General features: G+C 59.3%; 56 protein-coding genes (1 of these 56 only partly in view). 33 read left to right on the top strand and 23 right to left on the bottom strand.

All coding sequences use genetic code 11. The features are described from left to right. Positions 1 to 322 precede the first annotated feature (322 nt). The gene (locus EQV97_RS12420; RefSeq protein WP_045059066.1) at positions 323 to 1,543 is read right to left on the bottom strand and encodes a CaiB/BaiF CoA-transferase family protein; all 1,221 of its coding nucleotides are present in this window, start codon (positions 1,541 to 1,543) and stop codon (positions 323 to 325) included. Between the two features lie 13 nt (positions 1,544 to 1,556). Next, the gene (locus EQV97_RS12415) at positions 1,557 to 2,738 is read right to left on the bottom strand and encodes an acyl-CoA dehydrogenase (protein ID WP_045059067.1); all 1,182 of its coding nucleotides are present in this window, start codon (positions 2,736 to 2,738) and stop codon (positions 1,557 to 1,559) included. A 157-nt stretch (positions 2,739 to 2,895) separates the two neighbouring features. On the opposite strand from EQV97_RS12415, the gene EQV97_RS12410 reads away from it, so the two are divergent. The 10 genes from EQV97_RS12410 (at position 2,896) to EQV97_RS12365 (ending at position 12,777) form a co-directional block, all read left to right on the top strand. Next, positions 2,896 to 3,795, top strand: a complete 900-nt coding sequence (locus EQV97_RS12410; protein WP_122840837.1) for a LysR family transcriptional regulator — start codon at positions 2,896 to 2,898, stop codon at positions 3,793 to 3,795. A 436-nt stretch (positions 3,796 to 4,231) separates the two neighbouring features. Beyond that, the gene (locus tag EQV97_RS12405) at positions 4,232 to 5,353 is read left to right on the top strand and encodes a Re/Si-specific NAD(P)(+) transhydrogenase subunit alpha (RefSeq protein WP_045059069.1); all 1,122 of its coding nucleotides are present in this window, start codon (positions 4,232 to 4,234) and stop codon (positions 5,351 to 5,353) included. Positions 5,354 to 5,368: 15 nt separating this feature from the next. After that, positions 5,369 to 5,692: an NAD(P) transhydrogenase subunit alpha gene (locus EQV97_RS12400; RefSeq protein ID WP_007947884.1), complete on the top strand. Its 324-nt coding sequence runs from the start codon at positions 5,369 to 5,371 to the stop codon at positions 5,690 to 5,692. Further along, positions 5,692 to 7,125, top strand: coding sequence for an NAD(P)(+) transhydrogenase (Re/Si-specific) subunit beta (locus tag EQV97_RS12395; RefSeq protein WP_122840839.1), 1,434 nt, complete (start codon positions 5,692 to 5,694; stop codon positions 7,123 to 7,125). Before EQV97_RS12400 ends, EQV97_RS12395 begins: the two co-directional genes overlap by 1 nt. A 190-nt stretch (positions 7,126 to 7,315) precedes the next feature. After that, the gene (locus EQV97_RS12390) at positions 7,316 to 8,809 is read left to right on the top strand and encodes an acetyl-CoA hydrolase/transferase family protein (protein WP_122840840.1); all 1,494 of its coding nucleotides are present in this window, start codon (positions 7,316 to 7,318) and stop codon (positions 8,807 to 8,809) included. Positions 8,810 to 9,128: 319 nt separating this feature from the next. Then, positions 9,129 to 9,344, top strand: coding sequence for a DUF1127 domain-containing protein (locus EQV97_RS12385; RefSeq protein WP_007902752.1), 216 nt, complete (start codon positions 9,129 to 9,131; stop codon positions 9,342 to 9,344). Positions 9,345 to 9,727: 383 nt separating this feature from the next. Beyond that, positions 9,728 to 10,045 carry a DUF2388 domain-containing protein gene (locus EQV97_RS12380; RefSeq protein ID WP_240889001.1) on the top strand — a complete coding sequence of 106 codons (318 nt, stop codon included), beginning with the start codon at positions 9,728 to 9,730 and terminating at the stop codon, positions 10,043 to 10,045. A gap of 108 nt (positions 10,046 to 10,153) precedes the next feature. After that, entirely contained in the window at positions 10,154 to 10,471 is a 318-nt protein-coding gene (locus tag EQV97_RS12375; RefSeq protein WP_122840841.1) for a DUF2388 domain-containing protein, read from the top strand. A gap of 27 nt (positions 10,472 to 10,498) precedes the next feature. Beyond that, on the top strand, positions 10,499 to 10,819 hold the full coding sequence (locus EQV97_RS12370) for a DUF2388 domain-containing protein (protein ID WP_122840842.1): 321 nt from the start codon (positions 10,499 to 10,501) through the stop codon (positions 10,817 to 10,819). Continuing rightward, a complete protein-coding gene (locus EQV97_RS12365) occupies positions 10,816 to 12,777 on the top strand; it encodes a DUF4105 domain-containing protein (protein ID WP_240889000.1) in 1,962 nt (653 codons plus the stop codon). Before EQV97_RS12370 ends, EQV97_RS12365 begins: the two co-directional genes overlap by 4 nt. Positions 12,778 to 12,797: 20 nt before the next feature. On the opposite strand, the gene trpA is transcribed toward EQV97_RS12365, so the two are convergent. Beyond that, positions 12,798 to 13,607 carry a tryptophan synthase subunit alpha gene (trpA, locus tag EQV97_RS12360; protein WP_240888999.1) on the bottom strand — a complete coding sequence of 270 codons (810 nt, stop codon included), beginning with the start codon at positions 13,605 to 13,607 and terminating at the stop codon, positions 12,798 to 12,800. Next, positions 13,607 to 14,842 carry a tryptophan synthase subunit beta gene (trpB, locus tag EQV97_RS12355; RefSeq protein ID WP_122840849.1) on the bottom strand — a complete coding sequence of 412 codons (1,236 nt, stop codon included), beginning with the start codon at positions 14,840 to 14,842 and terminating at the stop codon, positions 13,607 to 13,609. Before trpB ends, trpA begins: the two co-directional genes overlap by 1 nt. A gap of 112 nt (positions 14,843 to 14,954) precedes the next feature. Here trpB and EQV97_RS12350 point away from each other — a divergent pair, with 112 nt between their 5' ends. Further along, on the top strand, positions 14,955 to 15,848 hold the full coding sequence (locus tag EQV97_RS12350; protein ID WP_122840850.1) for a LysR family transcriptional regulator: 894 nt from the start codon (positions 14,955 to 14,957) through the stop codon (positions 15,846 to 15,848). Here the strand turns inward: EQV97_RS12350 and EQV97_RS12345 are convergent. Further along, a complete protein-coding gene (locus EQV97_RS12345; protein ID WP_045059079.1) occupies positions 15,845 to 16,171 on the bottom strand; it encodes a DUF883 family protein in 327 nt (108 codons plus the stop codon). The genes EQV97_RS12350 and EQV97_RS12345 overlap by 4 nt on opposite strands. A gap of 157 nt (positions 16,172 to 16,328) precedes the next feature. Between EQV97_RS12345 and EQV97_RS12340 the strand changes: the two genes are divergently transcribed. Continuing rightward, positions 16,329 to 16,544, top strand: coding sequence for a dodecin (locus EQV97_RS12340; protein WP_045059080.1), 216 nt, complete (start codon positions 16,329 to 16,331; stop codon positions 16,542 to 16,544). Between the two features lie 122 nt (positions 16,545 to 16,666). Continuing rightward, on the top strand, positions 16,667 to 16,888 hold the full coding sequence (locus tag EQV97_RS12335; protein ID WP_045059081.1) for a DUF1161 domain-containing protein: 222 nt from the start codon (positions 16,667 to 16,669) through the stop codon (positions 16,886 to 16,888). A gap of 65 nt (positions 16,889 to 16,953) precedes the next feature. On the opposite strand, the gene EQV97_RS12330 is transcribed toward EQV97_RS12335, so the two are convergent. Beyond that, on the bottom strand, positions 16,954 to 17,955 hold the full coding sequence (locus EQV97_RS12330) for an LLM class flavin-dependent oxidoreductase (protein ID WP_240888998.1): 1,002 nt from the start codon (positions 17,953 to 17,955) through the stop codon (positions 16,954 to 16,956). Between the two features lie 244 nt (positions 17,956 to 18,199). On the opposite strand from EQV97_RS12330, the gene EQV97_RS12325 reads away from it, so the two are divergent. Then, complete coding sequence (locus EQV97_RS12325) at positions 18,200 to 18,631, top strand: OsmC family protein (RefSeq protein WP_122840852.1); 432 nt, start codon at positions 18,200 to 18,202, stop codon at positions 18,629 to 18,631. 175 nt (positions 18,632 to 18,806) lie between these two features. Continuing rightward, entirely contained in the window at positions 18,807 to 19,046 is a 240-nt protein-coding gene (locus EQV97_RS12320; RefSeq protein WP_045059084.1) for a DUF1161 domain-containing protein, read from the top strand. A gap of 6 nt (positions 19,047 to 19,052) precedes the next feature. On the opposite strand, the gene EQV97_RS12315 is transcribed toward EQV97_RS12320, so the two are convergent. Then, positions 19,053 to 19,472, bottom strand: coding sequence for a hypothetical protein (locus EQV97_RS12315; protein WP_201147186.1), 420 nt, complete (start codon positions 19,470 to 19,472; stop codon positions 19,053 to 19,055). Positions 19,473 to 19,512: 40 nt separating this feature from the next. Then, on the bottom strand, positions 19,513 to 19,935 hold the full coding sequence (locus EQV97_RS12310) for a hypothetical protein (protein ID WP_122840854.1): 423 nt from the start codon (positions 19,933 to 19,935) through the stop codon (positions 19,513 to 19,515). A gap of 60 nt (positions 19,936 to 19,995) precedes the next feature. Here EQV97_RS12310 and EQV97_RS12305 point away from each other — a divergent pair, with 60 nt between their 5' ends. Then, the gene (locus EQV97_RS12305; protein WP_240888997.1) at positions 19,996 to 21,072 is read left to right on the top strand and encodes an aminopeptidase; all 1,077 of its coding nucleotides are present in this window, start codon (positions 19,996 to 19,998) and stop codon (positions 21,070 to 21,072) included. A 63-nt stretch (positions 21,073 to 21,135) separates the two neighbouring features. On the opposite strand, the gene EQV97_RS12300 is transcribed toward EQV97_RS12305, so the two are convergent. Then, positions 21,136 to 21,786: an HAD family hydrolase gene (locus EQV97_RS12300; RefSeq protein ID WP_045059088.1), complete on the bottom strand. Its 651-nt coding sequence runs from the start codon at positions 21,784 to 21,786 to the stop codon at positions 21,136 to 21,138. A 27-nt stretch (positions 21,787 to 21,813) separates the two neighbouring features. Continuing rightward, positions 21,814 to 22,359, bottom strand: a complete 546-nt coding sequence (locus EQV97_RS12295; protein WP_122840857.1) for a gamma carbonic anhydrase family protein — start codon at positions 22,357 to 22,359, stop codon at positions 21,814 to 21,816. An 89-nt stretch (positions 22,360 to 22,448) separates the two neighbouring features. Between EQV97_RS12295 and prlC the strand changes: the two genes are divergently transcribed. Next, positions 22,449 to 24,500, top strand: a complete 2,052-nt coding sequence (gene prlC, locus EQV97_RS12290) for an oligopeptidase A (RefSeq protein WP_240888996.1) — start codon at positions 22,449 to 22,451, stop codon at positions 24,498 to 24,500. Continuing rightward, the gene (locus tag EQV97_RS12285) at positions 24,497 to 24,784 is read left to right on the top strand and encodes a YheV family putative zinc ribbon protein (protein WP_240888995.1); all 288 of its coding nucleotides are present in this window, start codon (positions 24,497 to 24,499) and stop codon (positions 24,782 to 24,784) included. Before prlC ends, EQV97_RS12285 begins: the two co-directional genes overlap by 4 nt. Positions 24,785 to 24,844: 60 nt before the next feature. Here the strand turns inward: EQV97_RS12285 and EQV97_RS12280 are convergent, their stop codons facing one another. Both EQV97_RS12280 and EQV97_RS12275 read right to left on the bottom strand, forming a co-directional pair. Further along, positions 24,845 to 25,492, bottom strand: a complete 648-nt coding sequence (locus EQV97_RS12280; protein ID WP_122840859.1) for a tyrosine-protein phosphatase — start codon at positions 25,490 to 25,492, stop codon at positions 24,845 to 24,847. A gap of 186 nt (positions 25,493 to 25,678) precedes the next feature. Further along, positions 25,679 to 25,984, bottom strand: a complete 306-nt coding sequence (locus EQV97_RS12275) for a hypothetical protein (protein WP_122840860.1) — start codon at positions 25,982 to 25,984, stop codon at positions 25,679 to 25,681. A 202-nt stretch (positions 25,985 to 26,186) separates the two neighbouring features. On the opposite strand from EQV97_RS12275, the gene EQV97_RS12270 reads away from it, so the two are divergent. The 3 genes from EQV97_RS12270 (at position 26,187) to EQV97_RS12260 (ending at position 29,839) form a co-directional block, all read left to right on the top strand. After that, entirely contained in the window at positions 26,187 to 27,245 is a 1,059-nt protein-coding gene (locus EQV97_RS12270; protein ID WP_122840861.1) for a PA0069 family radical SAM protein, read from the top strand. A 242-nt stretch (positions 27,246 to 27,487) separates the two neighbouring features. Continuing rightward, entirely contained in the window at positions 27,488 to 28,219 is a 732-nt protein-coding gene (locus tag EQV97_RS12265; protein WP_122840862.1) for a carbonic anhydrase, read from the top strand. 90 nt (positions 28,220 to 28,309) lie between these two features. After that, on the top strand, positions 28,310 to 29,839 hold the full coding sequence (locus EQV97_RS12260; protein ID WP_122840863.1) for a SulP family inorganic anion transporter: 1,530 nt from the start codon (positions 28,310 to 28,312) through the stop codon (positions 29,837 to 29,839). Between the two features lie 92 nt (positions 29,840 to 29,931). Here EQV97_RS12260 and EQV97_RS12255 read toward each other — a convergent pair whose 3' ends face one another. Next, positions 29,932 to 30,582: a hypothetical protein gene (locus EQV97_RS12255; protein WP_225568971.1), complete on the bottom strand. Its 651-nt coding sequence runs from the start codon at positions 30,580 to 30,582 to the stop codon at positions 29,932 to 29,934. 368 nt (positions 30,583 to 30,950) lie between these two features. Between EQV97_RS12255 and coxB the strand changes: the two genes are divergently transcribed. The 4 genes from coxB to EQV97_RS12235 all read left to right on the top strand — a co-directional run bounded on the left by coxB (position 30,951) and on the right by EQV97_RS12235 (position 35,290). Beyond that, positions 30,951 to 32,078, top strand: a complete 1,128-nt coding sequence (gene coxB / locus EQV97_RS12250; protein ID WP_122840865.1) for a cytochrome c oxidase subunit II — start codon at positions 30,951 to 30,953, stop codon at positions 32,076 to 32,078. An 82-nt stretch (positions 32,079 to 32,160) separates the two neighbouring features. After that, positions 32,161 to 33,747: a cytochrome c oxidase subunit I gene (ctaD, locus tag EQV97_RS12245; protein WP_034149470.1), complete on the top strand. Its 1,587-nt coding sequence runs from the start codon at positions 32,161 to 32,163 to the stop codon at positions 33,745 to 33,747. A gap of 78 nt (positions 33,748 to 33,825) precedes the next feature. Further along, positions 33,826 to 34,377, top strand: a complete 552-nt coding sequence (locus tag EQV97_RS12240; RefSeq protein WP_045059099.1) for a cytochrome c oxidase assembly protein — start codon at positions 33,826 to 33,828, stop codon at positions 34,375 to 34,377. A gap of 25 nt (positions 34,378 to 34,402) precedes the next feature. Further along, on the top strand, positions 34,403 to 35,290 hold the full coding sequence (locus tag EQV97_RS12235; protein ID WP_122840866.1) for a cytochrome c oxidase subunit 3: 888 nt from the start codon (positions 34,403 to 34,405) through the stop codon (positions 35,288 to 35,290). Positions 35,291 to 35,294: 4 nt separating this feature from the next. On the opposite strand, the gene EQV97_RS12230 is transcribed toward EQV97_RS12235, so the two are convergent. Next, entirely contained in the window at positions 35,295 to 35,498 is a 204-nt protein-coding gene (locus EQV97_RS12230; protein WP_008064738.1) for a twin transmembrane helix small protein, read from the bottom strand. A gap of 70 nt (positions 35,499 to 35,568) precedes the next feature. On the opposite strand from EQV97_RS12230, the gene EQV97_RS12225 reads away from it, so the two are divergent. From EQV97_RS12225 to EQV97_RS12205, 5 genes are read left to right on the top strand one after another with little or no spacing between them, the layout of a single operon-like run. Next, the gene (locus EQV97_RS12225) at positions 35,569 to 36,309 is read left to right on the top strand and encodes an SURF1 family protein (protein ID WP_122840867.1); all 741 of its coding nucleotides are present in this window, start codon (positions 35,569 to 35,571) and stop codon (positions 36,307 to 36,309) included. Further along, positions 36,275 to 36,868, top strand: coding sequence for a hypothetical protein (locus EQV97_RS12220; RefSeq protein ID WP_122841276.1), 594 nt, complete (start codon positions 36,275 to 36,277; stop codon positions 36,866 to 36,868). The genes EQV97_RS12225 and EQV97_RS12220 overlap by 35 nt, the downstream gene beginning before the upstream one ends. 10 nt (positions 36,869 to 36,878) lie before the next feature. Continuing rightward, positions 36,879 to 37,958 (top strand): COX15/CtaA family protein, encoded by a 1,080-nt coding sequence (locus tag EQV97_RS12215; RefSeq protein ID WP_045059102.1) that lies wholly within the window; start codon positions 36,879 to 36,881, stop codon positions 37,956 to 37,958. Further along, positions 37,946 to 38,845: a heme o synthase gene (gene cyoE / locus EQV97_RS12210; RefSeq protein ID WP_240888994.1), complete on the top strand. Its 900-nt coding sequence runs from the start codon at positions 37,946 to 37,948 to the stop codon at positions 38,843 to 38,845. The genes EQV97_RS12215 and cyoE overlap by 13 nt, the downstream gene beginning before the upstream one ends. Beyond that, positions 38,842 to 39,477 carry an SCO family protein gene (locus EQV97_RS12205; RefSeq protein ID WP_240888993.1) on the top strand — a complete coding sequence of 212 codons (636 nt, stop codon included), beginning with the start codon at positions 38,842 to 38,844 and terminating at the stop codon, positions 39,475 to 39,477. The genes cyoE and EQV97_RS12205 overlap by 4 nt, the downstream gene beginning before the upstream one ends. Positions 39,478 to 39,594: 117 nt before the next feature. Here the strand turns inward: EQV97_RS12205 and EQV97_RS12200 are convergent, their stop codons facing one another. From EQV97_RS12200 to EQV97_RS12190, 3 genes are all read right to left on the bottom strand, one after another. Further along, positions 39,595 to 40,365: a MetQ/NlpA family ABC transporter substrate-binding protein gene (locus EQV97_RS12200; protein ID WP_225568966.1), complete on the bottom strand. Its 771-nt coding sequence runs from the start codon at positions 40,363 to 40,365 to the stop codon at positions 39,595 to 39,597. 79 nt (positions 40,366 to 40,444) lie between these two features. Next, on the bottom strand, positions 40,445 to 41,119 hold the full coding sequence (locus EQV97_RS12195; RefSeq protein WP_045059106.1) for a methionine ABC transporter permease: 675 nt from the start codon (positions 41,117 to 41,119) through the stop codon (positions 40,445 to 40,447). Then, positions 41,119 to 42,126 carry a methionine ABC transporter ATP-binding protein gene (locus EQV97_RS12190; protein ID WP_225568965.1) on the bottom strand — a complete coding sequence of 336 codons (1,008 nt, stop codon included), beginning with the start codon at positions 42,124 to 42,126 and terminating at the stop codon, positions 41,119 to 41,121. The genes EQV97_RS12195 and EQV97_RS12190 overlap by 1 nt, the downstream gene beginning before the upstream one ends. A 262-nt stretch (positions 42,127 to 42,388) precedes the next feature. On the opposite strand from EQV97_RS12190, the gene katE reads away from it, so the two are divergent. Then, entirely contained in the window at positions 42,389 to 44,527 is a 2,139-nt protein-coding gene (katE, locus tag EQV97_RS12185; RefSeq protein ID WP_240888992.1) for a catalase HPII, read from the top strand. Between the two features lie 121 nt (positions 44,528 to 44,648). On the opposite strand, the gene EQV97_RS12180 is transcribed toward katE, so the two are convergent. From EQV97_RS12180 to zur, 4 genes are read right to left on the bottom strand one after another with little or no spacing between them, the layout of a single operon-like run. Further along, positions 44,649 to 45,365 carry a PA5502 family lipoprotein gene (locus tag EQV97_RS12180; protein ID WP_240888991.1) on the bottom strand — a complete coding sequence of 239 codons (717 nt, stop codon included), beginning with the start codon at positions 45,363 to 45,365 and terminating at the stop codon, positions 44,649 to 44,651. Positions 45,366 to 45,402: 37 nt separating this feature from the next. Next, positions 45,403 to 46,191, bottom strand: a complete 789-nt coding sequence (znuB, locus tag EQV97_RS12175; RefSeq protein ID WP_122840874.1) for a zinc ABC transporter permease subunit ZnuB — start codon at positions 46,189 to 46,191, stop codon at positions 45,403 to 45,405. Then, positions 46,184 to 46,969: a zinc ABC transporter ATP-binding protein ZnuC gene (gene znuC / locus EQV97_RS12170; RefSeq protein ID WP_240888990.1), complete on the bottom strand. Its 786-nt coding sequence runs from the start codon at positions 46,967 to 46,969 to the stop codon at positions 46,184 to 46,186. Before znuC ends, znuB begins: the two co-directional genes overlap by 8 nt. After that, positions 46,969 to 47,451: a zinc uptake transcriptional repressor Zur gene (gene zur / locus EQV97_RS12165; RefSeq protein WP_240888989.1), complete on the bottom strand. Its 483-nt coding sequence runs from the start codon at positions 47,449 to 47,451 to the stop codon at positions 46,969 to 46,971. Before zur ends, znuC begins: the two co-directional genes overlap by 1 nt. Before the next feature lie 66 nt (positions 47,452 to 47,517). On the opposite strand from zur, the gene znuA reads away from it, so the two are divergent. Beyond that, positions 47,518 to 48,438, top strand: coding sequence for a zinc ABC transporter substrate-binding protein ZnuA (znuA, locus tag EQV97_RS12160; protein ID WP_240888988.1), 921 nt, complete (start codon positions 47,518 to 47,520; stop codon positions 48,436 to 48,438). Between the two features lie 122 nt (positions 48,439 to 48,560). Here the strand turns inward: znuA and EQV97_RS12155 are convergent, their stop codons facing one another. Together EQV97_RS12155 and EQV97_RS12150 are read right to left on the bottom strand one after the other, a co-directional pair. Next, on the bottom strand, positions 48,561 to 49,511 hold the full coding sequence (locus tag EQV97_RS12155) for a homoserine kinase (protein ID WP_240888987.1): 951 nt from the start codon (positions 49,509 to 49,511) through the stop codon (positions 48,561 to 48,563). Between the two features lie 58 nt (positions 49,512 to 49,569). Further along, positions 49,570 to 49,860, bottom strand: coding sequence for a DUF2782 domain-containing protein (locus EQV97_RS12150; RefSeq protein WP_045059114.1), 291 nt, complete (start codon positions 49,858 to 49,860; stop codon positions 49,570 to 49,572). Between the two features lie 74 nt (positions 49,861 to 49,934). Here EQV97_RS12150 and polA point away from each other — a divergent pair, with 74 nt between their 5' ends. Next, a protein-coding gene (polA, locus tag EQV97_RS12145; protein WP_122840878.1) for a DNA polymerase I crosses the window boundary here: on the top strand, positions 49,935 to 52,395 show its 5' portion. 308 nt of this gene lie beyond the right edge of the window; only the first 2,461 of its 2,769 coding nucleotides appear in the window; its start codon is at positions 49,935 to 49,937; its stop codon lies beyond the right edge, outside the window.

Below are 52,395 nucleotides of genomic sequence, written 5' to 3'. Positions count from 1 at the left end.
TTTCCTTAGTAACTTCAACCACTTGCGCTTTCGATCTCTCGTTAGCGGGAGGCGAATTCTACAGCGTTACACGCTGCTGTCAACACCTCTTTTTCAACTTCTTTTGCGCTTCGATGACCTGAAGCAGATGACCGTCAAAACTGCGTAACTCATTGTTTACCAAGGAGTTTTCCGTTTCGACTGCGCCGGAAGTGGGGCGAATTATAGACATCTGAAATCTGCCGTCAAGCGTAAATTCTGCTTTTCCATCAATTAGTTAGGAAAGGGCCGGAAACGCGTCTTTCCTTCTATATAAAGTGCACCTCTATATAGAAGGAACAACTTAAAGCACCCCGGCTTCCTTGAAGGCGGCCACCGCACCAGCATCCAGGCCCAACACCCGCTGCAGCACCTCCAGCGTGTGCTCTCCCAACAAAGGCGGCGCATTACGGTATTCCACCGGTGTCTCGGACAGGCGAATCGGACTCGCCACTTGCGGCACCATGCCAGCGAGCGCATGGGGCAGTTCAATCGCCAGCCCTCGCGCCTTCACCTGGGGGTCGGCAAACATTTGCGCCAGGTCGTTGATTGGCCCGCAGGGCACGCCCGCCTGCTCGAGCTGCAACACCCACTCGGCGGTTGTCTTGAATACGGTCGCCTGGCGAATGAGAGGAATCAGCTCAGCACGATTGGCCACCCGCAACTTGTTGGTAGCGAACCGCGGATCGTCAGCCCACTGTGGCTGACCCGCCACCTCGGCAAACTTGCGGAACTGCCCATCGTTACCCACGGTAAGGATGAAATCACCATCCGCCGTAGGGAAATCCTGGTAAGGCACGATGTTTGGATGGGCATTGCCCAGGCGCTTGGGTGCATTACCGGTCGTCAAGTAGTTCATTGCCTGGTTAGCCAGACAGGCCACCTGGACATCCAGCAACGCCATATCAATGTGCTGGCCGCCGCCACTGTGATCCCGATGCGCCAGCGCTGCCAGAATCGCGACCGTCGAATACAGCCCGGTCAGTATGTCCGTCAGGGCGACGCCAACCTTCACCGGCCCCGCGCCCTCATCACCCTCAGGTCGCCCGGTCAGGCTCATCAAGCCACCAAGCCCCTGGATCATGAAATCGTATCCAGCGCGCTTGGCATAAGGGCCGGTCTGGCCGAATCCGGTAATCGAGCAATAGATCAGATTGGGATTGATAGCCTTGAGTGACTCATAGTCCAGACCATAAGCTGCCAGGCCGCCGACTTTGAAGTTCTCGATCAGGATGTCCGACTTGGCCGCCAGGTCGCGCACCAGCTTCTGCCCTTCAGGGCGAGTGAAGTCGATGGTCACCGATTGCTTGTTGCGATTGGCGGACAGGTAATAAGCCGCTTCGCTGGTGTTCTCGCCATAGGCATCCTTCAGGAAAGGCGGGCCCCAGGCGCGCGTGTCATCACCATTGCCCGGGCGCTCGACCTTGATCACTTCAGCGCCAAGGTCAGCGAGGATCTGCCCGGACCAGGGTCCGGCCAGCACGCGTGATAAATCCAGTACCCGCAGATGCGAAAGCGCGCCCATGGCTGTTCTCCTATTAGTAGAACGCCTGCAGGCCAGTCTGGGCGCGACCAAGTATCAGCGCGTGAACGTCATGCGTGCCTTCGTAGGTATTTACCACTTCCAGGTTGACCAGGTGCCGTGCAACGCCGAATTCATCGGAGATACCGTTGCCGCCCAGCATGTCGCGAGCCATGCGCGCGATATCCAGGGACTTGCCGCAGGAGTTGCGCTTCATCATCGAGGTGATCTCGACCGCTGCAGTGCCTTCGTCTTTCATACGACCCAGACGCAGACAGCCTTGCAATGCCAGGGTGATCTCGGTCTGCATGTCGGCCAGTTTTTTCTGGATCAACTGAGTGGCCGCCAAAGGACGCCCGAACTGCTGACGATCCAGGGTGTATTGACGAGCGGTGTGCCAGCAGAACTCAGCCGCACCCAGCGCGCCCCAGGAAATGCCGTAGCGGGCGGAGTTGAGGCAGGTGAACGGACCTTTCAAGCCGCGCACGTCCGGGAAGATGTTCTCTTCAGGAACAAACACGTTGTCCATGACGATTTCGCCGGTGATCGATGCCCGCAGGCCTACCTTGCCGTGAATTGCCGGTGCGCTCAGGCCTTTCCAGCCCTTCTCGAGTACAAAACCGCGGATATCGCCGGCATCGTCCTTGCCCCAGACCACAAACACGTCGGCGATCGGGCTGTTAGTGATCCACATCTTGCTGCCGGTCAGGCTGTAGCCGCCTTCGACCTTGCGCGCACGGGTGATCATCGCTCCCGGGTCGGAACCGTGGTTGGGCTCGGTCAGACCGAAGCAACCGATCCACTCACCCGACGCCAATTTCGGCAGGTACTTCTGTTTCTGCGCTTCGGTACCGAATTCATTGATAGGCACCATCACCAGCGAAGACTGCACGCTCATCATCGAACGGTAACCGGAGTCGACGCGCTCAACCTCACGAGCGATCAGGCCATAGCTGACGTAGTTCAGGCCACTGCCGCCGTATTGTTCAGGAATGGTTGCGCCCAACAGGCCCACCTCACCCATCTCGCGGAAGATTGCCGGGTCAGTCTTTTCATGACGGAAAGCTTCCAGAACACGCGGCGCCAGCTTCTGCTGAGCGAATTGCTCGGCGGTATCGCGAATCATGCGTTCTTCTTCAGTGAGCTGTTGATCCAGCAGCAGCGGATCGATCCAGTTGAAGCTAGCTTTACCGGCCATGAGCAAGTCCTCTCGAAAGGCATCAAATAACGTGGACTGATCCTAGGCCTGCTCAAGCGCAAGGGCAAACGAGGATTTTGCATACTGTTGTGCTAATTTCTCACTCCGTAACATCGCCAAAGTCGAATCATGCGATGGATTAGTGAGGTTGAGGTACATGCGCAGAAAGATCCCCAGTACAACCGCCTTGATCAGCTTTGAAGCGGCTGCGCGCCACGAGAGCTTTACCAAGGCAGCCCAGGAGCTTTCGCTGACGCAGGGCGCCATTTGCCGACAGATCGCCAGCCTCGAGGAGTTCCTGAGTGTCGAACTGTTCCGACGCTCTCGCCGCGGAGTGAAACTGACCGAAGCCGGGCTTTCCTACAGCCGGCGAGTGGCCACTCAGCTGGACGCGGTTGAGCGCGATACCTTGTCAGTGATGGGTCAGCAAGGCGCCAACGTCATCGAACTCGCGGTGGTGCCGACATTTGGCACACAGTGGCTGCTGCCTCGGTTGAAAGACTTCCAGCACAAGCATCCGGAAGTAACCGTCAACCTGACCAACCGGACCCGACCCTTCCTGTTTGCCGACACGGATTTCGATGCGGCTATCTACTTCGGCGACGCCGATTGGTCGGGTACTGAATCCCACAGGCTGATGGGGGAAAACCCGATGCCTGTTTGCAGCCCGCACCTGCTTGGACACCAGGATTCGCTGACACCCGACCAAATCGCAGAGTGTCCACTGCTGCAGCAGACCACCCGCCCCTATGCCTGGCGCCAATGGTTCAACTCGCAGCACCTTAATATCCCGAGGGACATGACAGGGCCGCGCTACGAGCTATTCTCCATGCTCGCCCAGGCAGCGATGCACGAGATGGGCATCGCGCTGATACCGCCTTTCCTGATTCAGCGTGAGCTGGCGGAGAAACGCCTGGTGATTGCGAACCCGAATGCGCTATCGAGCATCAAGGCCTATTACCTCATGATTCCAGAGCGAAAGGTCGAATCGGCCTCTTTGAGGGCTTTTCGTGATTGGCTGGTCAATCAAGCGCAGGGCTATAGCTTAGAGTCCTAGCGGCTCAGAGCGATAAGTTGACCTCGTAGTCAGATAAAACAAAGCCCTACAGATATAAGTAATTGTCGCATTTAAGCAGACTGTACTTGAAGGGAGCACAATCGTGCCACAAGCTTGTGCCACCGTGGCTTTGAGCCGGTATTACCTAGCGATAACTGCTCATTCACCTGACTCATGCGCAAAATCCAGAATCTTTCAAAAATTCCCTGCAGGCCCCGATTAACAAGGGCTGGGGTCGAATGCTTGCGACATTCGGTCACGGGGTGACTTGTAGTTAATTTTCCGTCACGCATCATAATCCCTTGAAGGGTGCAAAGTTCGCCTGCAAAATGCCGCGCCCCGCCCTGAATTAGCGGGATCGTGCTGATCGGCCGCCCCAGCTCGCACCATCCGAAGTGCCTGGGTTTACTCAATAAGATCACGCAGGAGATTTGACGTGCACATTGGTGTTCCTCTCGAAACCCAGACGGGTGAAACACGGGTTGCTGCAACCCCGGAAACCATCAAGAAGCTGATCGGCCAGGGTCATAAGGTCACTGTGCAAAGCGGCGCCGGCATCAATGCCAGTGTTGTCGACAGTGCCTATGAAGCGGCAGGCGCGATTATTGGCAGTGCCAATGAGGCGTTTGGTGCCGAGCTGATTCTCAAGGTGGTCGCTCCCAGCGACAGCGAACTCGCTTTGATCAAGAGCGGAACCGTTGTGGTGGGCATGCTCAACCCGTTCAGCAATGAAACCATTGCCAAGCTCGCCGAGTGCGGCGTTACCGCGTTTGCCCTGGAAGCGGCGCCACGCACCTCTCGGGCCCAGAGCCTGGACGTGCTGTCCTCCCAGGCCAACATCGCCGGCTATAAAGCCGTATTGCTGGCCGCTCACCACTATCCGCGCTTCATGCCGATGCTGATGACCGCTGCGGGTACCGTAAAAGCGGCGCGGGTGCTGATTCTCGGCGCAGGCGTGGCGGGTTTGCAGGCGATTGCCACAGCAAAGCGCCTGGGTGCAGTGATCGAAGCGTCTGATGTGCGTCCTGCCGTTAAAGAGCAGATCGAATCCCTCGGCGCCAAGTTTGTCGACGTGCCCTACGAAACCGATGAAGAGCGTGAGTGCGCCGTTGGTGTCGGCGGCTACGCCCGGCCCATGCCTGCCAGCTGGATGCAGCGCCAGGCCCTGGCCGTTCACGAACGCGCCAAGCAGGCGGACATTGTCATCACCACCGCACTGATTCCGGGCCGCAAGGCACCGACATTGCTGAGCGCGGAAACCGTGGCGCAGATGAAACCAGGCTCGGTGGTCATCGACCTCGCCGCAGCCCAGGGCGGCAACTGTCCGCTTACCGTGGCGGACCAGGTAGTAGTCGAGAATGGCGTGACCATTTGCGGCCCGACCAATCTGGCCGGCGCGGTCGCGGCGGATGCTTCGGCACTGTACGCACGCAACCTGCTGGACTTCCTGAAGCTGGTCTTCAACAAGGAAGGCCAGTTCGAGATCAACCTCGAAGACGACATCGTCGCCGCGTGCCTGATGTGCCGCGACGGCCAAGTCATCCGCAAAAACGCCTAAGCAGGGATTCAGACGATGGAAGAGCTTATCTCCCCCGGTATCTACAACCTGATCATCTTCGTGCTGGCGATTTATGTCGGTTACCACGTGGTCTGGAACGTTACGCCTGCACTGCACACCCCCTTGATGGCGGTGACCAACGCCATCTCGGCGATCGTGATTGTCGGCGCCATGCTGGCTGCGGCGCTCACCGTAACTCCGTTGGGCAAGACCATGGGCACCCTGGCCGTGGCCCTGGCGGCAGTGAATGTGTTCGGTGGCTTCCTGGTCACCCGCAGGATGCTTGAGATGTTCAAGAAAAAAGCCCCGAAAGTCGTAAAAGAAGAGGCGCCCAAGTAATGAGCATGAACCTTGTCACGACGCTCTACTTGATCGCGTCCATCTGCTTCATCCAGGCCCTCAAAGGGTTGTCCCATCCGACAACCTCCCGACGCGGCAACCTGTTCGGCATGCTCGGCATGGGCCTGGCGATCCTCACTACAGTGGGCCTGATCTACAAGCTGGGCGCTGAGCTCGCCACTGCGGGCATCGGCTACGTCATTGTCGGCCTGTTGGTCGGCGGCACCGCCGGCTCGATCATGGCCAAGCGCGTTGAAATGACCAAGATGCCGGAACTGGTCGCCTTCATGCACAGCATGATCGGCCTGGCGGCTGTATTCATCGCCATCGCAGCGGTGGTCGAGCCGCAGTCCCTGGGCATCGTCAAGCAGCTGGGCGATGCAATCCCTGCGGGTAACCGCCTTGAACTGTTCCTTGGCGCAGCTATCGGTGCAATCACCTTCTCTGGTTCGGTGATCGCATTCGGCAAGCTCTCCGGCAAGTACAAGTTCCGCCTGTTCCAGGGCGCACCCGTGCAGTTCGGTGGCCAGCACAAGCTGAACCTGCTGCTGGGCCTGGCGACGCTGGGCCTGGGCATCACCTTCATGCTCACCGGCAACCTCGGTGCCTTCGCACTGATGCTGGCCCTGGCTTTCGTCCTGGGCGTGCTGATCATCATCCCGATCGGTGGCGCGGACATGCCGGTGGTAGTGTCGATGCTCAACAGCTATTCGGGCTGGGCGGCGGCAGGTATCGGTTTCTCGCTGAACAACTCGATGCTGATCATCGCCGGCTCGCTGGTGGGTTCGTCCGGTGCAATCCTCTCATACATCATGTGCAAGGCGATGAACCGTTCGTTCTTCAACGTATTGCTCGGTGGTTTTGGCAACACGGCAGACGCCGGCCCTGCAGGCGCCAAGGAAGCTCGTCCGGTCAAATCCGGTTCGGCTGACGACGCAACCTTCCTGCTGACCAACGCCGATACCGTGATCATCGTTCCGGGCTACGGCCTGGCGGTCGCTCGCGCGCAGCATGCGCTCAAGGAACTCACCGAGAAGCTCACTCATCGTGGCGTGACCGTGAAGTACGCCATTCACCCGGTGGCGGGTCGGATGCCTGGGCATATGAACGTATTGCTGGCCGAGGCCGAAGTGCCCTACGACCAGGTGTTCGAGATGGAAGACATCAACTCCGAGTTCGGCCAGGCCGACGTGGTGCTGGTGCTCGGGGCGAACGACGTGGTCAACCCCGCGGCGAAGAACGATCCTAAATCGCCCATTGCCGGCATGCCAATTCTCGAGGCGTTCAAGGCCAAGACCATCATCGTCAACAAGCGCTCGATGGCCAGTGGTTATGCCGGGCTGGACAATGAACTGTTCTACCTCGACAAAACCATGATGGTGTTCGGCGACGCTAAAAAGGTCATCGAGGACATGGTCAAAGCCGTCGAGTAAAACCTGCTCCAGCGCAATACCCAAAACCTCAGCCTTTAGTAGGCTGGGGTTTTTTATTGCCTGTAAAAATCCCCGCCAACCCGACCAAAGGCTCTAAATCAGCGGTCTGCATTCGACCATGGTAGCGGGAGGTTTTTGCTGGAAATCACTAAACTGCCCACCTTGCTTCCGTTGCCCGAGATAACAATCCATGTACCGTGATCGTATTCGCTTGCCTTCGTTGTTGGATAAGGTGATGAGCGCCGCTGACGCCGCCGCTTTGATTGAGGACGGCATGACCGTCGGCATGAGCGGCTTCACCCGCGCGGGCGAAGCCAAGGCCGTGCCCCACGCACTCGCCGAGCGCGCCAAAATCTCTCCGCTGAAAATCACCTTGATGACCGGCGCCAGCCTGGGCAACGACCTCGACAAGCAGCTCACCGAGGCTGGCGTGCTATCGCGGCGCATGCCGTTCCAGGTGGACAGCACCCTGCGCAAGGCCATCAACGCCGGCGAGGTCATGTTCATCGACCAACACCTTTCGGAAACCGTCGAGCAGCTGCGCAACCAACAGCTCAAGCTGCCGGATATCGCCGTCATCGAAGCCGTAGCGATCACCGAACAGGGCCATATCGTGCCCACCACCTCGGTAGGCAACTCGGCCAGCTTCGCGATTTTCGCCAAACAGGTCATCGTCGAAATCAACCTTGCACACAATCCAAACCTGGAAGGTCTGCACGACATCTATATCCCGACCTATCGCCCGACCCGCACGCCCATTCCGCTGGTAAAGGTGGATGACCGCATCGGCAGCACGGCCATCCCGATCCCGCCGGAAAAGATCGTGGCGATTGTCATCACCAATCAATCCGACTCGCCATCCACCGTCTTGCCGCCGGACGTGGACACTCAGGCCATCGCCGATCACCTGATCGACTTCTTCAAGCAGGAAGTCGCTGCCGGGCGCATGACCAACAAGCTTGGCCCCTTGCAGGCCGGCATCGGCACCATCGCCAACTCGGTGATGTGTGGCTTGATCGATTCGCCGTTCGAAGACCTTACGATGTACTCGGAAGTCCTGCAGGACTCGACATTCGACCTGATCGACGCCGGCAAGCTGAGCTTCGCCTCGGGCAGCTCGATCACTCTGTCAGCCCGGCGCAACAGCGACGTGTTCGGTAACCTGGAGCGCTACAAGGACAAACTGGTCCTGCGCCCTCAGGAAATTTCCAACCACCCGGAAGTCGTACGTCGCCTCGGTATCATCGGCATCAACACGGCGCTTGAGTTCGATCTGTACGGCAACGTCAACTCGACGCATGTCTGCGGCACCCGAATGATGAATGGCATCGGCGGCTCCGGCGATTTCGCACGAAATGCCCACCTGGCAATCTTTGTGACCAAGTCGATCGCCAAGGGCGGCGCAATCTCCAGCGTAGTCCCAATGGTCAGCCACGTTGACCATACCGAGCACGATGTCGACATCCTCGTGACCGAAGTGGGCCTGGCGGACTTGCGTGGCCTTGCACCCAGGGAGCGCGCACGGGTCATCATCGACAATTGCGTGCACCCCGACTACCGCCAGGCCCTGGATGACTACTTCACCGCGGCCTGCGCCATCGGCGGGCATACCCCCCACATCCTGCGAGAAGCACTGAGCTGGCACATAAACCTGGAAGAAACCGGCAGGATGCTGGCCGTGTAAATAGTACAGATAGCCGCTGGCGCAAACACAGTTTCGCCAGCGACCGATTGAAAAGCGTCTAATCGAATAAAACTGTACTACTGTACTGGTTATTTCCTACGGAAAAGTCCCCAACGTATGGGCATCAACAGCACAATTGCACCAATAAAGTGCCGACAAGTACAGTTGCCTCAATTTAGACCAGTACACCCCCTATTAACAGTTAACTGGTACCTCACAATACAGTTGAACTGTATCTACAGGGACTGGCCAAACGAGAGGATCATTGGCATCAGTTAAACCACTACCTAATCCCGCCACAAGCGGAAGGATGTCAACCATGGAACGTACACTCAGTTCCGAACTGTTCTTCGAAGATACCGCTGCAAAAACCCAGGCTTCGATGCCTCTTCGCGTTATCGCCAACCTGATGTTGTGGCAGCGCCGCATCTCCAGCCGCCATCAACTGGCTCGTCTGGATTCGCGTCTGCTGGCCGATGCCGGGATTAGCGAAGCACAACGCTACGAAGAGCTGAGCAAGCCGTTCTGGCGCTAAGTAGCGTCGCTGGCTCTGACCTGCAGGGTCCACCGCCAGCAACCCGAATTGCACAAACAAGACCCGTCGCCGGAAACCGCGACGGGTTTTGTCGTTTCAGGCGTCTGAAAAACTCAACCAGTACAGTTGTTTAATTAGTGAATACTGCAAGTACAGTTCCGCAGGAGCTGCCTAAGGCTGCGATTTTTTGACGTTGGCGTGGCGAAACAAAGATCCACAGATCGCTACCTTCGGCAGCGCCTACGCAAGGTTTCTTCGGTGTTGGACTGTTCGAACCGGCCCACCCCGGCCTAATATCCGAGGAGAACGTGGCGAATGCTGCAAAACAGACGTCCCACTAAACAAGCCACCTCCCAATCCGGTTCATTTTAAGGAGTTACACCATGTCCCGTCTTCGTCTGCTCAGCGCTGCAGCCCTGCTCGCCGTGGCTGCCAATTCCCACGCCACCAGCTTCATCGTGACCACCGATGCCGTCGTCGGTGCACTCAAAGCCACTTCCGATGCGACTTCCGACGTCACCTCCTCCTTGCGCGATGACAAGATCGTCCGTGCCGCGCGCGATGACGCTGCCAGCTTCGTAGCCAGCGAAGGTTCGATCCGAGGCGTGAAGCTGGAAAGTGCTTTGGACCACATTCGCCACCAGGCACCTCAGCTGAACGCAACCGACGCACAACTGGCCCAGGCTATCCTGACCATCTGACTCGGATGATTGCCATGGGGCGCGCAAGTCGTGTCCCATTGATTCAGCGCTGGCTCTAAAACAGGCATTACGCTAGCCTTCGGACTCGTTTTCCAACTATCGAGCCTCATGCGTTTTCTTTCAAATCTGTTGATCACTCCGGTATTAATGGCCATCGGCTGGTCGGGATCTGCCCAAGCCTACGACGCCTTCAATCTGTCCACCCAGGGCATCGTCGCCAGCGGCTATGCCACGAGCATGGTGACCTCGGCCCCCTTCGACCGTAAGCTACTGCTCGCAGCACAGGATGACGCTGCCGCCTTCCTCGCCACCGATGGAGCATTGCTTGGCGCGCGCCTGGAGTCAGCACTGGTTTATCTGCGTCATACACGGCCAAAACTTCATGCAAGCGACCTTGAACTGGCGCAGGCAATTCTCGTCCAATAGTTATCCTTGTCCTTCCGGAGTCGTTCCATGCGTAACCCGCTGATTGCCGCCACCCTTGGCCTGTTGTTGCTGGCCGACCTGGCCCAGGCGCAAACCCTGGTAGCCACCAGTAACATCGTTATTCGTGCCAGCCAGCGCACGCTTGATTTCACCTCGGACACCACCACGTCGATCCGTGATTCGAAAATTGTTCGCGAAGCCCATGACGATGCCGCCAGTTTTGTGGCCAGCGATGGCGACATTCGCGGAGCACACCTTGAGGCCGCCTTCGATACCTTGCGTACCCGCGTGCCCGAAGCGCGCGACGCCAGTGACCAGGTTCTCGCCGAAGCCATCCTCGCACTGTGAGGTCGGTAGGCGCCTGGCTGCTGGCCGGGGTCGTGTTGCTGCTTGGCAACACGGCTCAAGCTGACCTGCAATTACGGCTCAAGACCACAGGCCTGAGCCCCGCACAACAACAGGCCAGCCAGGCGCTCCTTGATGAAGCCATGCAGGCGTTACCGCCACAGTTCATCCAGCAACTGGACCGTCGCATCGACGTTGGCTGGACCGACGACATGCCCGCCAATGCCTATGGCCAGGCGTCACTGGTTTCCGAGCTCGACCTGAACCGCAACCTGCTCGACAGCCTCACGGACGGCAGTGCCGCCAGCAAAAAAACCTATCGCCCCCACGGCACCGTGCGCCGGGAGATGCTCGCCACGGTGTTGCACGAGCTCACGCACATCTATGACCGCTCCCGTCTCTGGACGGGGACCGAGCGCACGCTGATCCAGCGCTGCACCCGGCGCAACAGCAGTGCCGGGCTGGTCGGCATGCCAGACGAGTGTCGCGGCCAGAACGACCGCCGCTTTACCCTCAGCGACGATCCACGCCTGCTCGATCTTGCTGGCTGGCAACAATATGTCGGTCGCCGTGGTGAGCGTGAACAGCACAATCGCCAGATCGCGCGCAGCCCGGACATTTACGAGACGAGCAGCCCGAAGGAGTTTGTGGCGGTCAACATGGAGTATTTCCTCCTCGACCCAAGCTACGCCTGCCGTCGCCCGGCGCTCTATCGCTACTACCAGGAACACTTCGGCTGGGCCCCCGCCGCCAAGGAGACCTGCGCCAAATCTTTCGCCTTCCTCAATGCAGGCAACGATTTCGCCAAGCAACCCCTGGGTCAGGTAGACCCGGAACGGGTTTACGCCGTGGACTATCTGTTGGCCGAGGCCAATCAGAACTGGGTCAGTCGCTGGGGCCACAGCATGTTGCGCCTGGTGATTTGCGCACCCGGTCGACCGCGGGGGCCGGATTGCCGCCTGGATCTTGATCAACACCTGGTGCTGTCATACCGCGCCTTCGTCGGCGACGTGCAGCTGTCGAGCTGGGACGGGCTGGTCGGGAAGTATCCGTCACGCCTGTTCGTACTGCCGCTGGCCCAAGTCATCGACGAATACACCAAGACCGAGTTGCGCAGCCTGGCCTCGATCCCGCTGACCCTGTCGCGCAAAGAGATCGAAGAAGTGGTCGAGCACGCGGCCGAGATGCATTGGAGTTACGACGGCAACTACTTCTTCCTGTCCAACAACTGTGCAGTGGAAGGGCTGAAACTGCTACGCAGTGGCACCAACAACAAGCAACTGGTGGGCCTGGACAGCATCATGCCCAATGGGTTGCTGGAAGTGCTCAAGGGTCGCGGGCTGGCCGATACCAGCGTCCTTGATGATCCGCGCGAGGCCTTGCGCCTGGGCTATCGCTTCGACTCGTTCCGCGACCGCTACCAGGCGATGTTCGAGGTGCTGAAAAAGCATTTGCCAATCAAGCAGGAGAACGTCGAGGACTGGCTGGCGATCAAGGCTACAGAGCGGCGCCAGTGGATCGACCAGGCGGACCTGCGCACCAGTGCCGCCCTGCTGCTGCTCGAGCAGGCAGCGTTCCGGCAACAACTGGTGCTGGCGCAGGATGAGGTCAAGCAACGCTATCTGGGCGCGCGGGAATTGAAGAACGGCGGCATGGACAAGGCCAACGCCACGCTGCAGCAGATTCTTGCCAACAGCGGTTTTCTAAGCCGGCCGGCGGAATTGCTGGGTACTGGCGGTTACGGATTGCCGCAGCCAAGCGAGTGGCAGCGCCTGGAATCGGAAAGCAGCCTTCGGCAGAAACAGCTTCAGGTGCTGACCGGCGATCTGGACAAGGAAGTCAGAGCCCTGCTGGACCCGGCCCGGGCAGCCGAGATGGCGGAGAATGAAGCCAACCTGAAGCAGGTTGGCGAACATTTACGCAAATTGCACAAGGCAGCCGGAGGGCTGGAACTGCCTTGAGCAAAAGCCGCTGACAGGCGTCAGACTCGAGCCTTGCGCACGCCTTCGGACAAGGCTGCGCAAAGGCTCAGTACGCCGTCGATCGCCTGGTCAGGTGTGGAGGCATTGGCAATGTGATCGATCAGTGCCGAACCCACCACTACACCGTCCGCAAGACGCGCGATCGCCGCCGCCTGCTCTGGCGTGCGGATGCCGAAACCAATGCTGATTGGCAGGTCGGTATGGCGTCTCACGCGAGCAACAGCCTCTTCCACGTGTTCCAGGGTGGCCGCGCCTGCACCGGTCACACCGGCTACCGACACGTAGTACACGAAACCAGAGCTGCCGTTCAGCACCGTTGGCAGGCGCACATCATCAGTCGTTGGCGTGGTCAGGCGGATGAAATCCAGACCGGCAGCCTGTGCCGGATCGCACAACTCACCGTTATGCTCAGGCGGCAGGTCAACCACGATCAGGCCATCCACGCCGGCAGCTTTGGCGTCTTCAATGAACTGCGGCACGCCATACATGTGGATCGGGTTGAAGTAGCCCATCAACACCAGCGGGGTCTCGGCATTGCCTTCACGGAATTCGCGAACCATCTGCAGGGTTTTCGCCAGGTTCTGTTTGGCGCCCAAGGCACGAATGTTGGCCAGCTGGATCGCCGGGCCATCGGCCATCGGGTCGGTAAACGGCATGCCCAGTTCGATGACGTCGGCACCCGCGCCAGGCAACCCCTTGAGGATCGCCAGCGAAGTCTCATAGCTTGGGTCGCCGGCGGTGACGAAGGTCACCAGGGCAGCGCGATTCTGTTCCTTGAGTTCGGCAAAACGCGTTTGCAGGCGGCTCATCAGTGTTTCTCCTGCTTGGATTGCATGTGTTGGGACTGCTCCATGTGGTGCATCACGGTCTGCATGTCTTTGTCGCCACGGCCGGACAGGTTGATCACCATCAAATGATCTTTTGGCAGCTTCGGCGCACGCTTGAAGACTTCAGCCAGGGCGTGGGCGCTCTCCAGCGCAGGAATGATGCCTTCCAGGCGGCAGCACTTATGAAATGCATCCAGGGCTTCGTCGTCAGTCACCGAGGTGTACTGCACGCGGCCGATGTCATGCAACCAGGCGTGTTCCGGACCGATACCGGGATAATCCAGGCCAGCGGAAATCGAGTGAGCGTCGATGATCTGGCCGTCATCGTCCTGCAGCAGGAAGGTGCGATTGCCGTGCAACACACCCGGAACCCCACCGTTGAGGCTCGCCGCGTGCTTGCCGGTTTCGATCCCGTGACCGGCCGCTTCAACGCCGATGATTTCCACGCTCTGGTCATCGAGGAACGGGTGGAACAGGCCCATCGCGTTGGAACCACCGCCGATGCACGCCACCAGACTGTCTGGCAGGCGGCCTTCCTGGGCTTGCAACTGGTCCCGGGTTTCCTTGCCGATGACGGCCTGGAAATCACGCACCATGGCAGGGTAAGGGTGCGGGCCAGCCACCGTGCCGATCAGGTAGAAAGTGCTGTCGACGTTGGTCACCCAATCGCGCAGCGCCTCGTTCATCGCGTCTTTCAAAGTGCCGGTACCGGCAACGACTGGGATGACTTCGGCACCCAGCAGCTTCATGCGGAACACGTTGGCCTGCTGACGCTCGATGTCAGTAGTGCCCATATAGATCACGCAGTCCAGACCGAAACGCGCCGCGACTGTGGCGGTCGCCACGCCGTGCATGCCGGCACCGGTCTCGGCAATAATGCGTTTCTTGCCCATGCGCCGCGCCAGCAGGATCTGGCCAATGCAGTTGTTGATCTTATGCGCGCCAGTGTGGTTCAGCTCTTCGCGCTTGAGATAGATTTTCGCACCGCCACAGAACTCAGTGAGACGCTCGGCGTAGTAGAGAGGGCTCGGACGACCGACGTAGTCGCGCTGGAAATACGCCAGCTCTTCCTTGAAGGCCGGATCTTCCTTGGCCAGTTCATATTCACGGGCCAGCTCGAGGATCAACGGCATCAAGGTTTCAGCAACGTAACGGCCGCCGAAGCCGCCGAACAGGCCGCTGGCATCGGGGCCACTGCGCAGATTGGTCTGGGTCATGAGTTGCTCCAGTTGAATTCGTGTGATGACAATGACGCTCACTTTACCCCTGACGTCCTGCACTGAAAACCGATAAGATCGCTACAACCTGTCAGGAAAACTCACATATCCCATGAGCCATGACCTCCCGCCGTTAAATGCCCTTCGCGCCTTCGAGGCCACTGCGCGCCTGAACAGCGTGAGCCAGGCTGCCGAGCAGTTGCACGTCACCCATGGGGCAGTTAGCCGGCAATTGAAGGTGCTCGAGGAGCATCTGGGCGTCAGCCTGTTCATCAAGGACGGGCGCGGCTTGAAACTCACAGATGCAGGCGTTCGACTGCGAGATGCCAGCAGTGAAGCGTTCGAGCGCTTGCGTACGGTTTGCGCAGAGTTGACTCAAAGCACCGCCGACGCGCCTTTCGTGCTGGGCTGTTCGGGGAGCCTGTTGGCGCGCTGGTTCATTCCGCGCCTGGGCCGACTGAATGCAGACCTGCCGGACCTGCGCCTGCACCTTTCAGCGGGCGAAGGTGACCTCGATCCACGGCGCCCCGGTCTGGATGCCTTGTTGGTATTCGCCGAGCCGCCCTGGCCGGCGGACATGCAGGTGTATGCCCTGGCCAGTGAACGGATCGGCCCGGTAATGAGCCCGCGCTTCGCCGGTTATGCACATTTGCAGAATGCACCGGCCAGCGCACTGCTCGGTGAGCCGTTATTGCACACCACCTCCCGCCCGCAAGCATGGCCAAGCTGGGCACAGCAAAGCGACCTCAACGCCAAGGCACTGACGTACGGACAGGGTTTTGAGCATTTGTATTATTTGCTGGAGGCGGCAGTAGCAGGGCTGGGCGTGGCAATTGCACCCGAACCGCTGGTGATCGAAGATTTGAAGGCGGGTCGCCTGGTTGCACCATGGGGTTTCACTGAAACGACGGCGCAACTGGCGTTGTGGTTACCCAAGCGCGCCGCAGACGGGCGCGCCAGGCAGTTGGCGCAGTGGCTTAAAAACGAGCTGCGCCAAGCGGATTAGTCACCACGTTTGCACAGCAGATAAGCGGCCAGCAAACCCAGTGCACCGACAGCGACACCGGCTGTCGTCCAAGGGTGTTCCTGAGCGTAGTCACGAGTGGCAATCCCGGTTTCACGGGTTTTGACTTTGACTTCTTCGTAGGCATCGCTAAGCAGGTGGCGCGAGTGCTTCAGCGCGCTCTCAGCGTTGGCTTTCAAGACTTTCAGGGTTTTGCGCGACTCGTCCGAGGCGTCGTCCTTCAGGCTTTCCAAAGACTTCAGAAGACTCTCGATCTCGGCTTCCATGCTTTGCAATGAGGCTTTACGTAAAGAGGTGTTGGCCATGGTGGCTCTCCTGCATTGGTGATGAGTGGCGTGTGTTGATTGGGACTACAGCCGTTTGAGAAAGTGCAGTAAATCTGAACTTCTGTATCGAGTTGACCGACAGAAGTAATACGAAAATTCACTGCTAGTCTGTATTTCATACCCCAAGGAGAACGCCATGACTGATCACCATACGTACAAAAAAGTCGAACTGGTCGGCTCATCTGCCACCAGCATCGAAGACGCGATCAACAACGCACTGGCCGAAGCAAGCAAGACCATCAAGCACCTGGAATGGTTTGAAGTGACCGAGACCCGTGGGCATATCGAGAATGGTCGGGCCGCGCATTTTCAGGTAACACTCAAGGTCGGCTTCCGGATTGCCAGCAGCTGAGTTTGAGCTAGTCTTCTGAACTTGCGCGCTGGCCGAATGCCATAGGGAATGGCAAAAGCGCTACATGAGTGCACCCCTGTAAAACTTGGGTGCCCCTATTATCCGACCAGAGAATGCATCCGATGAAGAAGTTTATTTTGGCGGTAGGTCTGCTGAGCCTCGCCGGTACAGCATTCGCAGCTGGCAAACCGTGCGAAGAGCTCAAAGCCGAAATCGCCGCGAAGCTCGATGCCAAGGGCGTTTCTGGTTACTCGCTGGAAATTGTCGATAAAGGCGCTGCGGCTGGCGGCCAGGTCGTTGGCACCTGCGAAGGTGGCGCCAAGGAAATCGTCTACAAGAAGTAAGCGGGTTGCGCCGCACTGAAAGCCGACGCAATGGCGTCGGCTTTTTTACGCCTGGCGTCTGAGTGTCAGCCTTTCATGACCTGCGCCAGCAGCTCGTAGGAATGCACGCGATCGGCATGTTCATACAGGTCGCAGGTGAAGATCAGCTCATCCGCCTGGGTTTGCTCGATCAGCACCTCCAGTTTGGCGCGAATTTTCTGCGGGCTGCCAACCATCGCCAGGCCGAGGAAATCAGCCACCGCCTCCTTCTCATGGGGCAACCACAGACCGTCCATGGTTTTAACCGGTGGACGCTGCACAAGGCTCTGGCCACGCATCAGCGCGAGGATTCGCTGGTAGACCGACGTCGCCAGGTAATCGGCTTGCTCGTCGGTATCGGCAGCCACCAATGGCACGCCCAGCATCACGTATGGCTTCTCCAGCACCGCAGAAGGCTTGAAATGATTGCGATAGACGCGAATCGCCTCATGCATGAAGCGCGGTGCGAAATGGGAAGCGAAGGCGTAGGGCAAACCGCGTTCACCGGCCAGTTGCGCACTGAACAGGCTTGAACCCAGCAGCCACACCGGAACATTTGTGCCCGTGCCAGGCATGGCGATGATCCGTTGATCCGGCGTGCGGGGCCCCAGGTAGCGCATCAGCTCCGCCACGTCAGACGGGAAATCGTCGGCGCTGCCGGAGCGTTCCCGCCGCAGCGCGCGGGCGGTCATTTGATCGGAACCGGGCGCACGCCCCAGACCGAGGTCGATACGGCCGGGGTAAAGACTTTCCAGAGTGCCGAACTGTTCGGCAATCACCAGAGGCGCGCGGTTGGGCAGCATCACGCCGCCGGAACCGACACGAATGGTCGAGGTACCACCTGCCAGGTAACCCAGCAAAACCGAGGTGGCCGAACTGGCGATGCCGTCCATGTTGTGGTGTTCGGCCACCCAAAAGCGGTTGTAGCCGAGTTTTTCGACATGCTGTGCCAGGTCGAGGGAATTGCGCAGGGACTGGGCCGCACTGCCGTTTTCCCTTACAGGTACAAGGTCCAGGGTAGAAAACTTTACGTCGGTCAATCGTTTCATAAACCTGCTTCTCCAATCGGGGGGAGCAGGTTTTTTCTTGCGAACGAAAACCTGCCGAATCCATAAGCGTGTTTCATGCAATGAGGGCATATACCCGAGTTTCAATAGCCAAGGCAAAAAAACCTACGAAAATGGTAGGACTTTTCAGATCGGGTGAACTTTGCACCTGCGTCTATCCTCAGAACCCTAGCAACCGAAAACCACGAAGGCGCGACGATTCGCGCCCGATCTTGAGGAGGCAGACATGGCTATCACAAAGAAAGCATCGGCTCATTGGGAAGGTGACCTGAAAACCGGTATCGGCTCGATTTCCACGGAAACCGGCGTACTGCGCGAAGCTCCGTATGGCTTCAAGGCCCGTTTCGAAGGCGGTAAAGGTACCAATCCGGAAGAATTGATCGGCGCGGCCCACGCAGGTTGTTTTTCCATGGCCTTTTCGATGATCCTCGGCGATGCCGGGCTCAAGGCTGACAGCATCGATACCAATGCCGAAGTGACCCTGGACCAGGTTGACGGGGGGTTTGCGATCACGGCGGTGAAATTGATACTGAAGGCGAAGATCCCGGGCGCCACTCAGGAGCAGTTCGAAGAATTGAGCAATAAGGCCAAAGAAGGCTGCCCAGTGTCCAAAGTGCTGAATGCCAAGATTACTCTGGATGCGACCCTGGTCGGCTAAATTGGCCCAGGCGTGACAATGATCGCAGCCTGCAGTCGCTTTTACCCAGGTAAAAGTGACCATGGGCTGCGATCTTTTTTGTCCTGAAACAAAACCAGCCAGGTCAAACTGTGGTCGAATAAATGACAGCAGCTCTAGCGCACGACCGTGCGCGCTGCCAGAAAAGGAGCTTCACATGAAACGTTTTGCCTTGGCGATCATCTGCGGTGCACTGGCGACTTCGGCCATGGCGGCGCCCAAGGATTGCGAAGAACTCAGGAAAGAGATCGAAATCAAGATCCAGGCCAATGCAGTGCCTTCCTACACGCTTGAAATCGTGTCCCGGGAAGAAGCCGAGAAGCATGACGTGGCCATGGTTGTGGGGACCTGCGAAAACGGCACCAAAGCCATCGTGTACCAAAAGAACGATAACTGATCCGACTTACATCAGGCAGTTGACCTCCCGGTCCTCGGCCACGATCTCGCGCTTGGCGTTATACAACCTGGCGCTGGGGGTGAACGCCAGATTCCGGGCCTCCAGCAGATAACGCTGGCCAGCCTCGAAATGGTCGTAGTTGATGGTCAGGTAACACAGGCGCTCTACCGGCCCGGTCATCAGGCTCCCGCCGCCGCCAAATACCTCGAAGTCGAAACGTACCAGCAGTTCATGGCTGCCCGGGGCGACCTGGAAAAAGCGGCCATCGCGCAACCGCTGCTTATCCAGGCGCTCGGCCATCAGCAACTTGCCACCAGGACTCGGCGTCGCGAAGTCTACCCACGCCATCTGCGGATTGATGGCTGGCATCGGGCTTTGGCAACCGGCGACAACACTGGCGGCGAGCAATAGCAGCAACCTGCGCATGATAAATGTCCTTGGGCGTAGACATTCAGCATAGCGCCGATCAAGTACGCTGGCAGCCTGCCGGTGCGCCTTGGCCTACGACTTTGCGCTGTTGATCGTAGAGTTTGGCCCATGGCCTGAAGCCGATGTTGCCCGCTTGCAGCTGATAACGTTCGCCGGCGTTGAAATCCTTGAATTTCACATGCAGTTGGCAATCGCGCCACAACGGCTCGGCGTCAGGACCGATGTTGGCAGGGTCGACCGGGAACTGATAACGCACGGTCAATTCGTGGCTGCCGGGCTCAACCTCGAAGTAACGCTTGTCTGTGGAAGCTTTGGCATCGACCTGCAATGCTTGCAGCGCGGTGTCTTCCTGCTGCGAGTCGAGGTCGACCCAGGCCTGGGATGGATCGTGATGAGGTAATCCGAATCCAGCACAGCCTGTCAGCATCAACAGGCCGCCCGTCAGCATCAATTTGCGCATAGCGGAGCTCCAGTGCGGCGGGATAGTCTTGCGGGCAGACTTTCCAGGAATAATTTCATTTTGATCAGGCCTTTTCCAAGCCATGGGTTACTTGATCGCGTTTTACGCATTTTGTTTCCGGGTGTGCTGCTTTTGTTGCTCAATGGCTGCGCCAGCGTCAGCTATTACAGCCAATTGGCCAGCGGACAGTTGCAGCTGTTGCGCTCTCGGGAGCCAGTTTCCGAGGTGATCGCCGATCCCCGGCGCGATCAGCAGCTACGCGCGCATCTGACCCAGTCGCAAAAGGCCCGCTCGTTTGCCAGCGATCATCTGCGCCTGCCGGACAACCAGAGTTACCGCCTGTATGCCGACATCGGTCGCCCGTTTGTGGTCTGGAACGTCTTTGCCACACCGGAGTTTTCCCTGGCAGCGCAAAATCACTGCTTTCCGATTGCCGGCTGCGTGGCCTATCGCGGTTACTACAGCCAGGGTGCAGCCCGCGGCGAGGCTGCCCTGCAGCGACTGCAAGGTATGGACGTTTCGATTGGCGGCGTCGAGGCCTATTCGACGCTCGGCTGGTTCAACGATCCGATCATCAGCTCCATGATGAATTGGGGCGACGAGCGGCTGGCAACGTTGATCTTCCATGAGCTCGCCCATCAACGTCTTTATGTCAAAGACGACACCGAATTCAACGAGTCCTTTGCGACATTCGTGGAGCAGGAAGGCACCAGGCAATGGCGCGCCTTGCGTCGCCTGCCTCCAGATAACGGCGCACAAGCCCGGCAACGTGATCAATTCATCGAACTGGTACTGGCGACCCGGTTGCGACTCGAACAGCTCTACGCCCTGCCTCTGCCACCTGACCAAATGCGCCAGCGCAAGGCGGCGGAATTTGAACGGTTACGCGCTCAATACCGCAGTGTCCGTGACAGCCAGTGGGCAGGAGACAAACGCTATGACGCCTGGTTCAACGCCCCGCTGAACAACGCCCGGCTGCTGCCATTCGGCTTGTATGACCAATGGGTGCCGGCATTCGAGGCGCTGTTCCGACAGGCGCATGGGGACTGGCCTGCTTTTTATGCGGCCGCAGAAAAACTCGGAGCACTGCCGGTGGCAGAGCGCAAGGCGGCGCTGAAGGTGTTGGCAGGACCATGAGAATTTGCAGCTGCGCTGCAAGTACGCCATCGCGGGCAAGCCTTTACAGCGATGGCGTACTGTTTAGCCCCGCAAAAACGCCTGATGCAGCTCATCCAGCGTTTCGAAATGATAAGCAGGGGTTTGTGCACTCAGCTCCTCACGGCTGCCAAAACCATACCCCACCGCAGCCGCATCCAGACCGTTGCTGCGCGCGCCGATGAGGTCGTGCTTGCGGTCGCCGATCATCAGGGTGGTGGTCGGGTCCAGACCTTCTTCGGCCATCAGGTGAGCAAGCAGCTCGACCTTATTGGTGCGGGTACCGTCCAGTTCACTGCCGTAGATCACCTTGAAATGTTTGGCGAAATCAAAATGCCGGGCAATCTCACGGGCGAAAATCCATGGTTTGGAGGTCGCGATATAAAGCTGGCGGCCCTGCCCGCCGAGGGTTTCCAGCAGAGGTGTAACCCCGTCGAAGACCCTGTTTTCATACAATCCGGTCACCTTGAAGCGCTCACGGTAAAAATTCACCGCCTCCCAGGCCTTGGGCTCGTCGAAGTCGTAAAACTGCATGAAGGCCTGCAGCAATGGCGGACCAATAAAGTGTTCAAGCCGGGAAAGGTCGGGCTCGTCGATCCCCAGTTTGGCCAAGGCGAACTGAATCGAGCGGGTGATGCCCTCGCGAGGGTCGGTCAGCGTGCCATCAAGGTCGAACAAAACGTTCTGGTAATGCATGTGCAATCCTGAGTTGAGTGTGCCGGGTCAGAGCTGGTCGTAGCCTTCAGCCAGGTGCAGGTCCTTGAGCTTCACGTAGTTCGCCGCGCTGTAAGTGAAAAAAGCGCGTTCCTTGTCAGTCAGCTCACGAACCTGCTTCACCGGGCTGCCTACATAAAGAAAACCGCTTTCCAGACGTTTTCCAGGCGGCACCAGGCTGCCTGCACCGATGATCACATCGTCCTCGACCACCGCACCGTCCATGACAATACTGCCCATGCCAATCAATACCCGGCTGCCCACACTGCACCCGTGAAGCATGACCTTGTGCGCGATGGTCACGTCGTCGCCGATCAGCAACGGGAAGCCATCAGGATTAAATGGGCCGGCATGGGTGATGTGCAGCACGCAGCCATCCTGGACACTGGTACGCGCACCAATGCGGATGCGGTGCATGTCGCCACGAATCACCGTGAGCGGCCAGACGGAACTGTCTTCGCCGATTTCGACGTCACCGATAACCACCGCCGAACTGTCGACAAAAGCGCCCTTGTCCAGTGATGGCGTGTGGTTCTGATACTTGCGAAGCGTCACGATAGGCTCTCTCTCTGTTGCTGATAGCTGCGGTCGGCGTCGATTGTAATTAAGATGGGGCAATGTTTCTTCCAGCCAAGGTGCCAACCGTGAGCGTGAACAACCCTCTTTTGCAGTCCTATGACCTGCCGCCGTTCTCCGCGATCCGTGCCGAGCACGTGCAACCGGCCATTGAACAGATCCTGGCGGATAACCGCGCCGCCATTATCGAGATCCTCAAGACCCAGGGCAAACAACCCACCTGGGCCGGCCTGGTGTTGGCGATGGACGAATTGAACGATCGCCTGGGCGCCGCCTGGAGCCCTGTCAGCCACCTGAATGCGGTGTGCAACAGCGCTGAATTGCGCGAAGCCTACGAGTCCTGCCTGCCAGCCTTGAGCGCCTACTCCACCGAGATGGGCCAGAATCGCGAGCTGTTCCAGGCCTTCGAAGCATTGGCCAACAGCCCGGAAGCTGAAGGATTCGACGTTGCTCAGAAAACGATCCTGGAACACTCGCTACGCGACTTCCGTCTGTCGGGTATCGACCTGCCGGAAGCCGAGCAGAAGCGTTACGCTGATGTGCAGAGCAAGCTGTCGGAGCTGGGCAGCCGCTTCTCCAACCAGTTGCTTGACGCCACCCAGGCGTGGACCAAGCACGTCACCGATGAGGCCAGCCTGGCCGGCCTGACGGATTCCGCCAAGGCGCAGATGGCCGCCGCCGCGCAGGCCAAGGGGCTCGATGGCTGGCTGATCAGCCTGGAGTTCCCGAGCTACTACGCAGTGATGACCTACGCCCACGACCGCGCCCTGCGTGAAGAAGTCTACGCCGCCTACTGCACCCGTGCTTCGGACCAGGGCCCAAATGCTGGCCAGAACGATAACGGCCCGGTCATGGAAGAAATCCTCGACCTGCGCCAGGAGCTCGCCAAACTGCTGGGCTTCGCCAGCTTTTCAGAACTGAGCCTGGCCACCAAAATGGCCGAGTCCAGCGACCAGGTCATCAGCTTCCTGCGCGACCTGGCCAAGCGCAGCAAGCCTTTCGCTGCCCAGGACCTCGAACAGCTCAAGGCTTACGCCGCCGAACAAGGCTGCCCGGACCTGCAAAGCTGGGACAGCGGTTTCTATGGGGAAAAACTGCGCGAGCAACGTTACAGCGTTGCCCAGGAAACACTTCGCGCCTATTTCCCGATCGATAAAGTACTCAGCGGCTTGTTCGCTATCGTGCAGCGTCTATACGGCATCGAGATCGCCGAGCAGAAAGGTTTCGACACCTGGCACCCGGATGTACGCCTGTTCGAGATCAAGGAAAATGGTCAGCACGTGGGCCGGTTCTTCTTTGACCTGTATGCCCGCGCCAACAAGCGCGGCGGAGCCTGGATGGACGGCGCCCGAGATCGTCGTCGCACCGCTGGCGGTTTGCTGCAGAGTCCCGTGGCCAACCTGGTGTGCAACTTCACGCCAGCCGACAGTGGCAAACCAGCCCTGTTGACCCACGATGAAGTGACCACGCTGTTCCACGAATTCGGCCACGGCCTGCACCACCTGCTGACCCGCGTCGAACACGCCGGCGTATCCGGCATCAACGGTGTGGCCTGGGATGCGGTCGAACTGCCAAGCCAGTTCATGGAGAACTGGTGCTGGGAGCCCCAAGGGCTGGCATTAATCTCGGGTCACTACGAGACCGGCGAACCGTTGCCTCAGGACCTGCTGGAAAAAATGCTGGCCGCGAAAAACTTCCAGTCCGGGCTGATGATGGTCCGTCAACTGGAGTTCTCGCTGTTCGATTTCGAGCTGCACGCCACCCACGGTGATGGCCGCAGCGTACTGCAAGTACTCGAAGGAGTGCGTGACGAAGTCTCGGTGATGCGTCCACCGGCCTACAACCGCTTCCCCAACAGCTTCGCGCACATCTTCGCCGGCGGATACGCGGCGGGTTACTACAGCTACAAGTGGGCTGAAGTGTTGTCCGCCGACGCTTTCTCCAAATTTGAAGAGGACGGCGTACTCAATGAACAAACCGGTCGCGCCTTCCGCGAAGCGATCCTGGCACGCGGCGGTTCTCAGGAGCCTATGGTGCTGTTCGTCGACTTCCGTGGCCGTGAGCCATCGATTGACGCACTCTTGCGCCACAGCGGCCTGAGTGAGGACGCAGCAGCATGAGCGAGGGGCCTGTGATTACCAAGAGACGCTTCATCGCCGGCGCAGTTTGCCCGGCTTGTAGCGAGCCGGACAAACTGATGATGTGGAGCGAAAACGACGTTCCCCATCGAGAATGTGTGGCTTGCGGTTATGCCGACACCCTCAATGAACAAGGTTTGTCAGTGCCCAAGGAATTGGGCACCCGGGTCAACACTTCAGCACTGAAAGTCGCGGATGCGAAAGTTCAGGCGGTGCAGTTTTTCCCGAATCCAAAATTAAAAAAGAAGCCTGACGAGCAACAATGAGTTACCGCCACCCTTTACCCGTGAATCGGAATGGGGTGGCACTGCTCCCCCAGCGCGCGTTTATTCTACATTTGCCGACTTGAGCCAACTCTTCATCGAGCAAGCAGCGAAAGGGCTGGTGCTGCAATCACCATTGGCCAATGCGGTACGCAGTTTGCCGGTATCGGCTTGCAGGATGTAACGCACACCATCGCGGTAATGGGAATTGTCTCCGAAGCCGCCTTGGGTCATTTCATCGAGGGCCTCCTCCTTGCTCCATCCCTGGATGATGACTCGATACATCGCCGCCATCAAACCGGTACGATCGGAGCCATGCTTGCAGTGCATCAGCACAGGTCCCTTGCTTTCTGCATCGCGGATAGTTCGAAGCGCCTTCAATACATCCGCATCATCGACGTGATTAGTCCGATACGGCAGTTGTACCTGGGTGACTCCATGTGACGACAACCAGCCCAAATCTGGCTCGGGCAGGAAGTTAATGACCGTGGCTACCTTGAGCCGTCCCAGTAGGGGCAGTGCCTCTCGATCTGGCAACGCGCTGCGGTATAGCGTCGGGGTCATCTGAAACAGGTTGTACCGAATTTCCACCGGTTGCGCCCATTCTTCCGGACGCGTCGACCCCGTGTCTTCGGCATGAGCGTACGAGCAACCGAAAATGGCGGCCAGCAAGCATAAGAGTGCAGCAGGTGAAAAACCGGGTGGCAACATGCTCGAACGACCATGGGCAGATGTGGATAATTGACCATAGTTTCACTGCCGACCAGTCAATGATATGTGAGGCATTTGTCAAAGAACCGTGAATGAAAAAAAACGGCGCAAAGATTCGCGCCGAAAGTCAGCGAACCCGCTCGACAAGTATTCGTTTTAGACAGTTAGAACAGCGTAATGCTTACATCAGGGGTTAACGATTTTTGAATACGCTTTAGCCAATGCCAGAAGAATGGCCTTATCCTGCGGATCAAAATCGCCGTCGCCATCCAGATCGCAGTGGGCTGGGCCCATGGTGAAGGTTACCCCGCCATCGTTCGATACGGCTTCACGATGAATGCACTTCAAGAGATAGTCGACTCTATCGCCATTAACGGGATGATAGCCCTCCTCTTTTGTCGCGAACTGCATGGACACCCGAACTTCCATCGGACTTACGACTGAAGGCCTCAGCAATTGAAGAAAGATGCCGCGCTGGTTGTAGAAAGACATTTATTAAATCCTTTTAATAATTGGGGCATGAACACTTTCCGTGAACCGGGAGCATACTGACAGTGCTGCTGATCACGCCAGCCGCGATATATTTCTCAAGATGACCTGAACCACAAAAGACATCAGCCAGGCGCCCAATGGCACTGGTCGAACGCGCCATCGCCATGTACTGTATAAACATACAGCTCAAGAGATTCTTTCGATGGCTACTCTACTTCCGCCACGTGGCCGGGGCACCGCCACCAACCCGCACAATCGTTTTGCGCCGAATCGTTCGGTCGCCGAGGACGACGGTTGGTACCAGGAAGTACCGCTCACCCAAGGCACGGAAGTACGCTTCGAAACGGCGAAGACCATCATCACCCGTAACAACTCGCCAGACCTGCCTTTCGATCGCTCGATCAACCCTTACCGCGGGTGTGAACACGGTTGCATTTACTGCTATGCCCGGCCCAGCCATGCGTATTGGGACATGTCGCCCGGACTCGATTTCGAAACCCGGCTGATCGCCAAGACCAATGCCGCCGATGTGCTGGAAGAACAGCTGTCACGACGGGGCTATCAGTGTGCGCCCATCAACCTGGGCTCCAACACCGACCCGTACCAGCCGATCGAACGCGAACACGGGATTACCCGAAAAACCCTGGAAGTTTTGCTGCGCTACCGCCATCCGGTCACCATCATCACCAAGGGTTCGCTGATTCTTCGAGACCTGGACCTATTGACCGAACTCGCCCGGCAGCGGCTGGTGGCGGTGATGATCAGCCTGACCACGCTGGACGATGAGCTCAAGCGCATTCTCGAGCCCCGCGCCGCAGCACCGAAGGCGCGGCTGCGGGCAATCCGTGTGATGCGTGACGCCGGTATTCCTGTAGGGGTGCTGTGTTCGCCGATGATTCCAATGATCAACGACAGCGAACTCGAAAGCCTGCTCACCGAAGCGCAGGCAGCCGGTGCCCAGAGTGCCGCCTACATGATGTTGCGCCTGCCTCTGGAGGTGGCACCGCTATTCGAGGAATGGCTGGCCGCGCATTATCCTCAGCGGGCTGCGCATGTATTGAGCCTGATCCGCCAAAGCCGTGGGGGGGAGCTGTACGACAGTCGATTCGGCGCTCGAATGCGCGGTGAAGGCCCCTTTGCCGACTTGCTGGCGCAGCGCTTCGCCAAGACCATCAAACGCCTGGGGCTCAATCGTCGGGAAGGTTTTGATCTGGACTGCAGTGCCTTCTGTCCCCCGGGTCGCCAAATGTCGCTGATTTAGGGAGAATTAGCCTATTGTTGAAGCGGGACAAAGCATCTGGCCACCACACCAGTCACGTTTTTTGTGACCTGGAACACATGTTCTAGAGCGGTTGATTCAGTTTGAGTTAAGTTTCGCGGGCTACCTTGTTCATCGAGTGACTGACGGGTCGAGATTTCTTGGCCTGGATGTTTTTAACAGCCACTGGCTTCACATCGGACAACACGGGACAATTCCCCGACTCCGCCCAAGAGGATGAATTTATGAGTGACAAGGATAAACAGCCGCTGGCTGCGTCGGCTTCCGCCCAACCCGGAGCGGAGTCTGCCGATGCAGCGCTGCAGCATATCGTTGATGGCTTCTTGCATTTTCATCACGACGTCTTCCCCCAGCAGGAAGAACTCTTCAAAAAGCTCGCGACGGCACAAAGTCCCCGGGCAATGTTCATCGCTTGCGCCGACTCGCGCATCGTTCCTGAACTGATTACTCAAAGCGCGCCCGGCGATCTGTTTGTGACCCGTAACGTAGGCAACGTCGTGCCACCTTATGGGCAAATGAACGGCGGCGTTTCCACTGCCATCGAATATGCGGTGCTGGCGCTGGGTGTGCAGCACATCATCATCTGCGGACATTCCGACTGCGGCGCCATGCGCGCAGTGCTGAACCCCGACAGCCTGGAGAAAATGCCGACAGTCAAAGCCTGGCTGCGGCACGCAGAAGTTGCGAAAACCATGGTCCATGAGAACTGCAACTGCGCCGACGAAAACGAAAGCATGCATGTCCTCACTGAAGAGAACGTGATCGCGCAACTCCAGCACCTGCGCACGCACCCATCCGTGGCTTCGCGCATGGCCAACGGCCAACTGTTCATCCATGGCTGGGTCTACAACATCGAAACCAGCGAAATAAAAGCTTACGACGCGGACAAAGGTTGTTTCCTGCCATTGGATGGCAGCCATCCGATCCCGGTGGCGACGCCCAAAGCGCGCTTCTAACGCCTCCTAAACCCCCTGTGTAGCAAAGCCGAGGCCGCTGAATAAGCAGCCTGGCTTTGCCACGCCTGAAGAAATGTCGGGAGAATCAACATGCGTGCTGCGCAACTCAAAGCTGCACTGCCGCGGGAGCTGCTGGCTTCGGTGGTGGTATTTCTGGTGGCCCTGCCCTTGTGCATGGGCATCGCCATCGCTTCCGGCCTGCCACCCGCCAAAGGCCTGATCACCGGGATCATCGGCGGCCTGGTTGTAGGCTGGCTCGCCGGCTCCCCCTTGCAAGTCAGTGGTCCTGCCGCCGGGCTTGCGGTACTCGTCTTCGAACTCGTGCGTCAGCATGGCATTGCCATGCTGGGGCCGATCCTGCTGTTAGCGGGTTTTCTGCAACTGGTGGCCGGCCGGTTGAAACTGGGCTGCTGGTTTCGGGTGACGGCACCCGCCGTGGTCTACGGCATGCTCGCAGGCATTGGCGTGCTGATCGTGTTGTCACAAGTGCATGTGATGCTCGACGCCGTGCCCAAACCATCCGGCCTGGACAACCTGTCCGCCTTCCCCGCAGCCGTTGCGCAAGCTTTGCCATCGGTGGGCTGGCAGGCTGGCTTGCTCGGCCTGGGGACGATTGCAGTGATGTGGCTGTGGGAAAAATTTCGTCCGCATTCCCTGCGCTTCATACCTGGCGCCTTGCTCGGCGTAGGGCTGGCAACCGGGGCCAGCCTGGTGTTGGCCTTGCAGGTCAAACGAGTGGAAGTCCCTGCTAACCTCGCGGAAGCGATCGACTGGCTGAAGCCGGCGGACTTGCTGAACCTGGCCGACCCCACCTTGCTGATCGCCGCGTTTGCCGTGGCATTTATCGCCAGCGCCGAAACCTTGCTCTCCGCCGCCGCCGTCGACCGCATGCACAGTGGCCAGCGCTCTGACTTCGATCGGGAGCTGTCTGCCCAAGGTGTGGGCAACATGCTCTGCGGCCTGCTGGGTGCGTTGCCAATGACCGGCGTGATCGTGCGCAGCTCGGCCAACGTGCAAGCCGGCGCGACCACGCGACTGTCGACGGTTTTCCACGGGCTGTGGTTGCTGGCTTTCGTCCTGTTGCTCTCCAGTGTGCTGCAGAGCATTCCGGTAGCGAGCCTGGCGGGCGTTCTGGTTTACACCGGGTTCAAACTGGTCGACCTCAAGGCGTTTCGCGGCCTGGGGCGTTACGGCAGGATGCCGATGTTCACCTACGCGGCGACCGCATTGGCGATTGTCTTCACCGACCTGCTGACTGGCGTGTTGATCGGCTTTGGCCTGACGCTGGCGAAGCTGGCGTGGAAAGCTTCGCGCCTGAAGATCAGCCTGATCGACCTGCCTGCCGATGGCGAGATGGAGTTGCGCCTGAGCGGTGCCGCGACCTTTCTGAAGGTACCGGCGCTGACGCAGGTGCTGGGGACTATTCCGCCGGGCGCGACTGTGCACGTGCCGCTCAATAACCTGAGCTACATCGATCACTCGTGCCTGGAACTACTTGAAGAGTGGGGACGAGCGAATGCGGCGAAGGGTTCGAAGCTGCTGATCGAGGCCCGTGGGTTGAAGCGCAGGCTGGAAGGGCGTTTACGGACCACCACCGGCGTAGGGTCTGCAGGGGTCTAAAGCAAAAGATCGCAGCCTTCGGCAGCTCCTACATTGGACCTGTGTGCATTCCGTAGGGGCTGCCGGAGGCTGCGATCTTTCAAGTATTACGGTTAAGCCGCCGGCTGATCCAGGTCCAGGCCCACGCCTAACCGGCGCGACATGCATGGCCAGCGTTTCCACGCGGCGCCCGTGTCCGGGCTGCTGAGCTTCTCGCGATAGGCTTCAACCGACTCTAGCGCAAAACTCTGGTCGTCGAGCATTTCGTCGAGCGCGTGATGCACGGCCTCGTCCAGCTGGTTGGCAAATTCCTCACCGATCAACTGGTGGGCGATCAGGTTGGCAACAGTCATGTCCAATGGGATCAAGGGCTGGCCAAGATGCTTGATGTACAGGTCATTGACCTCTTCGACAAAGCGATGTGCCAGGTAGGCTTCATCCAGCAGGCTGTCGAGCCCGATGTGGCCGGCCATGATGGCGGGCGGCTGGAGGAAATACTGCTCGGCGATTTTCAACACCGGTGTGATCTGCGACTGGATACCCGCTTCCTTGGCCACTTCGTTGGCTGCATCCAGCAGGTCAGGCACCTCGTCAATGTAGGCCGCGACAAAACGAGTGAGCACACCCTTGGCGTCCGTCTCCGGCAGCTGGATGGACGGGTGCAGATGTGGCAGTTTGCTTTCCAGCTGACGAGTCAGCAAGCCAGTCTCGGCTTCGTGCTGTTGGGCTTTTTGGATCTGCTCGCGCAATGCGGCGGTGTTCATGAAAACTCCAGGAAACAAGGCAAAGAAATAGGGAAGACATAACTTAGCTGGCGCAGGAAAATTCTTCAGACGCATTTGTCATAATTATTTCATCCTTAAGACATCAAAGTTATATCCATTTGCCACCACTCGTCTGCATCCTTCTCCATTCGTGCCCTTGAGCGCAAGTGCGTCCTGTCCCGGTTCATTTACCCCATCGCATTGCGAGGTCTCAGTCGCTGTCTATACTCGGGTTGGAATGGAGTTAGCTGATGACGCCCGACTGCACACGCAGCAAGGCCCGGCAATCAAGTTCGTAGTCTGAAAAGCCGCTCCCTTGCCACTGGTGAAAGCCGGCGGGATAACAAGAACGATAAGGGGAACCCGCAATGATGCGACATCCACACGTCTGGATGGGCCTCCTGTTGTGGTCGATTTTCAGTCAGGCGCAAGCGGCCTGGACTGTGAATATGGCGCCTGGAGCGACTGAAATCAGTCACGCAGTATTTGACCTGCACATGACCATTTTCTGGATCTGTGTAGTGATCGGCATCATCGTCTTCGGCGCCATGTTCTGGTCGATGATCCTCCACCGCCGCTCAACCGGGCAGGTGGCCGCAAAATTTCATGAAAGTACGACCGTAGAAATCCTCTGGACCATCGTGCCCTTCCTGATCCTGGTGGCCATGGCGGTTCCCGCGACTGCAACCCTGATCAAGATGTACGACACCAGTGAGCCGGATATCGATATCCAGGTCACCGGTTATCAGTGGAAGTGGCATTACAAATACCTGGGCCAGGACGTCGAGTTCTTCAGCAACCTGGCCACCCCCGCCGAGCAGATCCACAACAAGGAAACCAAGGGCGAGCACTATTTGCTCGAAGTCGACAAGCCGCTGGTGCTGCCGATTGGCGCCAAGGTGCGTTTCCTGGTGACCTCCGCCGACGTTATCCACTCCTGGTGGGTGCCCGCCTTTGCGGTCAAGCGCGATGCCATTCCGGGTTTCGTCAACGAAGCCTGGACCCGTATCGACAAGCCCGGCATCTACCGCGGCCAATGCGCCGAGCTGTGCGGCAAGGACCACGGTTTCATGCCGATCGTGGTCGAGGTGAAGGAAAAGGCCGACTACGAAAAATGGCTGGGCGAACGCAAGGCTGAAGCGGCGCAGCTCAAGGAGCTGACCAGCAAGGAATGGACGCTCGATGAACTCAAGGAACGCGGCGACAAGGTCTATCACACCACGTGCGTAGCCTGTCACCAGGCCGAAGGCCAGGGCCTGCCGCCAATGTTCCCGGCACTCAAAGGCTCGAAAATCGCCACCGGACCGAAAGAAGGGCACTTGGGCATTGTCTTCCATGGCAAACCAGGCACCGCCATGGCAGCGTTCGGCAAGCAGCTCTCGGAAGTCGACATCGCAGCAGTCGTGACTTACGAGCGTAACGCCTGGGGCAACAATAAAGGCGACATGGTCACGCCAAAAGAAGTGCTGGAGCTGAAACAGGCGGAAAGCAAATGACCCGGTCTATTGCGTACCCAAGGAACCGGTCGGGGCAGCGTGCCCCGGCCTGCCCAGCCCATCTGTTTGCAGGAGACACGCCATGAGCGCCGTCATCGATGACCATGGTCATGCCGACCACGCCCACGGCCCCGCCAAAGGCCTGATGCGCTGGGTGCTGACCACCAACCACAAGGACATCGGCACACTGTACCTGTGGTTCGCGTTTTCCATGTTCCTGCTCGGTGGTTCGTTCGCGATGGTGATTCGCGCCGAACTGTTCCAGCCGGGCCTGCAGATCGTCCAGCCGGAATTCTTCAACCAGATGACCACCATGCACGGCCTGGTGATGGTCTTCGGTGCGGTGATGCCGGCATTCGTCGGGCTGGCCAACTGGATGATCCCGCTGATGATCGGCGCGCCGGACATGGCGCTGCCGCGGATGAACAACTTCAGCTTCTGGCTATTGCCAGCTGCGTTCATCCTGCTGGTATCGACCCTGTTCACGCCCGGCGGCGGACCTAACTTCGGCTGGACGTTCTACGCCCCGCTGTCGACAACCTATGCACCGGAAAGCGTGACCTTCTTCATCTTCGCCATCCACCTGATGGGGATCAGCTCGATCATGGGCGCGATCAATGTGATCGCCACCATCCTCAACCTGCGCGCCCCTGGCATGACGTTGATGAAAATGCCGCTGTTCGTCTGGACCTGGCTGATCACCGCGTTCCTGCTGATTGCGGTGATGCCGGTGCTGGCCGGTTGCGTGACGATGATGCTGATGGACATCCACTTCGGCACCAGCTTCTTCAGTGCGGCCGGGGGCGGTGATCCGGTGTTGTTCCAGCACGTGTTCTGGTTCTTTGGGCATCCCGAGGTATACATCATGATTCTGCCGGCCTTCGGTGCCGTCAGCTCGATCATCCCGACCTTTTCACGCAAGCCCCTGTTCGGTTACACCTCGATGGTCTACGCCACGGCGAGCATCGCGTTCCTGTCGTTCATCGTCTGGGCGCACCACATGTTCGTGGTCGGCATTCCGCTGGTGGGCGAGTTGTTCTTCATGTACGCCACGCTGCTGATCGCGGTACCGACCGGGGTCAAGGTGTTCAACTGGGCCAGCACCATGTGGCAAGGCTCGCTGACCTTCGAGACGCCGATGTTGTTCGCCGTGGCGTTCGTGATCCTGTTCTCCATTGGCGGCTTCTCCGGCTTGATGCTGGCCATCGCTCCGGCGGACTTCCAGTACCAGGACACCTACTTCGTGGTTGCGCATTTCCACTACGTGCTGGTGCCAGGGGCGATCTTCGGGATCTTCGCCTCGGCTTACTACTGGCTGCCGAAATGGACCGGCCACATGTATGACGAAACCCTCGGCAAGCTGCACTTCTGGCTCTCGTTCATCGGCATGAACATGGCCTTCTTCCCGATGCACTTCGTGGGGCTGGCAGGCATGCCGCGGCGGATTCCGGACTACAACCTGCAGTTCGCCGACTTCAACATGGTGTCGTCGATTGGTGCATTCATGTTCGGCACCACTCAGCTGTTCTTCCTGTTCATCGTGATCAAGACGATTCGCGGCGGCCCACCCGCACCGGCCAAGCCATGGGATGGCGCGGAGGGCCTGGAGTGGAGCATCCCGTCACCGGCGCCTTATCACACCTTCACCACACCGCCGGAAGTGAAATGAACACCCTCGGCCTTGCGCGAATTCCTGTGGGAGCTGGCTTGCCAGCTCCCACAGGGGTCTCGGTATGGAGTTGGAATCATGGCTGACTCGATTTCGATGAAAAAACTGGTCACCCGCCTGCTGATGGTGGTGGTGGCAATGTTCGTCTTCGGGTTTGCCCTGGTGCCCATCTACGACGTGATGTGCAAGGCATTCGGCATCAATGGCAAAACTTCCGGACAGTACGAAGGTGAACAGACGGTGGATCTGTCTCGCCAGGTACGCGTGCAGTTCCTGTCGACCAACTCCGCCGACATGTCCTGGGACTTCTATCCCAAGCACGATGAGTTGACCGCCAACCCCGGTGCGGTGAACGAGATGATCTTCATCGCCCACAACCCTACCGATCGCCCGATGAGCGCCCAGGCCGTGCCCAGCATCGCGCCCAGCGCTGCGGCAGCGTACTTCCACAAAACCGAATGTTTCTGCTTTACCCAGCAAGTGCTGCAGCCCGGTGAACGGATCGAGATGCCGGTACGTTTCATTGTTGACCGTGACATGCCCAAGGATGTGAAGCACCTGACGCTGTCCTACACGCTGTTCGATATCACCGCCCGACATCCCCCGGTAGCTGTAAACACTGGCGGCTGAGCGTGCCCGATAAGGAGAACAATAAATGGCAACTCATGAGCACTATTACGTACCTTCCCAGAGCAAGTGGCCGATCATCGCCACGGTCGGCATGTTCGTCACCGTGTTCGGCCTGGCCACCTGGTTCAACGACCTGAAAGCTGCGCGCCCGGAATCCCACGGCCCGCTGATCTTTTTCGTCGGTGGCCTGCTGGTGGCGTACATGCTGTTCGGCTGGTTCGGTACGGTGATCAAGGAAAGTCGCAGCGGCTTGTACAGCGCGCAGATGGACCGTTCATTTCGTTGGGGCATGAGCTGGTTCATCTTTTCGGAGGTGATGTTTTTCATCGCCTTCTTCGGAGCACTGTTCTATGTACGGCAAGTCTCGGGTCCCGCGCTCGGCGGAGAAGGCGCCAAAGGCATAGCTCACATGCTCTGGCCCAACTTTGAGTTCGTCTGGCCGTTGCTGAACAACCCTGACTCGAAACTGTTTCCGCCACCCAAGGACGTCATCAGCCCATGGGGCCTGCCGTTGCTCAATACGGTGTTGTTGGTGAGTTCCAGCGTGACCGTCACCATCGCCCACCACGCCTTGAAGAAGGGCCATCGCGGCGCGCTGAAAATCTGGCTGGCGATCACCGTGCTGCTGGGCTGCGCGTTCCTCTTTTTCCAGGCTGAAGAATACATCCACGCTTACAAGGAACTGGGCCTGACACTGGGCTCGGGCATCTACGGCGCGACGTTCTTCATGCTCACCGGGTTCCACGGCGCCCACGTGACCATGGGCACGATAATCCTGTTCGTGATGCTGATGCGGGTGATGCGCGGGCACTTCGACAACGAGCATCAGTTCGGCTTCGAAGCGGCGAGCTGGTACTGGCACTTCGTGGACGTGGTGTGGATCGGTTTGTTCGTCTTCGTCTACGTACTGTGAGGCATCACCAAGGCGCGTGAGACACCAGCTGGCCGCTGAAGAATCCCCAGGCGATCAAGCCGACGGTAATGGCGGCCAGGGCTACACGAACACTCAAGGCAATGACGAGACGGTTCGAGCTGCTGTCGTCCTTGACCAGAAAAAACAGGCCGCTGAACAGGCTGACAACCGTGGCAATCAGCATCAGGACGATGGCTGCTTTGAGCATGGTGAGACTCCAGGGGAAATGCGATGCACTTGAGTATAGCTATCGCGACTACCGACATTCTGGCGACGTCATGAAGCGCTTCCGGCCAGGTATCGTGCCGAGTTTGGTGGTGGCCTTGTTGCTGCCACTGCTGGTCTCGCTCGGTTTCTGGCAACTGAATCGCGGCGCGGAAAAAAGCGCGCTGCTGAACAGTTATGCCGAGCGCCGGGTGGCGCAACCGATGGCCAGCACTGCATTACAGCACACTGAGGATCCTGCCTTCCGCCGGGTCGTGCTGCGTGGCCAGTTCGATGCCGCGCACAGCCTGCTGCTGGATAACCGCCAACGGGACGGCAAGGTCGGGGTCGAGTTGCTGCAGCCGTTTCAGGATCAAGCCAGCGGCCAATGGCTGCTGGTCAATCGCGGTTGGCTGCCCTGGCCGGACCGGCGCATCCCCGCGCAATTCACCACGCCAGGCGAAGTATTGAACCTCACCGCCTGGGTCTACGTTGCTCCGGGCGCTACTTTCCAGCTTCACGCCGACCCGGCCACCACCACCTGGCCCCAACTGGTGACAGCGGTTGAGCCGGCGAAGCTCTGGGCAGCATTGGAGCGTGATGGTTTCCCTTACGAATTACGTGCAGAACCGGGTCCCGGGACCTACCAGGCCGATTGGCCGGTGGTCGCCATGGGGCCAGAAAAACACATCGCTTATGCCGTGCAGTGGTTCGCCATGTCGATCGCCCTGCTCGGCCTGTTCATCTACCTCGGCTGGCACAACGCAAAGGAGAAACACCATGGGAGCGGCCATGAATCCACCCAGCATGTCTGAAGCGAAGTCGCCGGCAAGTCGGCGCAAAGGCCGTTTGCAGCTGCTGCTGATTCTGCTTGGAGTGATCGGTCCGATGATCCTCGCCACCGGCATGTACAAACTGCAGTTCTGGGTGCCGGAGGGGCGCAGCTATCACGGCGAACTCATCGGCAATGGCCAGACCCGCGCCGACCTTGGCGTGCAGGCTCAGGAGCAACGCTGGCAAATACTGGTGACTGCACCCAAAGACTGCTCGGTTGACTGCCAGCAGCTGGTGTACCTGGCGCGCCAGGTGCAGATCGGCCTCTCCCGCGATGCATCACGGGCCAGTCACGCCCTGGCCGCCGCGCAGCCGCTCAACAGCGAGTACGAAGCCAAGCTCGCCCGCGAATACCCACAACTGCAACGTTATCCCATGGACCTGACCACGTTCAGCAAGACCACTGGTGACCACGCCGTGCCGCAGCTGTGGATCATCGACCCCCACGGCAATCTGGTGCTGCGCTACGACCCGACCGTCAAGGGCAAGGACCTGCTCAACGACCTGCGCCACCTGCTGAAACTGTCGAACATCGGATAAGGGCATCGTCATGGCCAAACCTGGATTTCGCCTCGCGCTGTTTGCCACCCTGCTGGCACTGATAGTGGTGTTGCTCGGCGCCTATACCCGCCTGACCCACGCCGGCCTTGGCTGTCCGGACTGGCCGGGCTGCTATGGCTTCATCAGCGTGCCAAAAAGCGAGGCCCAGCTGGCCCATGCCGAATTGCATTTCCCCGACACGCCCGTCGAAGCCCACAAAGGCTGGAACGAGATGATCCATCGGTACTTTGCCGGCACCCTTGGGCTGCTGATTGCCGTACTGGCCGGCCGTGCGTGGGTGCATCGTCGGCACCCGGGGCAACCGGTGAAGTTGCCGTTGTTTTTGTTGGCCGTGGTTATCGCCCAGGCCGCGTTTGGCATGTGGACCGTGACGCTCAAGCTCTGGCCGCAAGTGGTCACGGGGCATCTACTCGGCGGCTTTGCCACCTTGAGCCTGTTGTTTCTCCTGACCTTGCGCCTGTCCGGGGTTTTGCCGGCACTGACCGTGCCACGACGCCTGCAGCACTGGGCAACCGCTGGTTTGCTGCTGGTGATCGGGCAGATCGCCCTTGGAGGCTGGGTCAGTTCGAACTATGCCGCCGTAGCCTGCATCGACTTCCCGACCTGCCACGGACAATGGCTGCCGCCGGCTGATTTTGCCAACGGCTTTCACCTCACACAACACATCGGCCCGAACTACCTGGGTGGACAACTGGACAGCGATGCCCGCACCGCGATTCACCTGACCCACCGAATCGGCGCGTTGCTGGTAACCCTTGTATTGCTCGGCCTGGCGTGGCAACTCAAGGTCGTCGGCATGACCCGGCTGGCGGGGCTGGTGCTGGTCGCGCTCGCCGCCCAGATCACCCTGGGCATCAGCAACGTGCTGTTCCACCTGCCATTGCCGGTGGCCGTCGCGCATAACGCCGGCGGCGCAGCACTGCTGCTGACGTTGGTGCTGGTCAATTATCACGCGCGAACCAGCCTGGTTCGGGTCAAACAGCAATTCCCTGCACGCTGGCGGTTCAGCCCGCGTAAACATTCAGCCGGGCCCATAACAATAAAAGGAGAGATGCCATGGCGACTCTGATCGGCGAACGTCACAGTCAGGCGATCTGGCGTGATTATCTGGAGCTGACCAAGCCGAAAGTGGTGGTGCTGATGCTGATCACCTCACTGGTCGGCATGTTCCTCGCGACCCGCGCCGGGGTGCCCTGGACGGTGCTGATCTTCGGTAACCTGGGGATTGCGTTGTGTGCCGGCGGCGCGGCGGCGGTCAACCATGTGGTGGATCGGCGCATTGATGCAGTCATGGCCCGCACCCACAAACGGCCCCTGGCCGAAGGAAGGGTTTCACCGGCCGCCGCGCTGACCTTTGCCCTGGTGCTGGCCGTGCTCGGCCAGGCCCTGCTGTTGACGTTCACCAACCCGTTGACCGCCTGGCTGACCCTGGCCTCCCTGCTGGGTTACGCGGTGGTCTACACCGGTTTCCTCAAGCGCGCGACTCCACAAAACATCGTCATCGGCGGATTGGCCGGTGCCGCGCCTCCGCTGCTTGGCTGGACCGCTGCGACCGGCCATATCAGCGCCGAACCGCTGCTGCTGGTCCTGATCATATTCGCCTGGACCCCGCCGCACTTCTGGGCGCTGGCGATTCACCGCAAGGAGGAATACGCCAAGGCCGACATCCCGATGCTGCCCGTGACCCACGGCGAGCACTACACCAAGGTGCACATCCTGCTTTACACCTTCGCGTTGCTGGCCGTCAGCCTGATGCCTTACGTGATCCACATGAGCGGCCTGCTCTACCTGGCCTGCGCGATCGTCCTGGGCGCGAGGTTCCTGCAATGGGCCGTGGTGTTGTACCGTGGCACTCGGCCGCACGCGGCGATCAACACCTTCAAGTACTCTATCTGGTACTTGTTCCTGCTGTTTATCGCGCTGCTCGTAGACCACTACTTACTGTTGAACCTATGACTCGAACCCAGAAAACTGTCTTCATCCTCGTCGCCCTGATCGCGCTTGTGCTGGGCCTGACCATCAATAAAGTGCTGTCTGGCAAAGGCCAGGGGGACCCGACGGAGTTGATCGACGCCGGCATTATCCTGCTGCCGCAAAGCCGCAACCTGCCTGATCTGACCATGACCGACCAGGATGGCAAGCCGGTTGCGGTCGACGAGTTGAAAGACAAATGGTCACTGCTGTTCTTCGGCTACACCTTCTGCCCGGACATCTGCCCGACCACCCTCGCCCAACTGCGCCAGATCAAGAGTGAGTTGCCGGCGGACGTGGTGGACAAGCTGCAGATCATCCTGGTCAGTGTCGACCCCAATCGCGACACGCCCAAGCAGCTCAAGCAGTACCTGGGCTACTTCGACCCGCAGTTCATCGGCTTGACGCCGACCTCGATCGCCGACCTGCAAAAATTCGCCAATGCGGTGAGCATCCCGTTCATCCCGGCAGATACCAGCAAGCCGAACTACACGGTGGATCACAGCGGCAACCTGGCGGTGATTGGCCCGGATGGGACGCAGCGCGGGTTTATTCGGGCGCCGTTGAATAATGTGAAGCTGGTGGCGCAGTTGCCGGTGATGCTCAAACGCCAATAGTTTTTTTCAGGCACAAAAAAAGATCGCAGCCTGCGCCAGCTCCTACGTAATCGGGTCGATACCGATGCTTGTGCAGGCGCTGCCGAAGGCTGCGATCTTTTGCTTTTGGCCGCTAGATCAGAACGCTGGCAATACCGCGCCTTTGTACTTCTCCAGGATGAAAGCTTTGACTTCCGGGCTGTGCAGGGCCGCGACCAGTTTCTTCATGTCTTCGCTGTCCTTGTCGTCCGGACGGGCCACCAGAATGTTCACGTAGGGCGAGTCGTTGCCTTCGATGACCAGCGCGTCCTTGGACGGATCGAGCTTGGCCTCCAGCGCGTAGTTGGTGTTGATCAGCGCCAGGTCGACCTGGGTCAGCACGCGCGGGATGGTCGCCGCTTCCAGTTCGCGGAATTTCAGGTCCTTGGAATTCTCGGTGATGTCCTTGACGCTCGACAGGATGTTGTTCGAATCCTTCAACTTGATCAGCCCAGCCTTCTGCAGCAGCAACAGGGCGCGACCGCCATTGGTGGCGTCGTTGGGGATTACCACGTTGGCGCCGCCTGGCAAGTCGGCCAGGGTTTTGTATTTGCTGGAATAGGCGCCCAGTGGTTCCAGGTGCACGCCGGCAATGGCGACCAGGTTGGTGCCCTTGGCCTTGTTGAACTCATCCAGGTATGGCTGGTGCTGGAAGAAGTTGGCGTCCAGGCGCTTCTCGGCCACTTGCACGTTGGGCTGGACATAGTCGGTGAAGACCTTGACCTTCAGGTCCACGCCGTCCTTGGCCAAGGCTGGCTTGATGAATTCGAGAATCTCTGCGTGCGGGACTGGCGTGGCGGCAACGGTCAGGGTGTCCGCCTGGGCAGAGAACGCAGCAACGGCGGCGAATGCGACAAGTAGTTTTTTCATTCAGCTAACTCCATGTGAGGCGCCAGTTATGCGGCGCCTGCCAGCGAATGGCCGGCTCATTTGCAAAAGACGAGAGTATTTATTTGCGGGAAAAATGCACAACCAATTTGTCACCAACGGTTTGCAGCACCTGGACCAGCACCAGCAGCAACACCACAGTCACCACCATCACATCGGTCTGGAAACGTTGATAGCCGAAACGGATCGCCAGGTCACCCAGGCCGCCAGCGCCGACGACACCGGCCATTGCCGTGTAGGACACCAGTGTAATCGCTGTCACTGTAATCGCTGCGAAGATGCCCGGACGGGCTTCCGGCAGAAGGGCATTGGTGATGATCTGCCGAGTGGTCGCACCCATGGCCTGGGTCGCCTCGATGATGCCGCGATCCACTTCACGCAAGGCGGTTTCCACCAGTCGCGCGAAAAACGGCGTGGCACCCACGACCAGCGGCGGAATCGCACCGCCTACACCCAGGGAGGTGCCGGTGATCAGCACTGTGAAAGGAATCATCACGATCAACAGGATGATGAAGGGCAGCGAACGCAGGATATTCACCACCAGCGACAGCAGGGCGTACAGCCCCTTGGCTTCGAGCAGTTGACGCGGGCTGCACAGGAACAGCAGCACACCCAGGGGCAGGCCCAACAGCACGGTGAACAGCAGCGAACCGCCGAGCATCAGCAGCGTGTCGCCAGTGGCCAGCCAGATTTCGAACCAGTCGATGTTGGAGAAGAAACTTGTCAGGGCTTCCATTAGCGCAGCACCTCCATGTGAACGTCAGCCGCGGTGAAGCGGGCAAATGCCGCCTCCATGTCGCCACCGGTGACGGCCAGAGTGAGTTGCCCATAAGGGACGTCTTTGATGCGGTCGATGCGGCCGGCGAGGATGCTGTAGTCCACACCCGTTTCGCGAGCGACAGTACCCAGTAAAGGCGCATAGGTCGCTTCGCCCTGGAATGTCAGACGCACGATGCGGCCTGGGACATGGGCGAAGTCGTCGCGTTGTTCACTTTCATCGATCTGCTCGTCTTCCTGCACAAAGCGCTTGGTCGTCGGGTGCTTGGGATGCAGGAACACATCGGCAACCGAGCCCTGCTCGACGATCACACCAGCGTCCATTACCGCCACCTGGTCGCAGACCCGACGAATCACGTCCATTTCGTGAGTAATCAGCACGATGGTCAGCTTCAACTCGCGATTGATCTCAGCCAGCAACTGCAGGACCGACGCAGTGGTTTGCGGGTCCAGGGCGCTGGTGGCCTCGTCGCACAACAGGATTTTCGGCTTGGTGGCCAGGGCGCGGGCGATGCCAACGCGCTGCTTCTGCCCACCAGACAACTGAGCCGGGTATTTTTTGGCGTGATCGGACAGCCCGACCCGCGCCAGCAATTCGGCCACGCGCTGGTCGATCTCGCTGCGCGACAGCTCGCCGGCCAGAGTCAGGGGCAGCGCGACGTTATCGGCCACGGTCTTGGAGGCCAGCAGATTGAAGTGCTGGAAAATCATCCCGACCTGTTGGCGGAAGCGTCGCAGGCTGCTGGCGTCGAGCGCAGTGACTTCTTCGCCGTCGACGAAGATCTTGCCGCCAGTGGAATTCTCCAGCCGATTGATCAGGCGCAGCAGAGTACTTTTGCCCGCGCCGGAGTGGCCGATCAGGCCAAACACCTGGCCGTTCTCAATCGTCAGACTGGTCGGGTGCAGGGCGGGAATTTCCTTACCGGCGACGCGGTAGGTTTTGTGGACGTTTTGAAACTCGATCACGTAGCGAACCTTGTGGGGCGCGTTGGAAAAGGATCAGCGGTTAGCCGGGCGCGCATTTTAGCCTGTCCGTATAGAGGTTCTTAGCATTTATTTCGCATTCAACCAGCGATTTGGCAATAACGCGATCAAAGGTCAGAAAAAAGGAACGGCTGAAACAGTCACCAGTCATTTATTAGGCAGCTCGAGAATCGCCAGGTGCCGTGCCTGGAACATTGCTCACAAGTCCGGCTAGGACGAGATCGCAACGAGGAGTTTACGACTGATGAGTACCAAGAAACCTGCCACACCTAAAAGCGAACTGGCCGGGACCGATACCCTGGACCGCAGCAATACCAATACCAAGCTCGACAGCCTGGAAACATTTCGCTCCGACGCCACAGGCCAGGCTTTGCGCACCAATCAGGGCGTAAAGGTTTCGGACAATCAGAACACGTTGAAGGTCGGCGCGCGCGGGCCCTCGCTGCTTGAAGACTTCATCATGCGTGAAAAAATCACGCACTTTGACCACGAGCGTATTCCCGAGCGTATCGTCCACGCCCGCGGCACCGGTGCTCATGGATACTTCCAGGCCTACGAAAACCATGCGGCATTGACCAAGGCCGGTTTCCTCCAGGACCCGGGCAAGAAAACCCCGGTATTCACCCGCTTCTCCACGGTGCAGGGCCCTCGCGGCTCGGGCGATACCGTGCGCGATGTGCGCGGTTTTGCCGTGAAGTTTTTCACCGACGAAGGCAACTTCGATCTGGTGGGCAACAACATGCCGGTGTTTTTCATCCAGGATGCAATCAAGTTTCCCGACTTCGTCCACGCCGTGAAACCTGAGCCCCACAACGAAATCCCTACTGGCGGCTCTGCCCACGATACCTTCTGGGACTTTGTTTCGCTGGTCCCGGAGTCGGCGCACATGGTGATCTGGGCCATGTCCGACCGCGCGATTCCCAAGAGCCTGCGCAGCATGCAGGGTTTTGGCGTGCACACCTTCCGGCTGATCAACGCCGAAGGCAAATCGCGCTTCGTCAAATTCCACTGGCGCCCTTCCAACGGCACCTGCTCGCTGGTTTGGGATGAAGCACAGAAGCTCGCCGGCAAAGACACCGACTTCCACCGTCGAGATCTGTGGGAAGCGATCGAGATGGGCGATTACCCGGAATGGGAATTGGGCGTGCAAATTGTAGAAGAGGAAAACGAACACTCCTTCGACTTCGACATTCTCGACCCGACCAAGATCATCCCCGAGGAAATCGTGCCTATCACGCCACTGGGCAAAATGGTGCTGAACCGCAACCCGGATAACTTCTTCGCCGAAACCGAACAGGTCGCGTTCTGCCCGGGGCACATCGTGCCAGGCATCGATTTCTCCAATGACCCGCTGCTGCAAGGCCGGCTGTTTTCTTACACCGACACGCAGATCAGCCGTCTTGGCGGCCCCAACTTCCACGAAATCCCGATCAACCGTCCGGTCGCACCGTTCCACAACGGCCAGCGCGACGCGCTGCACCGCACCACGATCGACAAGGGCCGTGCGGCCTACGAGCCTAACTCCATCGACGGCGGCTGGCCGAAAGAGACGCCGCCAGCGGCACAGGACGGTGGTTTCGAGTCCTATCCCGAGCGCATCGACGCCAACAAGATCCGCCAGCGCAGCGAGTCCTTCAGCGACCACTTCTCCCAGGCGCGGCTGTTCTTCCACAGCATGAGCAAGCACGAGCAGGAACACATCATTGCGGCCTACAGCTTCGAGCTGGGCAAAGTCGAACGTGAGTTCATTCGTGCCCGTCAGGTGAACGAGATCCTCGCCAACATTGATCTTGAACTGGCCGCACGCGTAGCCGCTAACCTCGGTTTGCCGGCACCCAAGGCCGGCACGGTCGATGTGCCGAAGACTTCGCTGGATCGCTCACCCGCGCTCAGCCAGGCCAACCTTCTGCCCGGCAACATCAAAAGCCGCAAGGTGGCGATTCTGGCGGCCAACGGTGTCGATGGCGCAGCGATTGATGCGCTGAAAAAAGCGCTGGCAGCCGAAGGGGCGCACGCCAAGCTGCTGGGGCCGACTTCGGCACCCGTGAAGACCGCTGACGGCAAGACACTGCCGGTGGATGCGTCGATGGAAGGGTTGCCGTCAGTGGCGTTTGACGCGGTGTTCGTGCCCGGTGGCGCAGCCTCGATCAAGGCCTTGAGCACCGATGGGGTGGCGCTGCATTACGTGCTGGAAGCCTACAAGCATCTGAAGGCGATCGCTTTGCACGGCGAAGCCAAGCAGTTGCTGGACGTGCTCAAGCTAGAGGCGGATGCGGGATTGATCGTGGGAGGGGATACGAAGCTGTTCAAACCGTTTATTGCAGCGATCGGGCAACATCGGGTCTGGGATCGTGAGCCGAAAGCCAAGGCGGTTCCGGCTTAATATTTGTTGCGTTAGTAAGGATGCCATCGCGGGCAAGCCTTGCTCCCACAGGGTTAACGGCTGAACACACATGCTGTGATCAGCGCTAACCACTGTAGGAGCGAGCTTGCTCGCGATGCTTTTAAGGTTTACGCGGAATCAAAACCATCTGCGCAGGAATATTGCGCAGAATCTGCTTCTTCAGCTTCAGATCAAACTCCGAATCAAGCTTCTTCACCCGCTTGGTCAATAAAGTCGCCAACCACGGATAATCCTGGGTACGCGGCGCTTGAATGCTCACTGCGCACTCGTAATTCACCACATCGGCAGCGATCGCGTCCAATTGGCGGCGCAACTTGGCCATATCTGTCAGGTTTAGCGCCACCGTGGTGCTTTCGGCCGTGGGGTCGATGACTTTGGCTGCTGGCTTGGCTTCGGCCGCCATGAGCGCCGCTTCCGCTTTATCCAGTTCGGCCTTGCGTGCATTAACGATGGCATTATTGACCCCGCCGGTCAGCGCGGGCGCCTTGGGCATCAGCGCCCGAGCCCGGCTGAGGGCCGTGGCGGCAGCATTCACATCACCTTTTTGCAGCACAATGCGGCTGCGCAGCAGATAAGCCTCGGCCAATTGACGCTGGTACTGCTCGAGCGATTGGTCATTCGGGGCCTCGGCCTGCAAGGCAGCCAGTTGCCCTTCGGCAGTCGCCAGCTCACTGCTGGCGAGGCTTTGTTCCAGTTGCGCGACAGCCGCAGGTCGCGCATCAGTGACCTCGGGGGTCGCCGGTGGCGTACTTTGGCAAGCGCCCAGCAGCATGGAAAATGCGACAAGGAGCAGATAACGGGAGGTGAACGGCTTCATTCCTGCGACTCTCTATTTGCGCAAAAAACGAGCAAGTCTACACCCCTCGACGGGGCAGGACAAAACTCAGCAGAAACAGCCCGGCCGCCGTCACCACAATCGACGGGCCCGCCGGAGTGTCCTTGAACCAGGATAACGCCAGGCCGCCACACACGGCGAGCATGCCCAGCAGGCTCGCGCCCACTGCCATCTGCTCCGGCGAGCGAGCGTGACGCTGCGCTGCCGCCGCCGGAATGATCAGCAGCGAAGTGATCAGCAACACCCCGACTATTTTCATCGCGACCGCAATGACAACGGCAATCAGCAGCATCAAGGTCAGGCGCAGAGATGCCACCGGCAACCCCTCAACCTTGGCCAATTCCTCGTGCACAGTGATCGCCAGCAAAGGTCGCCACATCGCCAACAGCACCACAAGAACCGCCGCACTTCCGCCGAGAATCCAGGCCAGATCGCCGGGACTGATGGCGAGCAGGTCGCCAAACAGATAGGCCATCAGGTCTATCCGCACTTCATGCATGAAGCTTAGTACCACCAGGCCCAATGAGAGGGTGCTTGGTGCAAGAATCCCCAATAGCGTGTCCGACGCCAGTGGTTGGCGTTGCTGCAAGGTCACCAGCAGCACCGCGAGCAACAGACAGCCCACGGTGACGGCAATGGCAGGACTGACATCCAGCAGGAAACCCAAGGCTACCCCGAGCAGGGCGGCGTGGGACAGGGTGTCGCCAAAGTAGGCCATGCGCCGCCACACCACAAACGAACCCAGCGGCCCCGCCACCAGCGCCAGGGCCAGGCCTGCAAGCAGGGCGTAGAGCAGAAAATCAGCCATGCTTGCAGCTATCTCCATGAACATGGGTAGAGGCCGGTGAGGCCGTACTGACCACCGAACCATGCAGGTCATGGGCATTGTCATGGTGGTGGTGGTAGATCGCCAGGCTTTGCGCGTTCTTGCCGAACAACTCGACAAACGCCGGATCGCCACTGACTTGCTCGGGGTGCCCGGAACAGCACACGTGTCGATTCAGGCACACCACCTGATCGGTCGTGCTCATCACCAGGTGCAGGTCGTGAGACACCATCAGGACGCCGCAGCCGTGGCGGTCGCGCAAGCGGGTGATCAGGCTGTAGAGCTCGGCTTGACCCGCCACGTCCACGCCCTGTACCGGTTCATCAAGCACCAGCAGTTCAGGTTCGCGCAACAGCGCGCGGGCCAGCAGCACACGCTGCATCTCGCCGCCGGAAACACTTTGCACCGGGCTGTCGATCACCTGCTCGGCACCGACTTCCTTCAAAGCAGCCAGGGCCCGGGCACGGTCTACACCCGGCACCAGGCGCAGAAAACGCAGCACCGAGAGCGGCAGCGTCGGGTCGACGTGAAGTTTTTGCGGCATGTAGCCAACCCGCAGCTTCGGCTTGCGCCAGACACTGCCACTGTCAGGTTTCAACAGACCAAGAACGGCCCGGACCAAGGTCGTCTTACCCGCACCGTTGGGACCGATCAGGGTAACGATCTGCCCAGGTTCGACGCCAAGTTCGATGTTATCGAGGACGTTTTGCCCAGCGAAGGTTACGGTAACCTGCTCAAGACGGATCAGCGCGTTGCTCATCAAGCCCCCTGGCAACCCGAGCACAGCCCGACGACCTCAACGGTCTGGCCTTCAACCACAAACCCGACATCACTGGCGCTGTCGATGATCGCGTCGCTGATGGACTTCTGTTCAAGCTCGATAGCTGCGTGACACTCCCGGCAAATCAGGAACTGGCCCTGATGCGCATGCTCGGGATGATTGCAGCCGATGAAAGCGTTGAGTGACGAGATCCGGTGCACCAGGCCGTTTTCCAGCAGGAAATCCAGGGCCCGGTATACGGTAGGCGGCGCGGCTCGTCGGCCGTCCTGTTCGCTGAGCACCGCAAGAATGTCGTATGCCCCCAGCGGCTTGTGGCTTTGCCACACCAGTTCCAGCACCCGACGGCGCAAGGCTGTCAGGCGCAGGCCTTGACGCGCGCACAGGGCGTCAGCCTCCGACAGAGCGCTTTGGACGCAATGAGAGTGGTCATGGGGACGGCTGGCTATCGGTGTTTTTGGCATGAGCGGCGACGAGTTTTGTGAGAGACGTTATTATGTTACCCCTTCTCGCCTCTTCGAGTGGTCATTGTGTCCCGACTTTTTTCTTTCTTTGTTACATTTCTCGCCAGTTTGATCATGATGGCCAGTGCCCATGCCGAGGTGCGGGTGTTGACCAGCATCAAGCCTCTGCAACTGATCGCTGCAGCCGTCCAGGACGGCGTGGCGATTCCGGAAGTGCTGCTGCCGCCGGGCGCCTCTCCGCACAATTATGCCCTGCGCCCATCCGATGTACGAAAGGTGCAGGCCGTCGATCTCGTCTACTGGATCGGCCCCGATATGGAAGGCTTTCTGCCTCGCGTGCTGAAAGGTCGCACGCTGCCCAGCGTCGCTGTGCAGGACCTGCCGGGTCTGAAATTGCGCCATTTTGGCCAAGACAGTCATTCTCATGCCGAGGAAGCGGACGAGCATGATCATGATCATCGTCCGGGCAGCCTGGATGCGCATTTGTGGTTGTCCCCGGTCAACGCCCGGGTAATCGCCACAAAAATGGCCGCCGACCTCAGCGCTGCGGACCCCGCCAACGCTGCGCGTTACGAGAGCAACCTCAAGGCCTTCGATGAGCGCCTGGATGCACTGGACCTGCGTTTGAAAAAGCGCCTGGCAGCCATCGCCGACAAACCGTACTTCGTGTTCCACGAGGCTTTCGACTACTTCGAGGACGCTTACGGCCTCAAGCACGCGGGTGTGTTCAGCGTTGCCGCCGAAGTGCAACCGGGTGCCCAGCACGTTGCCGCCATGCGCACGCGACTGCAGGAAGTCGGCAAGACCTGCGTGTTCAGCGAACCTCCACTACGCCCGCGCCTCGCGGAAACCCTGGTGGCTGGCCTCCCCGTTAAACTGGCAGAGCTGGATGCGCTGGGCGGATACACGCCAGCGACCGCCCAGGGCTATGAGCAGGTGCTGGAGAAGTTGGGCAATGATCTGGCGGGGTGCCTGGAGTCACTGTAAGCAACACCACCCCCTGTAGGAGCGAGCTTGCTCGCGAAGAAATCTGCAGCAATGTGGGGTGCCAGGCACCCCGCGTTATCGTTGACGACCCTCGCGAGCAAGCGCTCCTGCACATAATGGGGTTACAGGGCAAACGGCAGCGGCGTACTCACCTTCTGCCGCTGCGCCAGCCGGCGCTGAAACTCCATCGGATCGTGAATCAACACATCCTGGCCGGCAAACGACTCGGCCGCGATCAACCGCGACAGCCAGAACCGCACGCACGCCACCCGCAGCATGGTGGGCCACAACTCGGCCTCCGCCGCAGTGAAGGGACGCAAGCCAGCATAAGCTCCCAATAGCGCCCGGGCCCGCGGCCCATCAATGGTTCCGTCTTCGTCCGAACACCAGTCATTCAAGGCGATCGCGACGTCGTACAGCATCGGCCCGGAACAGGCGTTGTAGAAGTCGATCAATCCGGTCAGGTGCGTGCCTTCGAACATCGCGTTATCGCGAAACAGGTCGGCGTGGATATTCGCCCTTGGCAGCGCCAGAATTTTCGTCTTCTCCCGGTTGATTTCGTCCAGCGCGCGCTGCAGCAACTCGTTCTGCTCGGCATCCAGGTGCGAAAGAAACTGCGTGCCCTCCTCCTGCATCCAGTCCAGGCCGCGATCGGTCTTGCGCTTGATCATGTTGGCCTGGGTGGCCAGGTGAAGGTGGCCGAGCAGCTCACCGACCTGAGCGCAATGCTGCGCGTTGGCCTCCTTGATGTGCTTGCCCGCCAGGCGCGGCTGCAACAATGCAGGTTTGCCGGCCAGCTCACGCAGGGCCACGCCCTCGGTGGTGCGCAAGGCATAGGGCACTGGCAGGTCGGCAGCGTGCAGCACGTCCAGCAATTCAATGAAGAACGGCATTTCCTGCACCGGCCCACGCTCAACCAGGGTCAGGACGAACTCGCCCTGCTCCAGGCTGATGAAGAAATTGGTATTTTCGCTACCGGCGGCGATCCCCTGGAAATCAAGCAGGCGGCCGAGCCCGTATGGGGCGAGAAAGGTTTCCAGCTCGGGCCGAGCCAGGGGGGTGAACACAGACATGTTTTAACTGCCAGTACGGGCGCCGCCGGATCAGCCAGCGCCAATTGAAATTAAGAAACTACTTCCACTCGAAGATCTTCCACGACGGAATCAGCATATCTGGCTGATCCGAGCGGATGAAGTTTGCATCGGTCCCGTCTGCGCGCACCAGGAAATACGGCGGCGCGCCCTTGGGCGTGACCTTGATCGCATACAGGAAGCCATTTTGGCGGTACTCCTGAATGACCTTGTCGCCTTCCGTGCGAATGGTGACATCCGGGTCCGAGGATGGCGCATCGTCCGCTGCCATGACGGCCAACGGTGTAATTGCAAACAAGCCGGCCAGCAACAGGCGATTTAGTGTGCGCATGATAACCTTGTCCCTTTGTCGTCAACGGTCCCGCTATTCTAGCGCCGGACCCGCCGAAAAGGTTGATCCTGCTCATGAGCCAAGCCCCCCTCGTCCTGGTGGACGGTTCTTCTTACCTGTACCGCGCCTTTCACGCGCTGCCGCCGCTGACTACTTCCAAAGGCCTGCCCACCGGCGCGGTCAAAGGCGTGTTGAACATGCTCAAGAGTCTGCGCAAGCAGTACCCGGACAGCCCGTTCGCCGTGGTGTTCGACGCCAAGGGCGGGACGTTCCGCGATGAGATGTTCGCCGAATACAAAGCCAACCGCCCAAGTATGCCCGACGACATGCGCGTGCAAATCGAACCGCTGCACCAGAGCGTGAAGGCTTTAGGCTTTCCGTTGCTGTGCGTAGACGGCGTCGAGGCCGATGACGTGATTGGCACCCTGGCCCGCAGCAGTGCGGCGGCCGACCGTCCGGTGGTGATCTCTACCGGCGACAAGGACATGGCGCAACTGGTCGACGGCCACATTACCTTGGTCAACACCATGACCGGTAGCGCGCTGGACGTAGAGGGCGTGAAGGAGAAATTCGGCGTCGCTCCCGAGCAGATCATTGATTACCTGGCCTTGATGGGCGACTCCTCCGACAACATTCCAGGCGTCCCGGGCATTGGACCCAAAACCGCCTCCGGGCTGCTGGTCGGCGTGAATGGCGGGTTAACCGAGCTCTATGCGCAGCTCGACATCGTTCCGACCTTGCCGATTCGCGGCGCCAAGACCCTGCCGGCCAAGCTTGAAGAGCACAAGGAAATGGCATTCCTCTCCTATCGCCTGGCCACGATCAAGATCGACGTCCCTCTCGACATCGGGCTCGACGACCTGCAAATGGGCCAGCCGGACCACGACAAACTCGCCGAGCTCTACACGCTGCTCGAATTCAAGAGCTGGTTTGAAGACAACCAGCGTGAGGCCAAGCGCTCGGGCCAGGAGATTGTCGAAATTGCCCAGGAACAGCCGGGCGCCGTCGAAGCTCAATACGAAACCATCCTTGACCAGGCACGCTTCGAAGCCTGGCTGGACAAGCTCAACAACGCTCCGTTGATTGCGTTTGTTACTGAAACCAATGGCGGCGATGCGCAGCACTCGCAACTGGTGGGCCTGTCCTTCTCCGTTGCCGCAAATGAAGCAGCCTACATTCCCCTGACCCACTCCTACATGGGCGTCCCGGAACAGCTGGATCGCGACAGTGTTTTACTGGCGTTGAAGCCGCTGCTGGAGAATCCGCACAAACTCAAGGTCGGCCAGCACGCCAAGTTCGAAACCAACATCCTGGCCAACTGCGCCATTGGTGGCGATCAGAGCAACGGGATCATGGTCCGGGGCATTGCCTACGACACCATGCTCGAATCCTATGTACTGGACTCGACGGCAACGCGCCATGACATGGACAGCCTGGCGCTGAAGTACCTGGGACAGAGCAAGACTGACATTCAGGAGATCGCAGGCAAAGGCGTCAAACAGCTGACTTTTGACCAGATCTCCCTTGAACTCGCCGGCCCCTACGCCGCCGAAGACGCCGATGTGGTCTTGCGCCTGCACCTCGCCCTGCAGGAAAAACTCGCAGCGACACCGAGCCTGTGCACGGTCCTGGACGAAATCGAAATGCCGCTGATGCCGGTGCTGGCGCGCATCGAGCGTCAGGGCGCGCTGGTGGACGCCAATCTGCTGGGCATCCAGAGCGTTGAGCTCGGCGAAAAACTCGTCGCCCTTGAGCGCGAGGCGTTTGCCATCGCCGGTGAGGAGTTCAACCTGGGCTCACCCAAGCAACTGGGGGTGATTCTTTACGAAAAGCTGGGTCTGCCAGTCCTCAGCAAAACCGCCAAGGGTCAGGCCTCCACAGCCGAAGCGGTACTGGCCGAGCTGGCCGAACAGGATTACCCGCTGCCCAAGGTGCTGATGCAGTACCGCTCGCTGAGCAAACTGAAAAGCACCTATACCGATCGGCTGCCAGAGCAAATCAATGCGCGTACCGGCCGCATCCACACGTCCTACCAGCAGGCCGTGGCGGCCACAGGACGCCTGTCGTCGATCGACCCGAACCTGCAGAACATCCCGATTCGCACCGCCGAAGGCCGGCGAATTCGCCAGGCGTTCGTTGCGCCGAAGGGCTACAAGCTGCTGGCGGCGGACTATTCACAAATTGAACTGCGGATCATGGCGCACCTGGCCAAGGATGAAGGATTGTTGCATGCCTTCCGCAATGATCTGGACGTGCACAGGGCCACCGCCGCCGAAGTGTTTGGCGTCGAGTTGGCCGATGTCACCACCGACCAGCGCCGCAGCGCCAAAGCGATCAACTTCGGCCTGATCTACGGGATGAGTGCGTTTGGCCTGGCCAAACAGATCGGCGTAGATCGCAAGCAGTCCCAGGCGTACATCGACCGTTATTTCGCGCGCTACCCGGGCGTATTGCAATACATGGAGCGCACCCGTGCCCAGGCGGCCGAGCAAGGTTATGTCGAGACCATCTTCGGCCGCCGCCTGTACCTGCCGG

The organism is Pseudomonas sp. TMW22090, from assembly GCF_022496665.1.
GTDB lineage: Bacteria > Pseudomonadota > Gammaproteobacteria > Pseudomonadales > Pseudomonadaceae > Aquipseudomonas > Aquipseudomonas gregormendelii.
This window is presented reverse-complemented; position numbering and strand designations above follow the sequence as displayed.

Bases quoted from the DNA above. Each gene is read 5' to 3' on its own strand.
- EQV97_RS12340 (WP_045059080.1), top strand. From the start codon at position 16,329: ATGACTGATCACCATACGTACAAAAAAGTCGAACTGGTCGGCTCATCT.
- znuC (WP_240888990.1), bottom strand. From the start codon at position 46,969: ATGAGCAACGCGCTGATCCGTCTTGAGCAGGTTACCGTAACCTTCGCT.
- EQV97_RS12320 (WP_045059084.1), top strand. From the start codon at position 18,807: ATGAAACGTTTTGCCTTGGCGATCATCTGCGGTGCACTGGCGACTTCG.
- EQV97_RS12220 (WP_122841276.1), top strand. From the start codon at position 36,275: ATGGGAGCGGCCATGAATCCACCCAGCATGTCTGAAGCGAAGTCGCCG.
- EQV97_RS12255 (WP_225568971.1), bottom strand. From the start codon at position 30,582: ATGAACACCGCCGCATTGCGCGAGCAGATCCAAAAAGCCCAACAGCAC.
- EQV97_RS12375 (WP_122840841.1), top strand. From the start codon at position 10,154: ATGCGTTTTCTTTCAAATCTGTTGATCACTCCGGTATTAATGGCCATC.
- EQV97_RS12240 (WP_045059099.1), top strand. From the start codon at position 33,826: ATGGCTGACTCGATTTCGATGAAAAAACTGGTCACCCGCCTGCTGATG.
- EQV97_RS12270 (WP_122840861.1), top strand. From the start codon at position 26,187: ATGGCTACTCTACTTCCGCCACGTGGCCGGGGCACCGCCACCAACCCG.
- EQV97_RS12345 (WP_045059079.1), bottom strand. From the start codon at position 16,171: ATGGCCAACACCTCTTTACGTAAAGCCTCATTGCAAAGCATGGAAGCC.
- EQV97_RS12280 (WP_122840859.1), bottom strand. From the start codon at position 25,492: ATGTTGCCACCCGGTTTTTCACCTGCTGCACTCTTATGCTTGCTGGCC.
- EQV97_RS12420 (WP_045059066.1), bottom strand. From the start codon at position 1,543: ATGGGCGCGCTTTCGCATCTGCGGGTACTGGATTTATCACGCGTGCTG.
- zur (WP_240888989.1), bottom strand. From the start codon at position 47,451: ATGCCAAAAACACCGATAGCCAGCCGTCCCCATGACCACTCTCATTGC.
- trpA (WP_240888999.1), bottom strand. From the start codon at position 13,607: ATGAGCCGCCTGCAAACGCGTTTTGCCGAACTCAAGGAACAGAATCGC.
- EQV97_RS12200 (WP_225568966.1), bottom strand. From the start codon at position 40,365: ATGAAAAAACTACTTGTCGCATTCGCCGCCGTTGCTGCGTTCTCTGCC.
- EQV97_RS12285 (WP_240888995.1), top strand. From the start codon at position 24,497: ATGAGCGAGGGGCCTGTGATTACCAAGAGACGCTTCATCGCCGGCGCA.
- EQV97_RS12195 (WP_045059106.1), bottom strand. From the start codon at position 41,119: ATGGAAGCCCTGACAAGTTTCTTCTCCAACATCGACTGGTTCGAAATC.
- EQV97_RS12380 (WP_240889001.1), top strand. From the start codon at position 9,728: ATGTCCCGTCTTCGTCTGCTCAGCGCTGCAGCCCTGCTCGCCGTGGCT.
- EQV97_RS12335 (WP_045059081.1), top strand. From the start codon at position 16,667: ATGAAGAAGTTTATTTTGGCGGTAGGTCTGCTGAGCCTCGCCGGTACA.
- EQV97_RS12230 (WP_008064738.1), bottom strand. From the start codon at position 35,498: ATGCTCAAAGCAGCCATCGTCCTGATGCTGATTGCCACGGTTGTCAGC.
- EQV97_RS12180 (WP_240888991.1), bottom strand. From the start codon at position 45,365: ATGAAGCCGTTCACCTCCCGTTATCTGCTCCTTGTCGCATTTTCCATG.
- EQV97_RS12400 (WP_007947884.1), top strand. From the start codon at position 5,369: ATGGAAGAGCTTATCTCCCCCGGTATCTACAACCTGATCATCTTCGTG.
- EQV97_RS12395 (WP_122840839.1), top strand. From the start codon at position 5,692: ATGAGCATGAACCTTGTCACGACGCTCTACTTGATCGCGTCCATCTGC.
- EQV97_RS12235 (WP_122840866.1), top strand. From the start codon at position 34,403: ATGGCAACTCATGAGCACTATTACGTACCTTCCCAGAGCAAGTGGCCG.
- EQV97_RS12330 (WP_240888998.1), bottom strand. From the start codon at position 17,955: ATGAAACGATTGACCGACGTAAAGTTTTCTACCCTGGACCTTGTACCT.
- EQV97_RS12370 (WP_122840842.1), top strand. From the start codon at position 10,499: ATGCGTAACCCGCTGATTGCCGCCACCCTTGGCCTGTTGTTGCTGGCC.
- EQV97_RS12410 (WP_122840837.1), top strand. From the start codon at position 2,896: ATGCGCAGAAAGATCCCCAGTACAACCGCCTTGATCAGCTTTGAAGCG.
- EQV97_RS12205 (WP_240888993.1), top strand. From the start codon at position 38,842: ATGACTCGAACCCAGAAAACTGTCTTCATCCTCGTCGCCCTGATCGCG.
- EQV97_RS12315 (WP_201147186.1), bottom strand. From the start codon at position 19,472: ATGCGCAGGTTGCTGCTATTGCTCGCCGCCAGTGTTGTCGCCGGTTGC.
- EQV97_RS12150 (WP_045059114.1), bottom strand. From the start codon at position 49,860: ATGCGCACACTAAATCGCCTGTTGCTGGCCGGCTTGTTTGCAATTACA.
- EQV97_RS12225 (WP_122840867.1), top strand. From the start codon at position 35,569: ATGAAGCGCTTCCGGCCAGGTATCGTGCCGAGTTTGGTGGTGGCCTTG.
- EQV97_RS12385 (WP_007902752.1), top strand. From the start codon at position 9,129: ATGGAACGTACACTCAGTTCCGAACTGTTCTTCGAAGATACCGCTGCA.
- katE (WP_240888992.1), top strand. From the start codon at position 42,389: ATGAGTACCAAGAAACCTGCCACACCTAAAAGCGAACTGGCCGGGACC.
- EQV97_RS12260 (WP_122840863.1), top strand. From the start codon at position 28,310: ATGCGTGCTGCGCAACTCAAAGCTGCACTGCCGCGGGAGCTGCTGGCT.
- EQV97_RS12325 (WP_122840852.1), top strand. From the start codon at position 18,200: ATGGCTATCACAAAGAAAGCATCGGCTCATTGGGAAGGTGACCTGAAA.
- cyoE (WP_240888994.1), top strand. From the start codon at position 37,946: ATGGCGACTCTGATCGGCGAACGTCACAGTCAGGCGATCTGGCGTGAT.
- znuB (WP_122840874.1), bottom strand. From the start codon at position 46,191: ATGGCTGATTTTCTGCTCTACGCCCTGCTTGCAGGCCTGGCCCTGGCG.
- EQV97_RS12155 (WP_240888987.1), bottom strand. From the start codon at position 49,511: ATGTCTGTGTTCACCCCCCTGGCTCGGCCCGAGCTGGAAACCTTTCTC.
- EQV97_RS12390 (WP_122840840.1), top strand. From the start codon at position 7,316: ATGTACCGTGATCGTATTCGCTTGCCTTCGTTGTTGGATAAGGTGATG.
- EQV97_RS12265 (WP_122840862.1), top strand. From the start codon at position 27,488: ATGAGTGACAAGGATAAACAGCCGCTGGCTGCGTCGGCTTCCGCCCAA.
- trpB (WP_122840849.1), bottom strand. From the start codon at position 14,842: ATGACCCAGACCAATCTGCGCAGTGGCCCCGATGCCAGCGGCCTGTTC.
- ctaD (WP_034149470.1), top strand. From the start codon at position 32,161: ATGAGCGCCGTCATCGATGACCATGGTCATGCCGACCACGCCCACGGC.
- EQV97_RS12300 (WP_045059088.1), bottom strand. From the start codon at position 21,786: ATGCATTACCAGAACGTTTTGTTCGACCTTGATGGCACGCTGACCGAC.
- EQV97_RS12310 (WP_122840854.1), bottom strand. From the start codon at position 19,935: ATGCGCAAATTGATGCTGACGGGCGGCCTGTTGATGCTGACAGGCTGT.
- coxB (WP_122840865.1), top strand. From the start codon at position 30,951: ATGATGCGACATCCACACGTCTGGATGGGCCTCCTGTTGTGGTCGATT.
- EQV97_RS12350 (WP_122840850.1), top strand. From the start codon at position 14,955: ATGAGCCATGACCTCCCGCCGTTAAATGCCCTTCGCGCCTTCGAGGCC.
- EQV97_RS12415 (WP_045059067.1), bottom strand. From the start codon at position 2,738: ATGGCCGGTAAAGCTAGCTTCAACTGGATCGATCCGCTGCTGCTGGAT.
- EQV97_RS12215 (WP_045059102.1), top strand. From the start codon at position 36,879: ATGGCCAAACCTGGATTTCGCCTCGCGCTGTTTGCCACCCTGCTGGCA.
- EQV97_RS12275 (WP_122840860.1), bottom strand. From the start codon at position 25,984: ATGTCTTTCTACAACCAGCGCGGCATCTTTCTTCAATTGCTGAGGCCT.